This window comes from Streptomyces sp. NPDC104381, assembly GCF_055583745.1.
In genome coordinates, this window is the sequence record NZ_JBVJNK010000010.1 from 135838 (window position 1) to 193508 (window position 57671).

Genomic DNA, 57671 nt, shown 5'->3' on the forward strand with positions numbered 1-57671 from the left:
CGCCTCCCGGTCCGCCTGGTCCGCCTGGTCCGCCTGGTCCTCCTGGTGCGACGCCGCCTCCGGGTGGTGGGGTGCACCATGCCGCGACGATGTTCGCGGACGCGAGTATCGGTGGCCCGAACGCGCCGCGTCCTCCGGGTCCGCCCGGTCCGCCGGCGCCGCCCGGCCCGCCTCCGGGTGCGACGCCGCCTCCCGGGGCGTACGGCTATCCGCAGCAGCCGGCGGGGCAGCCGACGGTCGGTCCCGGGTATCAGGCCGTGCTGCGTTTCCGTGCGGCGGACGGCAGTGAGCAGCAGCTGATCCGGCGTTCGGCGCCGGGTACGCCGCATCCGGAGTGGCAGATGCTGCATGAGCTGCGGGGGATGAACGTGCCGCCGCAGCAGGTGATCGAGCTGCACACGGAGCTGGAGTCGTGTGAGCTGCCGGGTGGTTACTGCGCGCGGATGATCCGGGAGACGTGGCCGCAGGTCCGGATCACGAGCGTCGCTCCGTACGGGACGGATCACGCGAGCCGGCAGCAGGGCATGCAGCATCTGCTGACGCATCAGGGTGAGTTGCACCAGGTGGCGGACGGTCCGGCGCGGCCGGCTCCGGTGCGGGCGCCGTTGCCGCAGATGCCGCCTGCCATGGCGGTGCCTCCGGAGGCGCTGGCGGAGGAGATGCTGGGGGCGTTCGGTCCTCAGGGTGTGCTGCGCTTCGACCAGCGGGCGGTGTCCCGTCAGGGTGTGCCCGAGGTGGTGGCGCGGACGCTGATGTGGGCGGGTCTTCCCGTTGATTTCGGGCCGTTCTTCTGGGCGCAGCCGGGTCATCCGGTGGTGCCGACGCTGGCGGAGCTGGCGGCGCAGCGTCAGGTGCAGCCGGCGTCGGACGCGGGTTCGTACCTGGTGATGGGTTCGGACTTCGGCCGGGCGATCTGTGTGCAGTACGGGACGGCGAACATCGTGGCCGTTCCGGTGGAGGCGGGTCCTGGTGGTCAGCCGGTTCCGCCGCAGTTCGTGAACACGGGGCTGCCCGAGTTCGTACGGTCGATGGCGTTGCTGGGCCGGATGTGGCGGCTGCGGTTCGGGTTGAACCCGGAGCAGGCGGGCCGTTGGACGGTCGATTTCCAGGCGCAGTTGGTGGCGATCGATCCGGCGGCGCTGGCGTCGCCGGAGGGCTGGTGGTCGGTGCTGCTGGAGCAGATGTGGGACGGGTTGCTGTGACCCGGTGACCCGGTGACCCGGTGATCCGGTGATCCGGCCCGATCATCCGGCCCGATCGGATCTGACGTGTTGTGTATGAAAGGCGCTCGTCCCGTGATGGGGCGGGCGCCTTTTGTGTGGGCTTCTGTGATACGGGTCGCTTCGGTCCTGAATGCAGCTGATCGATTCCGACTTCCGGGCCAATTACCGCATCCTTGACGTATTGCTTCATGGTCGTGGGGTCGGAGAGCGGAAAGAGGGCTTCAGGGATGAGTGGTGGACCGGTGTCCGCGCACGGTTTCGTCGGTGTACGGGGGCGTGGTTACCGTCCTGAGCAGGTGGACCGCACGGTGGCCGCGCTGTCGGCGGAGCGGGACGGGGCGCTGGAGCGGCTCTCGGTGCTGACGGCGCGGGCCGAAGAGCTGGCGGCGGAGTCCGCGCGGCTGGACGAGGTGGTGGCCTCGCTCCCGCCGCAGACGTATCAGTCGCTGGGGGAGCGGGCGCGGCAGATCCTGGCTCTGGCGGAGGCCGAGGCGGAGGCGGCGCGGGGTGCGGCGCTGGAGGAGGCCCAGGCGCTGCGGGACGCGGCGGACGCGGCGGGCCGGGAGCTCCGTGAGGAGGCGCGCGCGCAGGCGGGGGCGGTGCGGGCGGCCGCGGACGCCCGTGCGGAGGAGACGCTGACCGTGGCGCGGGACGGTGCCGGGGCGCTGGTGGAGGAGGCGCGCCAGGAGGCCGGTGAGGTGCGGGGGGCCGCCGATGCGGAGATGGCCGAGACCCGTCGGCGTACGGCGGGTGTGCTGGCTCATCAGGAGCAGGAGCACACGGAGCGGGGCAAGGCGGCGGACGGTGCGATCGCCGGCGCCGAGGCCGCGACGGCCGAGCGTGAGGCGGAGCTGGCGGCGCGCGGGGAGGAGGTGCTCGCGGCGGCGCGGCGGGAGCTCTCGGAGGCGGAGGAGGCGGCCCGGCACGGTCAGGAGGACGCGGAGGCGCGGGCGGCCGAGCTGCTGTCGGGGGCGCGGATGGCGGAGGAGCGTGTGGCGCGGGAGACCGAGCGGATCCTGCGGGAGCACGAGGAGGGCCGCGAGGAGGTGCAGGCGCACATGGCGCACGTACGCAGTTCGCTGGCGGCGCTGACGGGGCGCGCGGTGTCGGGTTCCGTCGGGGACTGAGGGGCGGCGGCCTCGCGTCGGGCGGGCGTCGGGAAGGCACTCGAAGGGGCCTTCCCGACGCCCGTTTTCGTCACGTCGGCCACGCCATGAGATGTGTACTGGGCATATAACGTGTATGACACATTGGACGTGTACGATGCACATCCTTGGCGCGGAGAGCGCGCCGCCGACCCCCTAGGAGTCCCACGCTCATGGATGCCCACCGGCCGACAGCCAGATCAGGCGGTGTGATCGCCACGCTCGCCTTTGCCGGCACCGTGGCGGCGATCATGCAGACCCTGGTCACCCCGCTGATCGCGGAGCTGCCGAAGCTCCTCGACACCACGTCCTCGAACGCCGCCTGGGTGATCACGGCGACTCTGCTGGTCTCGGCGGTGTGCGTGCCGGTCTCCGGGCGGCTGGGCGACCTGCTGGGCAAGCGCCGGATGCTGCTCGTCTGCGCCGTTCCGCTGTTCCTCGGGTCGGTCGTGTGCGCGCTCGCGACCTCCGTCGTCCCCATGATCGTCGGACGTGGTCTCCAGGGGATGGGCATGGGCATGGTGCCGCTCGGCATCGCCCTGCTGCGTGACGTGGTGCCGAAGGAGAAGATGAGCTCCTCCATCGCCCTGGTCAGCGCCTCCCTCGGCATCGGCGGCGCCCTCGGCCTGCCGATCGCCTCGGCGGTCGCCCAGTACGCGAACTGGCGGGTGCTGTTCTGGGGTTCGGCCGTGCTGGCCCTCATCATCTTCGCCCTGATCTGGTTCCTGATCCCGGACGTCCCGGCCGGCGCCAAGGGGCAGCGCTTCGACGTGCCCGGTGCCCTCGGTCTGGCGGTCGGCCTGGTCTGCCTGCTCCTGGCCGTCTCCAAGGGCGCCGAGTGGGGCTGGGCCTCCACGACGACGCTCGGCCTGTTCGCCGCCTCCGTCGTGGTGCTGCTCCTCTGGGGCCTCTGGGAGCTGCGGACCAAGGACCCGCTGGTCGACCTGCGCACCACGGCCCGTCCGCGCGTCCTCATCACCAACGTCGCGTCGCTCTTCGTCGGCTTCGGCATGTACGCCGGCATGCTGATCGCGCCGCAGCTCCTGCAGTTCCCCGAGGCCACCGGATACGGCCTGGGCCAGTCGATGCTCGCCGCCGGCCTGTGGATGGCGCCCGGCGGCCTCATGATGATGATCGTCTCCCCGCTCGGCGGGAAGCTGATCGACGCCAGGGGCCCGAAGTTCACGCTGGTCTCCGGTGTGCTGGTCATCGCCGCCGCCTACGGGATCGGGATCCTCCTGATGGGGTCGGCCTGGGGCCTGATGCTGTTCCTCATGATCAGCAGCAGCGGTGTCGGTCTCGCCTACGGTGCGATCCCCGCCCTGATCATGAGCTCGGTGCCGCTGTCGGAGACGGCCGCCGCCAACGGGTTCAACACGCTCATGCGCTCGCTCGGCACCTCGATCGGCGCCGCCGTGATCGGGGCGCTCCTCGCCCAGATGACCACGGAGACGGCCGGCTACAGCTTCACCTCCGAGGCCGGGTTCCGTACGGGCCTGATGTTCGGCTGCGGTGTCGCCCTCGTCGCCGCGGCCATCGCGGCCCTCATCCCGGCCGTGCGCCGTGCCGCCGGCGCCGACGGGACGGCCGACCCGGCCGCCTCGCCCGAGGTGGCCGCGCTCAAGGGCTGACCCCGGTTCACCCCCGTACGCCGACGGGCCCGGCCCCGACCCCTGTGCGGGGGCCGGGGCCGGGCCCGTCTCATCTCCGTCCCGCCGGTGGGGCTCCCGCGAGGATCCAGGGTTCGACGGCCTCGTACTGGCGGCGCTGTCCCGACGCGTCCGCGTCCCGCCCGCACACGGTTCCCAGCCACCCGGCCAGGAAGCCGAAGGGGATGGAGACGAGCCCCGTCGTGGTGAGCGGGAACCAGTTGAAGTCGCGGTGGGGGAAGACCGAACCGGGGGAGCCGGAGACGAGGTTGGTGCCGGTGATCAGCACGAACACACAGGCGGTGCCGCCGAGGAGCGTGCAGAGCAGCCCGGTCCGGGTGAAGCGGCGCCAGAACATGCTGTAGACGAGCGCCGGGGCGATGGCGGACGCCCCGACGCAGAAGGACAGGGCCACCAGCGCCTGGACGTTCCAGTGCCGGGCGAGGACGGCGAGGGTGACGGCGAGCGCCCCGACGCCGATCGCCGCGCCCTGCGCCGTCGCCATCTCGGTACGGGGTTCCAGGGGCCGGCCGTTCCGCCGGCCGTGGGCGAACAGGTCGTGGGCGAGCGAGTTGGCGCAGGCCAGGATCATTCCGGCGACCGAGGCCAGCAGGGTCAGGAAGATCGCCGTGGTCATGGTGGTGACGACGAGCGCCCCCGCCTCGCCGGCGCCCGCGACGGCTCCGGTGACCTGGAGGACGGCGCTGTTGCCCTGGGCCCCCGCGGCGGTGATGCGTTCGCCCCCGACGAGCGCGGCGGCCCCGAAGCCGATGACGGCGAGCAGGAGGCAGAGGCAGACGACGATGCCGACGGCCCAGGACAGGGAGCGGCGGACCGCCCGGGCGTCGCGGACGCTGGTCATCCGCATGGTGATGTGGGGCAGGCAGGCGGCGCCGAGCACGACGGTCAGTTCGGAGCTGATCATGTCGAGCTCGCTGCCGCCGAACTGGAGGCCGGAGCGCAGGTAGGCGGCGCCCGCGCCGCTTCCGGTCCCGGCGGCGCGCAGCAGGGTGCCGGTGTCCCAGCCGAAGCGGTCGAGGACGAGTACGGAGACGAGGAGCCCCGCGCCGAGGAGGACGACGGTCTTCACGATCTGGATCAGGGCGGTGCCCTTCATGCCGCCGATGGCCGCGTAACCGATCATGACGGCGCCGAGGGCGATGATGGATCCGGTGCGGAATCCGGAGCTGTCGAAGCCGAGGACGAAGGCGAGCAGATCGCCGCTGCCGGCGAGCTGGACGACCATCAGCGGCAGCAGCGCGGCGAGGGTGACGGTGCAGGAGGCGATGCGGGCGGCCCGGCCGGGGGCCCGCCGGGTGAGCATGTCGCCCATGGTGAACCGGCCCGCGTTGCGCAGGGGTTCGGCGAGCAGGAACATCAGCAGGACCAGCGAGAGCACCGTACTGAGGGCCAGTACGAGGCCGTCGTGGCCGGTGAGGGCGATGACCCCGGTGGTGCCGAGGGCCGTGGCGGCGGAGAGGTAGTCACCGGCGATGGCGAGGCCGCCCCGCAGCGGGGTGAGCGCGCGGTAGCCGGTGTAGAAGGCGTCGAGGTCGTCGCGGTCGGGCCCGGTCATCACGCAGAGCAGCAGGGTGAGGCTGGCGACGGCGATGAACGCGGTCAGGGACATCGACCGGGCGGACTCGTCGAACCCGTTCACCGGCCGGCCCCCGTCCTGCGGTCGCCCGCCGGCGCGGGTCCGCCCGTGTGGTGCCGGCGGGCGGCCCGGTCGCGGAGGCCGGCGCTGAGCGGGTCGACGGTGCGGCGGGCGGTCCACTCGTACACCGCGATCGAGACGAGTGCGACGGGCAGTTGGCACAGGCCCAGCAGGAGGCCGGTGGTGAGCCCGCCGTCGCCCACGGGACGGGTCATCAGGGCGGGCGCGTAGCCGGACAGCAGCAGGAACAGGGTGAAGTAGCCGAGTGCGGTGAGGGTCGGGACGCGGCGCAGCAGGCGGTAGGCGGTGCGCAGCCGTCGCAGGTCGCTGTGGTGCCCCGGTGCGGGAGCGGGGTTCGGTGCGGGCGCGCGGCGGGGGCGTGGCGGCGGGCAGCTCTGCCAGGGCATGAGGTAGTCGCCGGGGTACGGGGGCGGGGCCGGGCGGTGGATGTGCGGGGGCGGCCCGGTCGGGGGTGGGGGTGGCTGCGAGTCGTGCGGCATGGCGGTGCTCCCTGCATGGCTCGGGCCCGGGGACGGGCTGCAAGGCAGGTGCGCGGATGCGCTGGTGGGAGCGCGTACGTTACTCGCGGGTATCGCGGAGGGGGAGGGTTAGGGGCGAACTACCCCAGGTAACACGCCAGTTGTCTAGTCCTTCGGTGCCCGGGGAGCGCTCTCGTGCTCGTCCAGGACCGGGAAGCGGCGCGGGGCCACGAGGACGAGCACCAGCAGGGCGAGGACGGCGGCGACCGCGGCACCGGTGAACACGTGGTCCACGGCGGTGTCGACGGCCCGCCGCAGATAGTCCGTCGCGGCGGCGGACAGCGCCCCGGCGTCGTCGAGCGCGTGCGAGACGGCGTCCAGGTCGCCGGGCAGCCCCGGGACGGGGGAGGCGGCCAGCCGGGAGGCGAGGACGCCGTTGGCGACGGCTCCGAAGAGCGCGGCGCCCACGCTCTGGCCGACCTGGCGGCAGAAGAGCACGGACGCGGTCGTCGTGCCCCGCTCGGTCCAGCCGACCGTCGACTGGACCCCGATGATCAGCGGGAGCTGGAAGAGGCCGAGCGTCGCGCCGAGCAGCAGCATGAGCAGGGCGGGCTGCCAGGCGGCGCCGGGGTAGGGCAGCAGCGGGAAGCAGAGCAGGACCAGCAGCGCCCCGGACATCCCGGTGATCGCGGTGCGGCGGAAGCCGATGCGGTTGTAGACCCGGTCGGAGAGGGCGGCGGCGACCGGCCAGCTCAAGGTCATCACGGACAGGACGAACCCGGCGGCGATCGGGCCGAGTCCGAGGACGGACTGGGCGTAGGTCGGCAGGAAGACGGTCGGGGCGACCATGAGCAGCCCCATCGCGCCGAGGGCGAGGTTGACCGAGGCGATGGTGCGCCGCCGCCAGACCCAGCCGGGGATGACGGGTTCGGCGGCGCGGCGCTCGATGACGACGGTCAGGACGGCCGAGGCGGCGGTCGCGCCCAGCAGTCCGAGCGAGGGGGCCGAGAGCCACGGCCAGGCGACACCGCCCTGGACGAGCGCGGTCAGCAGCAGCGCGCCGGTGGCGAAGACCGCGAGGGCGCCCGCCCAGTCGATGCGGGGACGGACGGCGGGGCGCGGCCGGGCGGGTTCGTGGAGGTGACGGACCACCAGCCAGAGGGCGACGGCGCCGACCGGCAGATTGATCAGGAAGATCCAGCGCCAGTCCGCGTACGCGGCGAGCAGTCCGCCGGCCGCGGGTCCCGCCACGGCCGAAGTGGCCCAGACCGTCGACAGTTTCGCCTGGATCTTCGGCCGTTCCTTCAGCGGGTACAGGTCGGCTGCGATGGTCTGCACGGTGCCCTGGAGGGCGCCGCCGCCGAGCCCCTGGACGACCCGGAAGGCGATGAGGGCGGCCATGTTCCAGGCGACGGCGCAGAGCAGGGACCCGGCCAGGAAGAGGATGATGCCCGCGATCAGGACCGGCTTGCGGCCGAAGGTGTCGGAGAGCTTTCCGTACACCGGCAGGGTGACGGTCACCGCGAGCAGATAGCCGGAGAAGAGCCAGGAGAAGACGGAGAACCCGCCGAGGTCGCCGACGATCTGCGGGACGGCGGTCGCCACGATCGTGCCGTCGATGGCGGCGAGCCCCATGCCGAGCATGAGAGCCGCGGCGACCGGGCGGCGCCCCCGGTCGGTGCCCGGTGCCGTGTCCGGGGCGGTCTTCCCGCGTACCGCTTCGGGGCTGTCCGTACCGCCGGTGCCGTCCGTGCCGCCCACAGGGTTCCCTTCCCTATGCATCTATTTCCCGGGTGACACTGTCTCACCGCCGGTGGGCGCACGGGAGTCGTGGGCCGAGGAGTGAGATCCCCTACTCAGGTCCCGCCCCGGGGGCCCCGACCCCTAGGGGGAGCACCGTGACGGGGCCCGGGGGCCGTTCCTCCCGCCGGAGGACGAGACGCGGGACCCCGGTTCCTTAACGTGTTCCTACATCGCGGACACACCGTGGAACGCACCGCGGATGCGGCCGGCCGCAGGGAGCGGGGTGGGGGAAACCCCCCTCGAAGACTGCGCCGGGCACCAGCGCGCCGGAACCCCTCTTCACCCGAGACTCGGAACGTACACAGAGACGTCCGCGCATCGACCGACATAGGAGAAAAACCGTGACAACGGCTGTGACCATTCCCAGGCACGGGGACACTGGAGGGCGTACGGCCGTCGCCGCGCGAGCGCGGCAGGTCGTCAAGGCGTACGGCGCGGGGGAGACCCGGGTCGTGGCGCTCGACCATGTCGATGTGGACATCGTCCGCGGGCAGTTCACGGCGATCATGGGCCCCTCCGGGTCCGGCAAGTCGACGCTGATGCACTGCCTGGCGGGTCTGGACACCGTGACCTCCGGTCGGATCCACCTCGCCGACACCGAGATCACGGGTCTCAAGGACAAGAAGCTGACGCAGCTGCGCCGGGACCGGATCGGCTTCATCTTCCAGGCGTTCAACCTGCTCCCCACCCTCAACGCCCTCGAGAACATCACGCTGCCCATGGACATCGCGGGCCGTAGGCCCGACGCGGCCTGGCTGCGGCAGGTCGTGGAGACCGTCGGTCTCGCCGAGCGGCTCAAGCACCGGCCCACCCAGCTCTCCGGCGGTCAGCAGCAGCGCGTCGCCGTCGCCCGGGCGCTCGCCGCCCGCCCCGAGATCATCTTCGGCGACGAGCCCACCGGGAACCTGGACTCCCGGGCCGGCGCCGAGGTGCTGTCCTTCCTGCGCAGGTCGGTCGACGAGCTCGGCCAGACCATCGTCATGGTCACCCACGACCCGGTGGCCGCCTCCTACGCGGACCGCGTCCTCTACCTCGCCGACGGGTCCCTCGTCGACGAGATGAGGAACCCCACGGCCGAGCAGGTCCTGGACCGGATGAAGGACTTCGACGCGCGCGGGCGGACGTCATGACCGTCTGGAAGACCTCGATGCGCAACTTCCTCGCGCACAAGGGACGGATGGCGCTCTCCGCCGTCGCCGTCCTCCTGTCGGTGGCGTTCGTCTGCGGCACGCTCGTCTTCACCGACACCATGAACACCACCTTCGACAAGCTCTTCGCGGCGACGTCCGCCGACGTGACCGTCAGCCCGAGGACGGCCGAGGTCACCGACGTCCCGGAGAACGGCAGGCCCGAGTCGCTGCCCGCCTCCGTCGTCACCGAGGTCGCCGGCGTGGACGGGGTGAAGAAGGCCGAGGGCGCGGTCAGCAGCATGGCCGTCACGCTCGTCGACAGCCACAACAAGAACCTCGGCTCCGACACCGGCGCCCCGACCATCGCGGGCAACTGGACCGACAACGACCTGCGGTCCATGGAGATCACCTCCGGCCACGCCCCGCGTGGGCCCACCGAGGCCATGATCGACGCCGACACCGCGGAGAAGCACCACCTGAAGATCGGCGACGAGGTACGCACCATCGCCGTCACCGGTGACATCAAGGCGAAGATCAGCGGCATCGCCTCGTTCACCGTGACCAACCCCGGTGCGGCCGTCGTCTACCTCGACACCGCCACCGCGCAGCAGAAGCTGCTGGGCGCGCCCGACGTCTTCACGCACATCTCGGTCACCGCCGAAGCGGGTGTCGGGGACACCGAGCTGAAGAAGGACGTCGCCGCCGCGCTGGGTGACACGGCCGCGTACAAGCTGCAGACCCAGAAGGAGGCCGCGGACGCCAACAAGGACTCCATGGGCTCCTTCCTGGACGTCATGAAGTACGCGATGCTCGGCTTCGCCGGGATCGCCTTCCTCGTCGGCATCTTCCTGATCGTCAACACCTTCTCGATGCTGGTCGCACAGCGCACCCGCGAGATCGGCCTCATGCGGGCCATCGGCTCCAGCCGCAAGCAGGTCAACCGTTCGGTGCTCGTCGAGGCGGTGCTCCTGGGCATCGTCGGATCGGTCCTGGGCGTCGCCTCCGGCATCGGTCTCGCCGTCGGGCTGATGAAGCTCATGGGCGCGGTCGGCATGGAGCTGTCCACCAAGGACCTCACCATCGCCTGGACGACCCCGGTGATCGGGCTGGCGCTCGGCATCGTCGTCACCGTCCTCGCCGCGTACGTCCCGGCCCGCCGGGCCGGCAAGGTCTCCCCGATGGCCGCCCTGCGGGACGCCGGGACCCCGGCCGACGCGAAGTCCGGCTGGGTCAGGGCCGGGATCGGCCTGGTCCTCACCGGGGCCGGCGCCGCCGGTCTGTGGGCGGCGACCCGGGTGGACGAGGCGAGCGAGGGCTCGCTCTACCTCGGCCTCGGGGTGGTCCTCACCCTCATCGGCTTCATCGTGATCGGCCCGCTGCTCGCCGGCGCGGTCGTCCGGGTCCTCGGCATCGTCGTCCTCAGGCTGTTCGGCCCGGTCGGACGGCTCGCGGAGCGCAACGCCCTGCGCAACCCCCGGCGTACGGGGGCGACAGGCGCGGCCCTGATGATCGGCCTGGCCCTGGTGGCGTGCCTGTCGGTCGTCGGCTCGTCCATGGTCGCCTCGGCCACCGACGAGCTCGACAAGTCGGTCGGCACGGACTTCATCGTCCAGTCGAACACCGGCCAGCTGATCGTGCCGCAGGCCGCCGACGCCATCGGGAAGGTGCCCGGCATCGAGCACGTCACCCACTACAAGGTGCTGGCCGCGAAGCTCACCAACCCCGACGGTTCGACGGCGGACGAGCACGTCACCGCCGCCGACCCGACGTACCCGCAGGACCTGCGGCGCGAGACCGTCGCCGGTGACCTGGAGAAGGCGTACGGCGCGGACTCCATGTCGGTCGGCTCGGACTACGCGGACCTGCACGGCATCGAGGTCGGCGACGAGCTCACCGTCGCCTTCAAGGCCGGCGACACCGCGAAGCTGAAGATCGCCGCGATCACCTCGGACGACACGAGCGTCGACCAGGGCGCGATGTACATCAACACCTCCACGGCCGAGCGTTTCGTCGCCGCCGACCGGATGCCCGGAAACATGATCATGTTCGCCGCGGCGGAGGACGGCAAGGAGAAGGAGGCCTACGCCGCCCTCAAGAGCTCGCTCGCCGCGTACCCGCAGTACAAGGTGCAGAACCAGGCCGACTTCAAGGAGGACCTGAAGGACCAGATCGGCCAGCTGCTGAACATCGTGTACGGCCTGCTCGCCCTCGCGATCATCGTCGCGGTGCTCGGTGTGGTGAACACGCTGGCCCTCTCGGTGGTCGAGCGGACCCGCGAGATCGGCCTGATGCGGGCGATCGGCCTCTCCCGCCGCCAGCTGCGCCGCATGATCCGGCTGGAGTCCGTGGTCATCGCCCTGTTCGGCGCGCTGCTCGGACTCGGCCTGGGCATGGGCTGGGGGACCTCCGCCCAGAAGCTGCTGGCCCTGGAGGGGCTCGGTGTCCTGGAGATCCCGTGGCCGACGATCCTCACCGTGTTCGTCGCCTCGGCCTTCGTCGGACTGTTCGCCGCCCTGGTCCCGGCCTTCCGGGCGGGCCGGATGAACGTCCTGAACGCGATCGCCACGGACGGGTGACGGAGCCCGCCGTAGGATGACCGAACCGGCCCCGGGGTGTTCCTCCAAACACCCCGGGGCCGGTTCGCGTCCCGCCGCCCTCGTCAGGCGTGCATGACCGGCACGTCGTACTGGGGGATCCACTTGTCGCGGGTGACGATCGTCAGCCCTTCGGTCTGGGCCTGGGCGACGAGGATGCGGTCGAAGGGGTCATGGTGGAGCGGGGGGAGACGGCCGGCCCTGACCCCGTGCCCCGCGGTGATCGCGAGGCTTGTCAGCTGGCAGTCGCGGACCCGCTCGGCCAGGTCATCGGGTCCCGCGAGCTTCCCGGCGGACTGCTTGATGGCGATTTCCCAGGGAGTGGCGGCGCTGAGGAACACGGCGGGCTCCGTGTCGATCAGGTCCTTCACCTCCTCGGAAAGCTCGGAGGAGTCCTCGAGCCACCAGAGGGCGATATGGGTATCGAGCAGAAGACGCATCAGCGCATCCCGAAGGCTTCGGCGATGTCGTCCGGGAGTTCATCGAAGTCGTCGGGGATGTGAATCTGTCCCCGGAGCGAGCCGCGACCGGTCCGTCGCACCTTCGGGTGCAGGGGCACGACCTTGGCGACGGGCTCCCCCGCCCGGCTGATCACGACTTCCTCGCCCGTCTCGACCTGTTGCAGGATCCGGGAGAAGTGGGTCTTCGCCTCGTGCACGTTGTACTGCCGGGCTGCTTCCATGACCGCCTCGCTCGGGCCAGAAGTGGACTAGCTACCGGACTAACGCTAGCCCCCCTGCCGCCGTACGGACAACGGCGTTCCCTCGCGCGAGTGACACACCGGCGTCGTACGCTGGAGCCCCCGGCCCGTTCCACGTGTCGGGCCCTTCGCGTTGCTCACGCGTCACAGTCGCTCACTCGCCACACCGGACGGAACCTTCATGAGCCTGCACGGTCTGCTGGATGTCGTCGTCACCGACCCGGCGCTCTCCGAAGCGGTGAAGGCCGCCTCCGACGGCCACCGGGCCCATGTCGACCTGGTCGGCCCGCCCGCCGCGCGCCCCTTCGCCGTGGCCGCGCTGGCCCGGGACGCCGGGCGTACGGTGCTGGCCGTCACCGCGACCGGCCGGGAGGCCGAGGACCTGGCGGCGGCGCTGCGGACCCTGCTGCCGCCGGACACCGTGGCGGAGTTCCCCTCCTGGGAGACCCTGCCCCACGAGCGGCTCTCGCCGCGCTCGGACACCGTGGGCCGCCGTCTCGCCGTGCTCCGCAGGCTTGCGCACCCCCGGCCGGACGACCCGGAGACCGGCCCGGTCAGCGTCGTCGTCGCCCCGGTGCGCTCCGTGCTCCAGCCGCAGGTCAAGGGGCTCGGCGACCTGGAGCCCGTCGCCCTGAGCAGCGGGCAGACCGCGGATCTGGGTGAGGTCGTGGACGCGCTCGCCGCAGCGGCGTACGCCCGGGTCGAGCTGGTCGAGAAGCGCGGCGAGTTCGCCGTGCGCGGCGGCATCCTGGACGTCTTCCCGCCGACCGAGGAACACCCCCTGCGGGTGGAGTTCTGGGGCGACGACGTCGAGGAGATCCGCTACTTCAAGATCGCCGACCAGCGGTCCCTGGAGGTCGCCGAGCACGGCCTGTGGGCCCCGCCCTGCCGTGAGCTGCTGCTCACCGAGGAGGTGCGCACCCGGGCCGCGGCCCTCGCCGAGGCCCACCCGGAGCTCGGTGAACTGCTGGGGAAGATCGCCGAGGGGATCGCCGTCGAGGGCATGGAGTCCCTCGCCCCGGTGCTCGTCGACGAGATGGAGCTGCTGCTCGACGTCCTGCCGAAGGGCTCGATGACGCTGGTCTGCGACCCGGAGCGGGTGCGGACGAGGGCCGCCGACCTCGTCGCGACGAGCCAGGAGTTCCTCCAGGCGTCCTGGGCGGCCACGGCCGGCGGCGGCGAGGCCCCGATCGATGTCGGCGCGGCCTCTCTGTGGGGCATCGCGGACGTCCGGGACCGGGCGCGTGAGCTGGGCATGATGTGGTGGTCCACCTCCCCGTTCGCCGCCGACGAGGAGCTCGACGGGGACTCCCTGAAGCTCGGGATGCACGCCCCGGAGACGTACCGGGGCGACACCGCCCGGGCCCTCGCCGACACCAAGGGGTGGCTCGCCGAGGGCTGGCGCACGGTGTACGTCACCGAGGGCCAGGGCCCCGCCTCCCGTACGGTCGAGGTGCTCGGCGGCGAGGGCATCCCGGCCCGCCTCGACCAGGACCTGGGCGAGATCACGCCGTCGCTGGTCCACGTCTCCTGCGGCGCGATCGGCAACGGCTTCGTCGACCCGGCCCTGAAGCTGGCCGTGCTGACCGAGACGGACCTGACCGGGCAGCGCACCGCCAGCAAGGACCTGGGGCGGATGCCGGCCCGCCGCCGTAAGTCCATCGACCCGCTGACCCTCCAGGCGAACGACTACATCGTCCACGAGCAGCACGGCGTCGGCCGCTACATCGAGATGGTGCAGCGCACCGTGCAGGGCGCGACCCGCGAGTACCTCCTCGTCGAGTACGCCCCCGCCAAGCGCGGCCAGCCCGGGGACCGCCTCTACATCCCCACCGACCAGCTGGAGCAGGTCACCAAGTACGTCGGCGGCGAGGCCCCGACCCTGCACCGGCTCGGCGGCGCCGACTGGACGAAGACGAAGCAGCGGGCCAAGAAGGCCGTCAAGGAGATCGCCGCCGACCTGATCAAGCTGTACTCGGCGCGGATGGCGGCCCCCGGCCACGCCTTCGCCCCCGACACCCCGTGGCAGCGGGAGCTGGAGGACGCCTTCCCGTACGCGGAGACGCCCGACCAGCTGTCCACGATCGCCGAGGTCAAGGAGGACATGGAGAAGTCCGTCCCGATGGACCGGCTGATCTGCGGCGACGTCGGGTACGGCAAGACGGAGATCGCGGTGCGGGCCGCCTTCAAGGCCGTCCAGGACGGCAAGCAGGTCGCCGTCCTGGTGCCCACGACGCTCCTCGTCCAGCAGCACTTCGGCACCTTCACCGAGCGGTACGCGCAGTTCCCCGTCAACGTACGGGCGCTGAGCCGCTTCCAGTCGGACACCGAGTCGAAGGCGACGCTGGAGGGGCTGAAGGACGGGTCCGTGGACCTGGTCATCGGCACGCACCGGCTGTTCTCGTCGGAGACGAAGTTCAAGGACCTGGGCCTGGTCATCGTCGACGAGGAGCAGCGCTTCGGCGTCGAGCACAAGGAGCAGCTGAAGAAGCTGCGCGCCAACGTGGACGTGCTCACGATGTCGGCGACGCCCATCCCCCGTACGCTCGAAATGGCGGTGACGGGCATCCGCGAGATGTCGACGATCACGACGCCCCCCGAGGAGCGGCACCCCGTCCTCACCTTCGTCGGGCCGTACGAGGAGAAGCAGATCGGCGCGGCGGTGCGGCGTGAACTCCTGCGTGAGGGCCAGGTGTTCTACATCCACAACCGGGTCGAGTCCATCGACCGGGCGGCGGCGCGGCTGCGGGAGATCGTGCCCGAGGCGCGCATCGCGACGGCGCACGGACAGATGGGCGAGAGCCAGCTGGAGCAGGTCGTCGTCGACTTCTGGGAGAAGCGGTTCGACGTGCTGGTCTCCACGACGATCGTCGAGTCCGGCATCGACATCTCCAACGCGAACACGCTGATCGTGGAGCGCGGCGACAACTTCGGTCTCTCCCAGCTCCACCAGCTGCGCGGCCGGGTGGGCCGTGGCCGGGACCGCGGTTACTCCTACTTCCTGTATCCGCCGGAGAAGCCGCTGACCGAGACCGCGCACGAGCGGCTGGCGACGATCGCCCAGCACACCGAGATGGGTGCGGGCATGTACGTGGCGATGAAGGACCTGGAGATCCGCGGAGCGGGAAATCTGCTCGGCGGCGAGCAGTCCGGTCATATCGCGGGGGTCGGCTTCGACCTGTACATCCGGATGGTCGGCGAGGCGGTCGCCGACTACCGGGCGGCGGTGGACGGCGGGGTCGAGGAGGAGCCGCCGCTGGAGGTCAAGATCGAGCTCCCGGTCGACGCGCACGTCCCGCACGACTACGCCCCGGGGGAGCGGCTGCGCCTCCAGGCGTACCGCTCGATCGCCTCCGCGAACTCGGAGGAGGACATCAGGGCGGTGCGCGAGGAGCTCACCGACCGGTACGGCAAGCTGCCCGAGCCGGTGGAGAACCTGCTGCTGGTGGCGGGGCTGCGGATGCTGGCCCGGGCCTGCGGGGTGGGCGAGATCGTGCTCCAGGGACCGAACATCCGCTTCGCGCCGGTGGAGTTGAGGGAGTCGCAGGAGCTGCGGCTGAAGCGGCTGCACCCGAAGACGATCTTCAAGCCGGCCACGCGTCAGATCCTGGTGCCACGGCCGACGGCGGGACGGATCGGCGGGAAGCCGGTCGTGGGGCGCGAACTGCTCTCGTGGACCGGTGAGTTCCTCACGACGATCCTGGGGTCGTAGGGCGGGGCGTCCGGCGGCGCGGGGCGGGGGCGCCGCCCGGCGCGCGGTGAGGAGGGGGCGCAAGGCGGTATGGGACGCCGTGCGTCCTGGGCCTACGCTGGACCGCCGTGACGCCTCTTCCTTCCGTACGCCGCCCGCACCGCCACCGCCTGGCCCCGCTGCTGACGCTGGCCCTGACCGGCTCGCTCGCCCTGACCGGCTGCGACGCCCTGGACGATCTGCCGGACCCCTCGGCCACCACGACCGCGCCGGCCGCCGGCGGGACCGCGCTCAAGGCGGTCGACGGGCTCACGGTGAAGGGCCGGGCGCCCAAGACCGGTTACGAGCGTGACGCCTTCGGGTCCGCCTGGGCGGACACCGACCACAACGGCTGCGGCACCCGGGACGACGTGCTCGCGCACCAGCTGTCCGGCGTCCGGCGGGACGCCGACGGCTGCAAGGTGCTCAGCGGCGTCCTCGACCCCGATCCGTACACCGGGGGCCGCATCTCCTTCGAACGCGGCCGCAGCAAGGTGGACATAGACCACCTCGTCGCCCTGTCCGACGCCTGGCAGAAGGGCGCCCAGCAGTGGAGCGACGGCAAGCGCCGGGCGTTCGCGAACGATCCGCTCAACCTGGTGGCGGCCGACTCCTCCACCAACCGCCGCAAGGGGGACGGGGACACCGCGACCTGGCTGCCGCCCAACAAGGAGTACCGCTGCACGTATGTGGCGGGCCAGGTGTCGGTGAAGGCGAAGTACGGGCTGTGGGTGACGGACGCCGAGCGGGACGCCATGCGGGAGGTGCTGTCCGGCTGCCCCGCAGAGAAGCTGCCCACCGGCGGCAGCCCGACCGAGGCGCCCTCGCGCTGAGGAGCCCCGGCGGGGCCGGTGGTTCCCCTGTCCGTGGCGGGGGTGCCCGTCTGTCCGTGACGGGGTGTTCGTCGCCGGCCCGGTGTGCGCCCGGAAACCCGTTGGCCCGGGGCCGGGCGCGGCCTACCGTGACCGCATGGACCTGAAGATCACCACGCTCGCCGAGCGGCCCGGGCTCGCCGGGGCGCTCGGGGAGATGCCCGACACCTGGCCCGCCTTCGTGCTGGAGGACCTGGTCGGCTGGGCCAACTTCCCCCGTATCGCCGCCGAGTTCCCCGAGTTCGTGCTCGTGGCCACCGACTCGGAGGGCGCCGTGGTGGCCCGGGGGTACAGCGTGCCCTTCGCCCTCGGCGCGCCGGGGCGGGGGCGGCTGCCGGAGGGCGGCTGGGACCAGGTGCTGCTGTGGGCGTTCTCCGATCTGCGGCACGGGCGCACCCCGGACACCGTCAGCGCGATCGAGATCGCCGTGACGACCGGGCGGCTGGGGCAGGGGATCTCGGGGCGCATGGTGGCCGCGATGCGGGACAACGCCCGGCGCCTGGGGTTCAGGGAACTCGTCGCCCCCGTCAGGCCGAGCGCGAAGCACGCGGAGGCCACGGTGCCGATGGAGGAGTACGCCCGCCGGGTCCGGGACGAGGACGGACTGCCGTACGACCCGTGGCTGCGGGTCCATGTGCGGGCCGGCGGGGTCATCGAGGGCGTGGCCCCGGTGTCGATGACGGTGAGCGGATCGCTGGACCGGTGGCGGGAGTGGACCGGGCTGCCGTTCGACACGGAGGGGCCGGTGGAGGTGGCGGGCGCGCTGGTGCCGGTGCACTGTTCGCCCGCCCACGGGTACGCCGTGTACGTCGAGCCGAACGTCTGGGTGCGGCACCGGACGGGCTGACGCAGGAGAGCCGGCCCGCCCCGAGGGGGCGGGCCGGCGTCCGCGTCGGTCAGAGCTTCAGTTCCCACTGGCTGGCGTCCCAGTCGAAGCCTGGGGCGACCTCGACGGTCAGGTTCGCTGCGTCGGCGGGGGCGTCGAAGGCGAACTTCGCCGTGATCTTCTTGCCCGGCAGGACGGTGCCGGTGAACCCCTCGCCGATCTGCCCGTCGAAGATCTGCTCGGCGTCCACACCGTCCTCGCCCGCGCGGGCGTCGACGCTGACGAGCGCCGCGTCGAACTTCTCCTTGCCCTTGTTCTCGATGACGACCGAGACCGTCCAGGCACTGTTGCCCTTGGTGTGACCGACCGCGAACTCGTCGGCGGTGTAGGACGCCGGGGCGCCCACGGTGATCTCCAGCCCGTCGTCGTAGACGGCCGAGTCGCCCTGTCTCAGGACGTCGTCCTTGCCCTCCGTGCCTCCGGCCGCCCCCTCGGCGGCCGCCTCCCCGTCGGCCGCGGGCTTCGCGGAGGCCGAACTCTCCTGGACCGCCTTGTTGATGTCGGTCACCACGTCGTCCACGGCCTTGAACGTCAGGACCGCTCCGACGACCGACAGGACCAGCGCGACGAGCCCGAGGACCGCGCCGAACGTCGTCACCCCCTTGTTCGTGGCTTCTCCGCGCTTGGCGCGGCCCCGCCCCGCCAGGCCGAGGATCAGCGCGATCAGGCCGAGGATCCCCGCGAGCCAGAAGAAGAACGGGATCAGCCCCGAGACCGTCCCGATGACGCCGAGCACGAGGGCGGCGACACCGAGGCCGTTACGGGCGGGCCGCGTGCCCGGCGTCTGCGCGGGGGCGTACGGCTGCTGGGGCTGTTGCGGCTGCGTGTACTGGGACATGGCTGTGCCCTTCCGAGGAACAACGGGGACTGTGAGCGGAACACTGCGCCGCATCGCTGTGCGGCGGGTCAATAAGACCATTCTCTGTGAACCGAGTCAACAGCACTAAGCGTGTGAACCGGTGGCTCAGCGGTGTCGGTATGCTCACCCCCACACAGCAGGCGACGCCGACGCGCGCGGAACGGGAGACAGGCCAGTGCCGGATAACTCGACCGAGGTGACCGCGGCGGGAATCGCCAGGCTCGCGGGCGTGGGCCGCGCCGCCGTCAGCAACTGGCGCCGCAGGCACGCCGACTTCCCCAAGCCGGTCGGAGGCACCGAGGCCAGCCCCTCCTTCGCGCTCCCCGAGGTCGAGGAGTGGCTCCGCGACCAGGGCAAACTCGCCGAAGTGCCGCTGCGGGAGCGGGTCTGGCAGCAGGTGGCCGGCCACCCCGACGGCGCGGTGACCGCACTCGTCCACGTCGGATGCGCCCTGCTGGTCGTCAGGGACCGGCCCACCGCCTGGCTGGAGATCACCGCCGTCTCGGACGCCCGGATGGCGGGCGTGCTGCCGAGCGCCCTGGACCACGTGCTCACCGCGCGCTTCGGGGTGAGCCGGGCCGTCCCCACACCCACGGAGGCCGCCCTCCTGCCGTCCGTCCCGCTGCTCCGCGCCGCGGCCGAACTGGCGGCGGAGGCCGGTGCGCGGAAGGCCTTCGACTTCCTCTTCGGCCGCCAGCTGGACGCCAATCCGCGCCAGTACACCCTCACGCCCCCCGGCCTCGCCGAGCTGATGGCCGACCTCGCGGAACCGGCGAGGGAGCCCACCCGGCAGAACGGCGGCAAGACATCCCGCACGGTCCTGGACCCCGCCGCCGGAACAGGCGCCCTGCTCTGCGCCGTCGGCCGTCCCACGGCGGTGTACGCACAGGAGGCCGACCCCGACCTCGCGGCGCTCACCTCACTGCGGCTCGCCCTGCACTCCGAGCGCGGCGGAGCCGACGGCCCCGCCCTCGCCGTACGGACCGGTGACACCCTGCGCGCCGACGCGTTCCCCGGGCTGGCCGTGGACGCGGTGCTCTGCCACCCGCCGTTCAACGAGCGCAACTGGGGCCACGACGACCTGGCCTACGACCCGCGCTGGGAGTACGGCTTCCCCGCCCGCACCGAGTCCGAGCTCGCCTGGGTCCAGCACGCCCTCGCCCGTCTCCGCGAGGGCGGCACCGCCGTGGTGCTGATGCCCCCGGCCGCCGCCTCCCGCCGCTCGGGCCGCCGGATCCGCGCCGATCTGCTCCGCCGGGGCGCCCTCCGCGCCGTCATCGCGCTCCCGGCGGGCGCCGCGCCGCCGTACGGCATCCCGCTGCACATCTGGGTCCTCCGCAAGCCGGGCGCCGAGCAGCACCCGGTGCCCGAACTGCTCGTCGTCGACGCGGCGGAACCCGAGGCCGCCGGCGCCCCGTCAGGCCGTGACCGGCTGGACTGGGCCGCGGTGCGGAGCGCCGTGCTCGACGCCTGGGCGCCCTTCGACGTGCCGGGGCGCCGCGAGCCCGTGGAGGAGCGCCCCGGGACCAGCCGGTCCGTCCCCGTCATCGAACTCCTCGACGACGACGTGGACCTGGCCCCCGCCCGCCACCTGCCGCCGCTGGCCTCCGGCGCCACCGCCGCCGAGCTCGTACGCGTACGGGCCCGGCTGGAGGAGACCCTGAGGCTGACCGCCCGGCGCACGCCGGCCCCCGCCGCCCCCTGCGACCAGGCCAGGCGGCCCTTCACCACGGTCGGTGAACTGGCCCGCACGGGCGCCCTGCGCCTGCGGACCGGCACCGGGTCGGGCGGCGGCACCGTGCCGGTCCTCACCGAGCACGACGTCCTCTCCGGGACGGGCCCCAGCGGTACGCCCTCCACGACTCCGGCCGCCGCGCCCCCGGCCGCCCCGGAAGGCGAACCGGTCCTGCTGGAACCGGGCGACGTCATCGTGCCCGTGGTCGGCGGCGCCTCCGTCGTCAGGGTCGTCGACGAGGCCACCGCCGGATCCGCGCTCGGCCGCAACCTCCAGCTCCTGCGCCCCGATCCGGCCGCCCTCGACGCCTGGTTCCTCGCCGGGTTCCTGCGCGGCACCGCCAACAACCGGCAGGCGAGCAGCTACGCCTCCACCGCGACACGGCTCGACGCCCGCCGCCTCCGGGTGCCACGTCTGCCGCTGGCCGAACAGCGCACGTATGGTGAGCAGTTCAGCGCCCTCGCCGCCTTCGAGGACGCGCTGCGCACCGCCGGGCGGCTGGGCGGGCAACTGGTGCAGGGGATGTACGACGGGCTCACGGACGGCTCGCTCGCTCCGGAGTGACGTGAAGCACAACGGTTGTGCACAACCCGGGACCGGTTGTCCGTATCGGTGTATACGCTCACTGCACACGTCCCATCCCACCCCTCCGGGAGCAGCACATGCACGGCTACGGCTATCCGCCGGAGCAACAGCCGAAGCGCCGCCCGTCCTCGTCCACGCTGGTCACCCTGCGCGTGGTCTTCGTGGCGCTCGCCCTGCTGAGTTGCACGTTCCTCGCCTGGGCGCCGATGCTCCGGCTGGCGATCGTCACCCGTAAGCAACGCGACTGGTGGCTGTTCGGCCTCGTGCTGGCGCTGAACGTCGGACTGGTCGTGTACCTCGGGTCGTTGCCGGTGGAGGACGACGTGATCACGGACGGACAGGCGGTCGTCATGCTGTCCTGGATGCTGGTGGTCTTCGTCGGAGCCGTCACCTACTACCTGTACACGGACATACGGCACTTCGGGGTGCGGTACACCCTGCCCGCCGGTCCGCAGGCCGGCCCGTACGCCAACCCCTACAGCGCCGGGCAGCCCGGTATGTCCTCGTTCCCCTCCGCGGGCCTCGCCTCACGGCAGACCGCGCCCGCCCCGCCGGCCGCCGGCGGCTACCCGCCCGCCCCGCGCCGGAGCCCCACCCCCGCGCAATCCACCCCCGCGCAGTCCACCCCCGCACCCACCACGCCGTCCTCCGCGCCCAGGTCAGCCGCCCCCCAGCGCATCGACCAGGTGCGCGCCGAGCTCGACGAGCTGAGCGACTACCTCCGCAAGGAGGGTGACAGTAGGTGAACGGGCGTGTCATCGCCGGGCGTTACCAGCTGGCGACGATTCTCGGCCAGGGCGGCATGGGGCAGGTCTGGACGGCGTACGACCAACGTCTCGACCGCAGGGTCGCGGTGAAGCTCCTGCACCCCGAGCGGGTCACGGGCCCCTCCGGGAGCGGAGCCGCCGACGAGCTGCGCCGCCGGTTCGTGCGCGAGTGCCGCGTCACCGCCCAGGTCGACCACCCCGGCCTGGTCACCGTCCACGACGCGGGGAGCGACGGCGACGACCTCTTCCTCGTCATGCAGTACGTCGAGGGCGCCGACCTCGCCGACCACCTGGCCGAGCACGACCCCTACCCGTGGCCCTGGGCCGTGGCGATCGCCGCCCAGCTGTGCGCGGTGCTCTCCGCCGTGCACGCCGTGCCGATCGTCCACCGCGACCTGAAGCCACGTAACGCCATGGTGAAGCCCGACGGCACCCTCACGGTGCTCGACCTCGGCATCGCCTCCGTGATGGACACCGACACCACGCGTCTCACGCACACGGGCTCGGTGATCGGCTCCCCGGCCTACATGGCCCCCGAGCAGGCGATGGGCGGTGCCGTCGGCCCGTACACCGACCTGTACGCCCTCGGTGTGCTCCTGCACGAACTCCTCTGCGGCGACGTGCCGTTCAGCGGCTCCACCGCCCTCGGCGTCCTGCACCGCCACCTCTACGAGCCGCCGCTGCCCGTCCGGCACCTCAGGCCCGAGGTCCCCGAGGCCCTCGAAGCGCTCGTCCTGCGGCTGCTCGCCAAGGACCCCCAGGACCGCCCCGCCTCCGCCCAGGAGGTCTACGAGTCCCTGCGCCCCCTGCTGCCCGCCGGCGGCACCCCGGCAGGTCCCCTCGACCCGACCCGCCCCTTCCTGCGCCCGCACGCCCCCTGGCCCGACCGGGCGGCCGTACCGGCGTCCGCGCCCGTACCCGCCCAGCAGGCGCCCCCCGCCCCCCAGGCGCCGCCCGCCCGTCCGAACGTGGCACAGGCCGTCGACGACGTGAAGCGGCTGCTGGGGGAGGGCCGCATCACCCAGGCCGTCGACATCCTCGGGGGCATCCTCCCGGCCGCGGCCCAGGAGCACGGCGAGCACTCCCCGGTCGTCCGGATCCTGCGTAAGCAGTACGCGGCCACGCTGATGGACGACGGCCAGTACCGCCGCGCCCTCCCGGAGCTCCGCCGCCTCGCCGACGATCGCGCGGCGGAAGCGGGACCGGCCGACTCCCAGGCCCTGCAGTTCCGTTACGACGCCGCGCAGTGCCTGGAGCAGCTCGGAGAGGCGGCCGCCTCGCTCGCCGAGTACCGCGCCGTCCTGCCGTACTACGAGAACGGCTACGCGACGCCCTCCGGCCCGGGCCGGGCCTTCGACATCCGCCACCGCATCGGGCACCTCCTGCTCGGGGTCGGCGACCACGCGGCGGGCCGCGCCCAGTTGCAGGCCCTGCTGTACGACACGGAGCGCGCCTACGGGCCGCACCATCCGCTCCCCACGGAGCTCCGCCGGCAACTGACCCACCACCAGGACGTACGCGGCTCGGTCTGAGGCCGGGGACGGCCGGAAGGGACGAACCGGAAGGGATTTCGTCCATGACCCCGCACCGACCGGTCCGGAAATCGTTGGTCGAAGCAGTGGCCCGAATCACGTCCACTGCCTAACATCGATCACCGCAAGGCTTTGTGCACTGATGCACAAACTCTCCCCGGGAGGCTCCTTTGCACCGCCGTCGTCGCACCGCGCTCGCCCTGTCCGCCGCCACGCTCCTCGCGGCGCCGCTCCTGACCGCCTGCGGGAGCGAGGCCCATCCCGGTGCCGCGGCCGTGGTCGGCGGCGACCGGATCGACGTGGCCACGGTCCAGGCGCAGGCGGCCGACGTGCGCACCGCGCAGCAGGAGTCCGACCGTTCCCAGGAGCTGGTGACGAAGTCGGGCCAGCTGACCCGGGTCAAGCTGTCCGGGCTGATCTTCGGGCGGGTCCTGGACCGCGCCGCGGAGGACGCCGGGGTGAGCGTCAGCCGCAAGGAGATCCAGCAGATCCGCAGCGACGCCGCCGAGCAGTCCGGCGGGGACGAGGCGGTGCGGGCGGGCATGCTGGAGCAGCGCTGGGTGGCACCCGGCCAGATCGAGGCGAGCCTGCGCCAGGAGGTCCAGCTCCAGAAGCTGGCCCAGGCGATCGGCGCCGACCTGCAGAGCCCCGCCGGGGTGCAGGCCGTCGGACAGAGCCTGACCGAGGCGTCGAAGGCGCTCCACATCGACGTCAACCCGCGCTACGGCAGCTGGGACGACCAGAAGGTCCAGCTCAGCACGTACAAGGCCCCGTGGATCACCCAGGTCACCCCGGTCGAGGGGCAGGAGCAGGCGGGCGCCTGACGCGTGCCCGGAGGTAGGTTCGGGGGGTGAACGCTGAAGACCCCGGCCGTATCGTCCTGCTCACCGCCAGCCACCGGGTCGCCCCCGGTCTGCTGTCCTGGCCCGCCTGGCAGACGCTGCGCGCCGCCGACCGGGTGCTGTGCGCCGGGCCCGGCCACCCGCAGCTGCCGTATCTGCGGGAGGCCGGTGTGGCCGTGGAGCACGGCGCGCCGTCGGCCGAGGAGCTGGTGGACGACTGCGCGGGCGGCCGGACCGTGGTGGTGCTGGTGGGCGGCGAGGGTGACCAGCGGCTCACCGACGGCCTGGCCCGGCTCGGCGGTTCGGGCCGGGTGCGGATGCCCGACCTGGAGCTGCTGCCCGGTTCGTACGACCTGCCGGGCGCCCGGCTGCTCGACCTGGTGCAGGTCATGGACCGGATCAGGCTCGAATGCCCCTGGACCTCGCAGAAGACGCACAAGGGCCTCGCGAAGTACGCCATCGAGGAGGCGTACGAACTGGTCGAGGCCATCGAGGACGGTGACCGCGAGGAGCTGCGCGAGGAGCTCGGCGACGTCCTGCTCCAGGTCGTCTTCCACGCCCGGATCGCGCAGGAGGACCAGGACGAGCCGTTCGGCATCGACGACGTGGCGGGCACGATCGTCGAGAAGCTGATCCACCGTCATCCGCATGTGTTCGGCGACGCGACCGCCGAGACCCCGGAGGACGTCCACGCCCACTGGCTCCGTACGAAGGCGATCGAGAAGCAGCGCGAGTCGGTCACCGACGGGGTGCCGCTCGGCCAGCCGGGGCTCGCGCTGGCCGCCAAGCTCGGCAGCAGGGCCCGGGCCGCGGGCCTCGACGCCGCGCTCCCCGAGGGCGACGGGATCGGCTACCGGCTGCTCGCCCTCGCGGTGGAGGCCGAACAGGACGGCACCGACCCGGAGGCCGCCCTGCGGGCCGCCGCCCGCGCCTACCGGGACGCGATCCGGACGGCGGAGGGGCTCGGCGGCCCCGGAGCCGCTCCGGATAGCGTCGAGGAGTGAACGACAGCCCCGGGGCGGACCCCGCGCCCGACGCAGCACCCGAACTCTTCACCTGGGAGTTCGCCACCGACCCGTACCCCGCCTACGCCTGGCTCCGCGAGCACAGCCCCGTGCACCGCACGAAGCTGCCCAGCGGGGTCGAGGCCTGGCTGGTGACCCGGTACGGCGACGCCCGGCAGGCCCTCGCCGACACCCGGCTCTCCAAGAACCCGGCCCACCACGCGGGCTCCGCGAACGCCAAGGGCAAGACGGGCATCCCGGGCGAGCGCAAGGCCGAGCTGATGACGCATCTGCTGAACATCGACCCCCCGGACCACACCCGGCTGCGCCGGCTCGTGTCCAAGGCGTTCACCCCGCGCCGGGTCGCGGAGTTCGCGCCGCGCGTGCAGGAGCTGACGGACCGCCTCATCGACGGCTTCGCCGAGGAGGGGAAGGCGGACCTGATCCACGACTTCGCGTTCCCCCTGCCCATCTACGCGATCTGCGACCTGCTGGGGGTGCCCCGGGAGGACCAGGACGACTTCCGCGACTGGGCGGGCATGATGATCCGGCACGGCGGCGGGCCACGCGGCGGGGTGGCCCGGTCGGTCAAGAAGATGCGCGGCTATCTCGCCGAACTCATCCACCGTAAGAGGGAGAATCCCGGCGACGACCTGATCTCCGGGCTCATCCGGGCGAGCGACCACGGCGAGCACCTCAGCGAGAACGAGGCCGCGGCCATGGCCTTCATCCTCCTCTTCGCCGGTTTCGAGACGACGGTGAACCTCATCGGCAACGGCACCTACGCCCTGCTGCGCAACCCGTCCCAGCGCGAGCGCCTGGAGCGCTCGTTGGCCGCCGGGGAGACGGACCTGCTCGCCACGGGCATCGAGGAGCTGCTGCGCTACGACGGCCCGGTGGAGCTCGCGACCTGGCGCTACGCCACCGAGCCCGTGACCCTGGGAGGGCAGGACATCGCGGCCGGCGACCCCGTCCTCGTGGTGCTGGCCGCCGCCGACCGGGACCCGGAGCGATTCCAGGATGCGGACACCCTGGATCTCGCACGCAGTGACAATCAGCATCTCGGATACGGGCACGGCATCCACTACTGCCTGGGGGCTCCGCTGGCCCGGCTGGAGGGCCAGGTGGCGCTGGCGACCCTGCTGAGACGCCTCCCCGACCTGCGGCTCGCTGCGGATCCTGCCGATTTGCGCTGGCGCGGCGGACTCATCATGCGTGGACTGCGCACGCTTCCCGTGGAGTTCGGTCCCGGGGAGCCCGCCGAAAAAGGTGACAGCCTGTCAACTCTGTGACTTTCACGTGATCTCTGCTGCATCGACTTGTGACACACGTTCGAGTAGGGCTAGGTTCACCGTTCGACTCACCCGTCACAAGTCAGTCACACGGAAGGCAACCCCATGGGCTCCGCGACCGGCAGACACCGCCGCCCTCGCCAGGCACCCGCCATCGTCGTCGCCGCAGGCGTCACCGGATCGGCCATCGCCATCCCGCTGCTCGGCGCCGGCGGCGCGCAGGCCGCCGACGCGTCCACCTGGGACAGGGTCGCCGAATGCGAGAGCGGCGGCATGTGGAGTGCCGACCTCGGCAACGGCTACTACGGCGGTCTGCAGTTCTCGCAGGACACGTGGTCGGCGTACGGCGGCACGGCCTACGCCCCCCGGGCCGACCTGGCCAGCCGCTCGCAGCAGATCGCGGTCGCGGAGAAGGTCCTGGACGACAAGGGACCGCAGGCATGGCCGAGCTGCGCGGTGATCTCCGGGCTCGCCCTGGACGGCACGCTGCCGGGCGTCGACCCGGGCGGCGAGCCGTCCGCGGAGCCCTCCGACACCGCGACCCCGTCCGAGACCCCTTCCGCCGAGCCCTCGGACACCGCGACGCCGTCCGACACGCCCTCGTCCGGATCGAAGGCTCCGTCCGACGAGGCCGACGACACGGCCGGCCAGGACGACGACACGGACGCGTCGCCGTCCGCCACCCCGACCCCCGAGCCCTCCGGGACGTCCGGCGCCTCCCGGGGCGACGGCGGGACGGGCGGCAAGCACCGGGGCACGCCCGCCCCCGAGACGAGCGCGGGAGCGGACCTGGACGAGGGGCGCGAGTCCGGCCGCCACGCCTCGCGCGGTGAGTCCGAGGCACGTCAGGGCGCGGAGGGCACGTACACCGTCCGCGAAGGCGACAACCTCTGGTCGATCGCCGACGCGCAGGACCTCGACGGCGGCTGGCCGGCGCTCTACGAGGCCAACAAGGACGAGCTGGGCTCCGACCCCGACCTGATCCTTCCCGGCCAGAGCCTGGACCTCCTGGGCCTCGGGTCCGACGCGCAGGGCGACTCGGCGGAGACCGCCGCCGCCAACTGATCAAAAGCGGGAAAACGCCCCGAAAACAGGGGTAGTTCAGAGGCCTATGTCCACTTATGCGTAAGTGAGACATGGGTCTCTTTGCTTCAACTCCTGCGGTCGGTCCGTCCGATCCGTCCATATTGGCTCCGACCTGCGAAAACGAACCTTCACGTCGAACCGGTACGGGCTGATTGGCCGTTATGTCCATCTTTGAATGTGGGGGTTGCGTGTGTTTACGGTCGGAGCCGCTCGCACCGCGGGCACCTTCGACCGTCACGCCGAATCCTGCCGTCGGCCGAAGGGGACCGACGCGTAAAGCGCCGTAGGCAGGAGCGGGGGACCCAGGTAAGTGCCGGACCCGGCCGTCGGAAGACGGGCCGTGTACGGCTTGGGGTGAAGTCGTCCGCGAGTAGGGCGACCGGGCCACTCACAGCCCGAACCCGACAGCTCACCTCGTAGGCGTCGGTGAGGAGAACCATGCTGCTTTCCAGCAAGGGCAAGCACCGTCGCCCGTCCAAGGCCGTCCGCATCGCGACCCTGGCCGGTGTCACCGGTGCCGCCGTCGCCGTGCCGCTGATGGGCGCGACCGGCGCTTCCGCCGCCTCCGTCGACACCTGGGACGCTGTCGCCCAGTGCGAGTCCGGTGGCAACTGGTCCATCAACACCGGCAACGGCTACTACGGCGGTCTGCAGTTCTCGCAGTCCAGCTGGGCCGCCGCCGGCGGCACGCAGTACGCCGCCCGCGCCGACCTGGCCTCCAAGGACCAGCAGATAGCCGCCGCCGAGAAGCTCCTCGACCTTCAGGGCCCGGGTGCCTGGTCCTGCGCCGGGGCCGGCGGGCTGACGAACGACGGTGTGGACCCGGGCGTCGACACCGGCGCGTCGAAGAACGGCGACACCGACCCGCAGGCCGCTCCGGAGCGCAAGGCCGAGCAGCCCACCACGCGCAGCGAGAAGCGCACGGCCCCCGAGAAGACCGTCACCACCCCGACCGGCGAGAAGGTCGAGAAGGGCGACGGCGAGTACAAGGTCAAGGCCGGCGACACCCTCAGCAAGATCGCCGAGGCGAAGAAGGTCAAGGGCGGCTGGGAGAAGCTGTTCAAGCTGAACGACGACATCGTCGACGAGGCCGACCTGATCTTCCCGGGCCAGCAGCTCCACCTGAAGTAGTCGGAAACACCCCCGGGGCGCTCCTCCTGCCCCGGAGGCCGGGCCCGGCGCGCAGACCCCCCGCGCGCCGGGCCGGGCCGTGTCCGGACCCTCCCGGGGACGCCCCGGCCGGGGGCCGTTCGCGGGCTCGCCGTGAAGGTGAGTGTTCAACAGTTGTGGTTACTCGCCAGTAGATTTCTGGAGCTTTGCCCGGAATGCAGGTCCTTGGGTCCTTTTTCGTCCCAGGGGACGGGCGGACGGCCGACGGAGCGTGCCGAGCCGGTTAGGCTCGTGGCGCAAGGCCACAGTGACCCTGCACAACCAGTGTCAGATCCCAGAAGGAGATGCCTCGTGCCGTCCATCGACGTCGTCGTAGCCAGGGAAATCCTCGACTCCCGGGGCAACCCCACGGTCGAGGTCGAGGTTGGCCTCGACGACGGCAGCACGGGACGTGCTGCTGTTCCGTCCGGCGCCTCCACCGGTGCGTTCGAGGCCATCGAGCTTCGCGACGGGGACCCCAACCGTTACCAGGGCAAGGGCGTCGAGAAGGCCGTCCTCGCCGTGATCGAGCAGATCGGCCCGGAGCTCGTCGGCTACGACGCCACCGAGCAGCGCCTCATCGACCAGGCGATGTTCGACCTGGACGCCACCGAGAACAAGGGCTCCCTCGGTGCCAACGCCATCCTCGGTGTCTCGCTGGCCGTGGCGCACGCCGCGTCCGAGGCGTCCGACCTCCCGCTCTTCCGCTACCTCGGCGGCCCGAACGCGCACCTGCTGCCCGTTCCGATGATGAACATCCTGAACGGCGGCTCGCACGCCGACTCCAACGTGGACATCCAGGAGTTCATGATCGCGCCGATCGGCGCCGAGTCCTTCTCCGAGGCCCTTCGCTGGGGCGCGGAGATCTACCACACGCTGAAGAAGGTCCTGAAGACCAAGGGCCTGTCCACCGGTCTCGGTGACGAGGGCGGCTTCGCCCCCAACCTCGAGTCCAACCGCGCCGCCCTCGACCTCATCCTCGAGGCCGTCAAGGAGGCCGGTTACGTCCCGGGCCGCGACATCGCGCTCGCGCTCGACGTCGCCGCGTCCGAGTTCTACAAGGACGGCGTCTACGAGTTCGAGGGCAAGTCCCGCTCGGCCGCCGAGATGACCGAGTACTACGAGGAGCTCGTCTCCGCGTACCCGCTGGTCTCCATCGAGGACCCGCTGTACGAGGACGACTGGGCCGGCTGGAAGGTCATCACCGACAAGCTCGGCTCCAAGGTGCAGATCGTCGGTGACGACCTGTTCGTCACCAACCCCGAGCGCCTCACCCGTGGCATCGAGGAGGGCTCGGCCAACGCCCTGCTCGTCAAGGTCAACCAGATCGGTTCGCTGACCGAGACCCTCGACGCCGTGGAGCTGGCCCAGCGCAACGGCTTCAAGTGCATGATGTCCCACCGCTCCGGTGAGACCGAGGACGTCACCATCGCCGACCTCGCCGTCGCGGTGAACTGCGGCCAGATCAAGACCGGCGCCCCGGCCCGCTCGGACCGCGTCGCCAAGTACAACCAGCTGCTGCGCATCGAGGAGATCCTCGACGACGCCGCGGTGTACGCCGGCCGTTCGGCGTTCCCGCGGTTCCGCTTCGAGGGCTGACAGCCCGAGTCCGGAGCACCAGCCTCCGTCCGTCCCCGCATCCGGTCCCGTACCGTGTGCGGGGACGGACGTGCGTAACGGGGAGGCGTGAGACATGGCCGGGAAGGACCGCGACCGGTTCTCCACCGCGACCAGGCTGCGGCTGCTCGGTGAGCAGACGGCGGCCCGCGTCTACCGGTCCCAGAACCGCCGCCAGGCCCGCCGTTCACGGCTCACCGGCCGGGCCGCGTTCCTGGCGCTGATCGTCTGCTCCCTGGTGGTCGCGCTCGCGTACCCCATGCGGCAGTACATCTCCCAGCGCGACCAGATCGCCGATCAGGAGAGGCTCTCCCGGGAGGCCCACCAGCGGACCGAGGAGCTGCGCGACGAGAAGGCGCGGCTCAAGGACGACGCGTACGTCCGCCGTCTCGCGCGCCAGCACCTCCACTACGTGCTGCCCGGCGAGACCGGTTATACGGTGGTCGACCCGGACGCGGCCGAGGAGCGCAAGGGAGAGCCCGGGGCGACCGGGCGGCCCTGGCACTCGAACCTCTGGGACGGTGTCGACAGCGCGGACCGCGAATGACCCCGTTCCCGCGCCGGACCCGGTATCCGTACCGGGTCCGCTTCCCGTACCGATTCATACAGTCCGACCGATGACATTCAAGGCAGGCATGGACACGCCCCCTCCGCAGACCGAATCCACCACGCCCACCGCTGCGGACATCGCCGCGTTCGAGCTCCAGCTCGGCCGGCCGCCGCGTGGGCTGCGCGCCATCGCGCACCGCTGCCCCTGCGGCAATCCGGACGTGGTCGAGACCCAGCCCCGCCTGGAGGACGGCACGCCGTTCCCGACGACGTACTACCTGACGTGCCCGCGTGCCGCGTCCGCGATCGGCACGCTGGAGGCCAACGGGGTCATGAAGGAGATGACCGAGCGGCTCACGACGGACCCGGAGCTGGCCGCCGCCTACCGGGCCGCGCACGAGGACTACATCGCGCGCCGTGACGCCATCGAGGTCCTGGAGGGATTCCCCAGCGCGGGCGGCATGCCGGACCGCGTGAAGTGCCTGCACGTCCTGGTCGGCCACTCGCTGGCGGCGGGCCCCGGGGTGAACCCGCTGGGCGACGAGGCCATCGCGATGCTGCCGGAGTGGTGGGCGAAGGGACCGTGCGTCACGCCGTGCGGACCGGACGCCGGCACCGACGCGTGACCCCGCCCGGTACACGTACGACCACAGGAGCCCCATGACCCGCGTTGCCGCCATCGACTGCGGTACCAACTCCATCCGTCTGCTCGTCGCCGACGTGGACCCCGCCACCGGCGGGTTCACCGAGCTCGACCGGCGGATGGAGATCGTCCGGCTCGGCCAGGGCGTCGACCGTACGGGCCGGCTGGCCCCCGAGGCGATCGGGCGCACCCTCGACGCCTGCCGTGCCTACGCGGCCTCGATCGAGGATCTCGGCGCCGAGCGGATCCGTTTCGTCGCCACGTCCGCCTCCCGTGACGCGGAGAACAGCGACACGTTCGTCCGGGGCGTCCTGGACATCCTGGGCGTCGAGCCCGAGGTCGTCACCGGGGACCAGGAGGCGCAGCTCTCCTTCGACGGCGCCACCAAGGAACTGGTGGGCGCCGACCACCTGGAGAAGCCGTACCTCGTCGTGGACATCGGCGGCGGTTCCACGGAGTTCGTCGTCGGTGACGACCGGGTGCGCGCCGCCCGGTCCGTGGACATCGGCTGCGTGCGCCTGACCGAGCGTCATCTCGTCGTGGACGGGGCCGTGGTGGACCCGCCGACGCCCGAGGCGATCGCCGCGATCCGCGCGGACATCGGGGCCGCCCTGGACCTCGCCGAGGAGAGCGTGCCGATCGCCTCGGCGGCGACGCTGGTCGGCCTGGCCGGGACGGTCACCACCATCGCGGCGATGGCGCTCGGACTGGAGGAGTACGACTCCGAGGCGATCCACCACTCCCGGGTCTCCGTCGAGCGGGTACGGGAGATCACCGAGCGGCTGCTCTCCTCGACGCACGAGGAGCGCGCGGCGATCCCCGCGATGCACCCGGGCAGGGTCGACGTGATCCCCTCGGGGGCGCTCGTCCTGCTCGCGCTTATGGAGCGGACCGGTGCCCGTGAGGTCGTCGTCAGCGAGCACGACATCCTGGACGGGATCGCCTGGTCCGCCGCCTGATCACAGGGCCGGGCCGGGCGCGGTGAGACGCCGCTCATACGCATTCCGGCCTGCACCTTTGAGCTTGTGGAGCCCTCTCCGGACGTGTCCGGGGAGGGCTTTCGCGAGGCGCCCCGACGAAGTTCGTGAACTTCTTCACAAGGAATTCGGCCCCACCGGGCGAAGTTCTGCCCCGGGAGGGCCGCCCGGGCGGCCCGGAGGCGGGTACGGGGGTGCTGCGGGAGGGTTTCGGTGGTGTGGCGGGGGCGTGTCCCGGGTGGGCGGTTCCCCGCACCCGGGGGCTCAAGGGCCAGCTCACGAGCGGTGAACAACGTTCGCCGGAACGTTGTGGTTCCCCTGTCGCATCATGACCTGGGTCACGTGGGCGGCGAAGTGTAGCAGAGGGTGGGGCATACCTTGTGAAGGGGCTCACGAGCATGGCCCCCGAGGGGGGTGGATACTCGATGGCATGAGCACCACGGAGCGTCCCAGGATCCTCGTTGTAGGCGGTGGGTACGTAGGCCTGTACGCAGCTCGTCGCATTCTGAAGAAGATGCGGTATGGAGAGGCGACCGTCACGGTCGTCGACCCGCGCTCGTACATGACGTACCAGCCCTTCCTCCCCGAAGCTGCTGCCGGCAGCATCTCGCCTCGGCATGTCGTCGTCCCGCTGCGACGCGTCCTGCCCAAGGCCGAGGTTCTCACCGGCCGTGTCACGACCATCGATCAGGACCGCAAGGTCGCCACGGTCGCGCCGCTCGTCGGCGAGGCCTACGAGCTGCCCTTCGACTACCTGGTCATCGCGATGGGCGCGGTCTCCCGCACCTTCCCGATCCCCGGCCTCGCCGAGCAGGGCATCGGCATGAAGGGCATCGAGGAGTCCATCGGTCTGCGCAACCACGTCCTCGAGCAGCTGGACAAGGCCGACTCGACGACCGATGAGGACGTCCGCCGCAAGGCGCTGACGTTCGTCTTCGTGGGCGGCGGCTTCGCCGGCGCGGAGACCATCGGCGAGGTCGAGGACATGGCCCGCGACGCGGCGAAGTACTACACGAGCGTGAAGCGCGAGGACATGCGCTTCATCCTGGTCGACGCCGCCGACAAGATCCTTCCCGAGGTCGGCCCGAAGCTGGGTGCGTACGGCAAGGAGCACCTGGAGAGCCGTGGCGTCGAGGTCTACCTCTCGACCTCCATGGACTCCTGCGTCGACGGTCACGTCGTCCTGAAGAACGGCCTGGAGGTCGACTCCAGCACGATCGTGTGGACCGCCGGTGTGAAGCCGAACCCGGCGCTGGCCCGCTTCGGTCTGCCGCTCGGCCCCCGTGGTCACGTGGACACCTCCGAGAAGCTCCAGGTGCAGGGCACCGACTACATCTGGGCCGCGGGCGACAACGCCCAGGTGCCGGACATGGTCGGCCGCCGCGCCGGCAACCCGAACGCCTGGTGCCCGCCGAACGCCCAGCACGCGCTGCGTCAGGCCAAGGTCCTCGGCGACAACGTCATCTCCGGCATGCGGGGCTTCCCGCAGAAGGAGTACAGCCACGCCAACAAGGGTGCGGTCGCCGGTCTGGGCCTGCACAAGGGCGTCGCGATGATCGTCATGGGCAAGGTGAAGATCAAGGTCAAGGGCCGTCTCGCCTGGTACATGCACCGCGGTTACCACGGCATGGCCATGCCGACCTGGAACCGTAAGATCCGGATCTTCGCCGACTGGACGCTGGCGATGTTCCTGAAGCGCGAGGTCGTCTCGCTCGGCGCCATGGAGACTCCGCGCGAGGAGTTCTACGAGGCCGCCAAGCCGAGCCCGGCGCCGGTCGCGGCCAAGGCCGACGAGAGCAAGTCCGGCGAGAAGGCCAAGGCCTCCTAGCGCCCGTACGTCACCGAAGAGGTCGTCCGCCATCCGTGGTGCGGACGGCCTCTTCGGCGTTCCCGGGCCCTTCGAAGTAGATGGCCCATGCAGGTATTTTGCCGTTCCGTTGCCGTGGAAAGGGATGGCGGAGGCGCCGGACGGCGTTGAGGCTGGTGTACCTCGCCGTGGCCCCGAGGTGTCGCGGCACGGTTCGGGTGCGTATATGCGAATTTAGGCACGTTCGGAAACACCACCACGGAGGTGTGCACCATGGCCGACGCCGCATCGCGGCTGACCGCTCTCGCCGAAGAGTTGCTGGGAGAACCCCTGCCGGTCCGGATCCGGGCCTGGGACGGCAGCGAGTCCGGGCCGCCGGGTGCCCCCGCCCTCGTCCTGCGCCACCGCCGCGCCCTTCGGCGGCTGCTCTGGAAGCCGGGCGAACTGGGCCTGGCCCGGGCCTGGGTGGCCGGTGAGATCGACGTCGACGGCGACCTGTACGAGGCGCTGAACGCCCTGGCCTCGCTGCTCTGGGAGCGCGGCGCCGACGCGAAGGACACCGTCCACCCCGTCCGCGACCCGAAGGTGCGCGAGTTCGCCCGCGGCCTCGTCCGGGTGGCGGGCCCCTGGCCGCCGCCGCCCCCGCCCGCCGAGGAGGTGCGCCGCCGCACGGGGCCGCTGCACACCAGACGCCGTGACAAGGAGGCGATCAGCCACCACTACGACGTCGGCAACGACTTCTACGCGATGGTCCTTGGCCCGTCCATGGTCTACTCCTGCGCCTACTGGCAGGACGGCTCCACGCTGGAGGACGCCCAGCGCGACAAGCTCGACCTCGTCTGCCGCAAGCTCGCGCTGAAGGACGGCGACCGCCTCCTGGACGTCGGCTGCGGCTGGGGCTCCATGGCCATCCACGCCGCCCGTGAGTACGGCGCCCGGGTCACCGGTGTGACCCTCTCCACCGAGCAGGCCGCCTTCGCCCGCAAGCGCATCGCGGAGGAGGGCCTCACCGACCGGATCGAGATCCGCGTCCAGGACTACCGGGACGTCAGGGACGGCCCGTACGACGCCATCTCCTCGATCGGCATGGCCGAGCACGTGGGCACGGTCCGCTTCCGTGAGTACGCCGACGACCTCTACGCGCTGCTCAAGCCCGGCGGCCGGCTGCTCAACCACCAGATCGCGCGCCGCCCCGAGAAGGACGAGTCGGCGTACCGCATCGACGAGTTCATCGACGCCTACGTCTTCCCCGACGGGGAGCTCGCCCCGGTGGGCCGCACCGTCGCCACCCTGGAGGAGGCGGGCTTCGAGGCACGGGACGTCGAGGCGATCCGGGAGCACTACGCACTGACCCTGCGTCAGTGGGTGGCCAACCTGGAGAAGCACTGGAAGGAGGCCGTACGGGCCACCTCGCCCGGCCGGGCCAGGGTGTGGCGGCTCTACATGGCCGCGTCGGCGCTCTCCTTCGAGCACAACAAGATCGGCGTCAACCAGATCCTCGCGGTGCGGCCGCGGGAGGGCGGCGGGGCGGGCATGCCGCTGCGCGCCCGTGACTGGACGGCGTCGGCGAACGGCTGACCCGGGAAACGCGGAAGGGCCGGCACCCGCGGGTGCCGGCCCTTCCGTCGTGCGGTTACTCCGTCTTGATCGCGGTCAGCATGTTCAGCTTCGCGCCGCTGCGGGCCGGCCACAGCGAGGCCAGCACACCCACGAGTCCCGCCAGCACCAGGAAGACCGCGAGCCGGTCCCACGGGATGACCAGGGCGTAGCCCGGGATCGAGGCGGACAGGCTCTTCCCGATCGCCCAGCCGAGGAACGTACCGAGGGCGACGCCGACCACCGCTCCGAAGAGCGAGATCACCACGGCCTCCAGCCGGATCATGCGCTTGACCCTGCGCCGGTCCAGGCCGATCGCCCGCAGCATGCCGATCTCCTGCTGGCGTTCGAAGACCGACATCGCCAGCGTGTTGACGACCCCGAGTACGGCGATGATCAGGGCCATGGCCAGCAGCGCGTACATGATGTTCAGCGCGGTGTTGATGAACCCGCCGAACATGTCCCGGATGCCCTGGCGGTCCATGACGCTCATCGCCGGGTTGTCGCCGAGCGCCTCGATCACGGCCTTCTCGTTGGCGTCGCTCTGGCCGCCGTCCATGGTCAGCCAGACCTCGCGGATGTCGGCGAGGGTCTCGTGCGGGTCGACGACGTCCTCGGAGATCAGGACGGGGGAGAGGAACTCGTTGCCCTCGTAGAGCGCACCGACCTTCAGGGTCTCCTTCTTCTCGTCCTGGAACGTCAGGGGGACGCTGTCGCCGGTCTTCCAGCCGTGGGACTTCGCGGTCTTGCGGTCGACGGCGATCTCGCCGTCCTTCAGCGACGACAGCGAGCCGGAGACCGTCTTCAGGGCGAAGACCTTCTCGACGTCGCCCGGGGTGACTCCCGAGGCGGAGATGCTCCGGTCGTCACCGGCGGTGAGCCAGACGGACCGCTGGGGGGTGGCCGCCGCGACGCCGTCGGCCTTGCGCAGGGCGGTGAGGGCCGACTGGTCGAGCGAGTCGCCGCTGGCCATGGAGACCATGTAGTCGGCCCGGATGTTGTCGGTCGTCATCTTGTCGATGGCCTGGCCGAGCGTCACACCGAGCACCGAGATGCCGGTGACCAGGGTGAGCCCGATCGCCAGGGCGGAGGCGGTGGCGCCGGTGCGGCGCGGGTTGCGGACCGCGTTCTGCGCGGCGAGCTTGCCGGAGACCCCGAACAGCCGCCGCAGCAGCGGGCGCGCCAGGGCGATCACCGGACGCGAGAGCAGCGGGATGAGCACGATGACGCCGACCAGGGCGAGGAAGGCCCCGCCGCCGATGAGCCAGCGGCCGTTCTCGTCGCCCTGGGCGGCACCGGCGACGATCAGCGCGGACCCGACGAGGGTGATCACCGCGCCGAACGAGTTGCGCACGACCAGCGACTTGGTGGTGGCCACCGCGTGCACGCTGCTCATCGCCGCCACCGGCGGGATCTTGGCGGCGCGGCGGGCGGGCAGCCAGGCGGCGAACACGGTGATCAGCACGCCCACGGCGAACGCGGCGACGACGGCGGTGGGGGAGACGACCAGCGGGCCGGCCGGGATCTTCCCACCGAACATGCCCATCGCGGAGCGCAGCGCCGTCGCGAGCCCGACGCCCAGGGCGAAGCCGATCACCGAGGCGATCACGCCGACCACGCCGGCCTCGAGCAGGATGGCCCGCTTGACCTGCCGGCGGGAGGCGCCGACGGCGCGCATCAGGGCGAGTTCCTTGGTGCGCTGGGCGATGAGCATGGTGAACGTGTTGGCGATCAGGAACACGCCGACGAAGAGCGCGATGCCCGCGAAGGCCAGCAGCATCGAGTTGAGGCTCTTGAGACCGGACTCGGTCATCTCGGCCTCCTCGTCCGCGAGGGCCGCGCCGGTCTTGGCCTCGGCGTTCTCCGGGAGGAGGGGCTTCACGGCGGCCAGCAGCTTCTGGTCGGACACGCCGGGCGCGGCGGTCACCGTGACGTCCTTGAACTCGCCGGGCCGCAGGTAGAGCTGCTGGGCGACCTCGGTGTCGAAGAGGACCAGGCTGCCGCCCGCGTTGACGGCGCCGTCCTCGGTGGTGAAGACACCGGAGAGGGTGTACTCCTTCACCGGTCCGTTGGTGGCGACGCGCACGGGGGAGCCCACCTGGTAATCGCCCTTCTCGGCGGTCTCCTTGTCGAGGGCGACCTGGCCGGCCTTCACCGGGCCGGTGCCCTCGGTGAACGCGTACTGGGCGTCCTTGCCGTCGGCGCCGGGGGAGAAGTTGGCGCCGGTGTTGGACCAGCCGTTGCCGATGAGCTTGCCGTCGGTGTCGGCGACGCCGGCGAATCCGGAGACCCGCCCGGTGGCCTCGGCCACACCGTCGACGGCCTGGATCTTCTTGAGGGTGGCCGCGTCGATGGCGGCGGTCTCCTCGTCGCCGCGCTCCGCCCACGTCGTGACGGCGACCGCCACGTCGTCGTAGTTCTTGGCGGACTGGTTGCGGAAGGCGTTGCCGAGGGTGTCGGTGAAGACCAGGGTGCCGGAGACGAAGGCGACGCCGAGCATCACGGCGAGCACGGTCATCAGCAGCCTGGCCTTGTGCGCAAGGACGTTGCGCACGGCGGTACGGAACATGTCGTCAATTCCTGGGGGGAGTTCGGAGTGGGGAAGGGTGCTGCGACGGCCTGAGGGGCGTCAGCTGGTGCGGCCCTTCGCGTCGAACGCCTTCATCCGGTCGAGGACCCCGTCGGCGGTGGGGTTCAGCATCTGGTCGACGACCGCGCCGTCCGCGAGGAAGACCACGCGGTCCGCGTAGGAGGCGGCCACCGGGTCGTGGGTCACCATCACCACGGTCTGGCCGAGTTCACGTACCGAGTTGCGCAGGAAGCCGAGGACCTCCGCGCCGGAGCGGGAGTCGAGGTTCCCGGTCGGCTCGTCACCGAAGATGATCTCCGGCTGCGAGGCCAGGGCGCGGGCGACCGCGACGCGCTGCTGCTGGCCGCCGGAGAGCTCCGTGGGGCGGTGCTTCAGCCGCTCGGAGAGGCCCACCATGTCGATGACCTTCTGGAGCCAGGCCGCGTCGGGCTTACGCCCGGCGATGTCCATGGGCAGGGTGATGTTCTCCAGCGCGGTCAGGGTGGGCAGCAGGTTGAAGGCCTGGAAGATGAAGCCGATCTTGTCCCGGCGCAACTTGGTGAGCTGCTTGTCCTTCAGCGTCCCGAGCTCCGTCTCGCCGATGCGTACGGAACCGCTGCTGAAGCTGTCGAGGCCGGCCACGCAGTGCATCAGCGTGGACTTCCCGGAACCCGACGGGCCCATGATCGCGGTGAATTCCCCCTGCGGGAAGTCGACGGTCACCCGGTCGAGGGCGACCACCTGGGTCTCACCCGCGCCGTAGACCTTCGACAGCTCCGTCGCGCGGGCGGCGACCGCGGTGGTGCGGTGAACGGTGGTGGTGGTCACAGGGGTACTCCTGGTTCGAGCGGCGTGTTCATGGGGACCCCTCCATCCTCGCCGCCGTACGGCACCGGCACGTCAGCCCTCGTGCCCGTTCCCGGGGCCCCCTTGAGTCGCACCCGCCGGGCGCCGGTGTAGTCCTGAGGTAGGACGCCGACCCTGAGTCGAGCCGGGCCCTCAGCGGGGCGGGGCGGTGGATCCGCGGGGCACCAGGCGGGCCGCCGCGTCCTCGAACCCGGGGGCCGAGCCGTCCGCGACCATCGCCAGCAGCGTACGGGCCGCGTGGGTGCCGTACGCGGGGATGTCCCTGCTCAGCGCGGTCAGCGGGGGCCGCACGACGCGGGAGAGCTGGGAGTCGTCCCAGGCGACGAGCGAGAGGTCGGCGGGGACGTCCAGGCCCATCTCCTGGGCGACCGAGAGCCCGGCGACGGCCATGATGTCGTTGTCGTAGATGACGGCCGTCGGCCGCGCGGCCGAGCCGATCAGCCGGCGGGTGGCGTGCGCCCCCTCCTCGCCGGAGTAGTCGGTGTGCACCACCACCGGCTCGTCCAGGCCGAGTTCGGTGCTGATCTCGCGCTGGGCCCGGTCGCGCAGCCGGGTGTGGATCAGCTCGGGCAGCCCCGCGACCCGGGCGACCGAGCGATGGCCGAGTGCCGCCAGATACGTCAGGGTGTCGCGCAGGGCCGCCGAGTCGTCCGACCAGACCGGGGTGAGGGACCCGGCCGCGGAGGGGTGGCCGATCACGACGGCGGGCATGCCCAGCTCGGCGATGCCCTCGATCCGCGGATCCGGGGAGCGGACATCGGCGACGAACACCCCGTCCACCCGGCCCTCGCCCCACCAGCGGCGGTACATCTCCAGCTCCTGCGCCGGATCGGTGACGACCTGGAGGAGCAGGGCGCAGCCCCGGGCGGACAGCTCGGTCTCGATGCCGCTGATCAGCTCCATGAAGAACGGCTCGACCCCGAGCATCCTGGCCGGCCGGGACAGCGCGAGCCCCACGGTGTCGGCCCGGGCGCGGGTCAGGGCCCGGGCCGCGCTGTTGGGGCGCCAGCCGATCTCCTGGGCGATGGCCTTGATGGAGGCGCGGGTCGCGGGGGAGACGCCGGGGCGGTCGTTCAGGGCGTACGACACCGCGACCTTCGAGACCCCGGCGCGGCGCGCGATGTCGGCGATCGTGGGGCGGTGCTTGGACATGCGACCTCGCTTAACCGGTTCGTGTTCATCGGGCATCCTAGCCCGAGCCTCCTGACCTCTGTCTTCCCTCGGGCGGTCCAGACCTCTGTGGAACCCCGCGAAAAAACTGGAATGGGAGCGCTCCCGCTCCCTTGACAGGGCTCCGGGGCACCCATACCTTCACGGCACTTACCCGGTTCAGTAACTCCGCTCGGCAGGGACGGCGGGGAAGAAGGAGGGGTTATGGGTACGCGTACCCGGCTGCGGGTCACGACCGCACTCGCCGTGTTCACACTCGCCGCGACCGCGTGCACGGGAGGCGGTTCGGGGGCGGGCGGCGCCGGTGGCACGGCGGGCAAGGGCGGCTCGCTGCCGCGCAACGAGACGCTCTACACGACCGGCACCCAGTGGGGGCCTCCGGCCAACTACAACCCGCTGCGCAACTGGGACCACGCGACCGGCACCAAGGGCCTCGTCTACGAGACCCTGTTCCACTTCGACCCGAACGAGGGCAAGCTGACGCCCTGGCTCGCCGAGTCGGGCGGCTGGACCGGCGACAAGACGTACGAGGTGAAGCTGCGCCAGGGCATCACCTGGGCCGACGGCAAGCCGCTGACCGCGAAGGACGTGGCGTACTCCTACGGCCTGGGCAAGATCGAGGCCTCCGCCTTCCACTCCCTGTGGAGCTGGCTGTCGGACGCGAAGGCGGTGGACGACACCACCGTCCGCTTCACCTTCAAGGAGGCCCGCTACCAGGAGTGGGACTACACCCTCTACGGCCAGCCGGTCGTCCCCGAGCACATCTGGGGTTCGCGCACCGACGAGGACATCCTCAACGGCGTCAACGACAAGCCGGTCGGCACCGGGGCGTACCAGCTGAAGAGCAAGACCCAGGACCGGGTCGTCTGGGAGCGCCGCGACGACTGGTGGGGCACGAAGGCGCTGAGCATGACGCCCGCCCCGCGCTACATCGTCGACGTCTCCAACCCGAGCAACGAGGTCGTCATCGGCCAGCTGGGCCAGGGCCAGCTGGACCTCAGCAACAACTTCCTGCCCGGCGCCTCCTCGCTGATCAAGAGCAAGAAGGTCGTGTCGTACTACGACAAGGCCCCCTACATGCTCTCGGCCAACACCGCCTGGCTGGTGCCCAACACCACCAAGAAGCCGATGGACGACGCCGCGTTCCGCCGGGCGCTCGCCGCGTCCGTCGACACCGGGAAGATCGTCAAGGGCGTCTACGGCGACCTGGTCAAGCCGGCCTCCCCGACCGGGCTGCTGCCGCAGTGGGAGCAGTACGAGGACAAGGCGCTCATCGCGGAGAAGGGCTTCACGCACGATGTCGCCGCCGCGAAGAAGGAGCTGGCGGACGCCGGCTACAAGGACAAGGACGGCGACGGCTTCGTCGAGAACAAGGACGGCTCCGCCCTCAGCCTGAAGCTGGCCGTGCCCTCGGGCTGGACCGACTGGATGGAGGCGGCCAAGGTCATCGCCGCCGGGGCCAAGGACGCGGGCATCAAGGTCAGCACCGAGTTCCCCGACCAGAACGCCCTCAACGAGCAGCGCGGCAAGGGGGACTTCGACCTCGTCATCAACAACGAGCGTCAGCTGTCCAACACCCCCTGGACGTACTACGACTACGTCTTCCAGCTGCCGGTCCAGAAGCAGCAGAACACGGTCAACTTCGGGCGCTACGAGAACGAGAAGGCCTGGAAGCTGGTGCAGGAGCTGGGCGGGGTCAAGACCGACGACACGGCGGGCATGAAGGCCGCGGTCTCGAAGATCCAGGACATCCAGCTGACCGAGATGCCCCTCATCCCGCTCTGGTACAACGGCCTCTGGTCGCAGTCCACCACCGGGACCTGGGCGAACTGGCCATCGGACGCCGAGGGCGCCCCGAAGACGGCGCCGGCCCTGTGGCGCAACTGGCTGGAGATGGGCGGCTTCGAGACGCTCACGCAGATCAAGCCCGCCAAGTGACGCCGCCGCCGACTCCATGACCGCCCCGCCGTGCGCGCACACCTGACCGTGCGCGCACGGCGGGGCTCTCCACCCGGGGAGCAGACCCTTGCGCCGCTATTTCGCCCGCAAACTTCTCATCTACGGCCTGACGTTCGTCGTCGCCGTCACCGTCAACTGGATGATCCCGCGCTTCATGCCCGGCGACCCGGTCTCCGCCATGGTCGCCCGCGCCCGTGTCTCGCAGCCCGAGGCCGCGGAGGCGATGCGCACCTACTACAACAATCTGTTCGGCTTCGACGAGCCGCTGTGGCAGCAGTACCTGCACTTCTGGGGCGCGCTGCTCCAGGGCGACTTCGGGATCTCCATCTTCGTCTTCCCGACCCCCGTCGGTGACGTCCTGCTCGACGCGCTGCCGTACACGCTCGGCCTGATGATCCCTGCCGTGCTGCTCAGCTGGTTCGTGGGCAACTGGATCGGCGCGCTGTCCGCCCGCCGCAAGGTCCTCGACAACACGGTGCTGCCGGCCGGCTATCTGCTGACGGCCATGCCGTACATGTGGATCGCCGTCATCCTCGCCTGGGCGCTCGGCGCCAAGGCCGGCTGGTTCCCCCTGTCGGGCGGCTACAGCCTGGACATCCAGCCCGGCTGGAACGGCGACTTCGTGCTGGACGCGCTGCACCACTGGGTGCTGCCGTTCCTCTCGCTGTTCCTCGTCGCGCTCGGCGGCTGGGCCATCGGCATGCGCAACATGATCATCTACGAGCTGGAGGCCGACTACTCGTCGTACCTCTCGGCCCTCGGCGCGCCCCAGCGGCTCATCCGCCGCTACGCCTTCCGCAACGCGGTCCTGCCCCAGGTCACAGGGCTGGCACTCCAGTTGGGCGTGCTGGTCGCCGGAGCGCTCGTCACCGAGATCGTCTTCGCCTATCCGGGGCTCGGCTCACTGATCCTGGCCGCGATCCAGAACCAGGACTTCTTCCTGCTCCAGGGCGCGTTCCTGTTCATCGTCATCGGCGTACTGATCGCCAACTTCCTCATCGACATCGTGTACGTCGTCGTCGACCCCCGCACCCGTACGGGCATGGCAGGAGGCACGTCATGAGCACACTGCCCGACCCGGCCCCCGAGGCCCCCTCCGCCGAGGCGCCGGTGGCCAAGCCCGGCCGCGAGTCGCTGCACTACGCGGTGCGCAACCCCAAGCTGATCATCGGCGTGACCCTGGTCCTGATCCTGCTCGCGATCGGCGTCGTCGGACCGATGCTGCTCGACGGCGACAACCCCAACGAGTACGTGGGCCCCCAGGCGTCCGCGCCCGACGGCACGTACTGGATGGGGACCACCACCTTCGGCCAGGACGTGTACGCGCAGTTCGTGCACGGGCTGCGCGCCACCTTCCTGGTGGGGGTCGTCGGCGGTGCCATCGCCGCCGTCATCGCCATGGTCGTCGGCTTCCTCGCCGGCTACCGGGGCGGCGTCACCGACGAGATCCTCAACATGCTCACCAACGTCGTGCTGGTGATCCCCGCCCTCGCCGTCCTGCTGATCATCAACGCCTACATGGGGGTCCGCAGCGTCGCCGTGCAGGGCCTGTTCATCGGCCTGACCTCCTGGCCCTGGGCGGCCCGCGCGATCCGCGCGCAGACCTTCTCGCTGCGCACCCGGGAGTTCGTGGACCTGGCCCGGCTCAGCGGCAGCGGCACCTGGCGGATCGTGTTCCGCGAGATCGCGCCCAACATGAGCTCGTACCTCTTCATGATGTTCATCCTGCTCTTCGGCGGGTCCATCCTCATCGCCTCCTCGCTGGACTTCATCGGGCTCGGTCCGACCGAGGGCGTCTCGCTCGGCCTGATGCTCCAGAGCGCCCAGCAGTGGAGCGCGCTCCAGCTCGGCATGTGGTGGTGGTTCATCCCGCCGGGTGCCGGGATCACCGCGATCGTCGGCGCGCTGTACGTCGCCAACGTGGGCCTCGACGAGGTCTTCAACCCGAAGCTGAGGGAGTCCTGAGCACATGACCCTGACCGTCAACGATCTGCGGGTCCACTACCGCACGCTGCGTGGCGAGGTCCGGGCCCTGGACGGCGTCGGCTTCGACCTGGCGGACGGTGAGATCCTGGGCCTGGCCGGCGAGTCCGGCTGCGGCAAGACCACCCTGGGCAAGTCCCTCATCCGGCTCGACGGCCGGATGAGGCACGTCGGCGGCACCGTGACGCTGGACGGCGACGAACTGCCGCTCTCCGACGACCGGGCGATGAACGCCTACCGGTTCCACCGGATCTCGCTCGTCCCGCAGTACTCGATGAGCGCGCTCAACCCGACCCGGCGCATCGGCCGCATGATCCGCGAACTGCTCGCCTCCCGGGGCGTCACCGTGGACACGGACGAGCTCCACCGCAGGCTCGCCCTGGTCGGCCTGGAGCCAGAGGTCCTGGAGCGCTATCCGATCGAGCTGTCGGGGGGGATGAAGCAGCGCACCGTCATGGTGATCTCCACCCTGCTCGACCCCTCGGTCCTCATCGCCGACGAGGTCACCTCCGCCCTGGACGTCTCCAACCAGCAGGCCGTCGTGGGCGCCCTCACCGGGCTCCGCGACAAGGGCCTGGTCACCAGCATGATCTTCGTGACCCACGACCTCGGACTGACCTCGCACATCGCCGACTCGATCATGGTGATGTACGCGGGCAAGCTCGCCGAGAAGGCGCCCACGAGGGTGCTCACGACCGAGCCCCGCCACCCGTACACCAAGATGCTGATCGGCTCGCTGCCCCAGGTGGGCGCCCGCTACAAGGACAAGCCGCTCAGCGGCATCGAGGGCTCCCCGCCCTCCCTGCTCAACCCGCCGGCCGGCTGCCGCTTCCGCGACCGCTGCCCGCTCGCCGACGCCCGGTGCGCCGAGGAGCCGCCCGTCGTCGAGATAGCCCCCCGCCACTCCGTCGCATGCTGGAAGGCGGCCTGATGCTGACACTCGACCGCGTCACCAAGACCTTCCGGGCCGGCGCCTTCGGCGGCGGCTCCACCACCGCCGTCGACCGGGTGTCCTTCGAGGCGGCCCCCGGCGAACTCGTCTCGCTCATCGGGGAGAGCGGCAGCGGGAAGTCCACCATCGGACGCATGGTCCTCGGCCTCACCCGGGCCACCTCGGGCAGCCTCACCCTGGACGGCGAACAGGTCCGGCCGGGCAAGGACTTCTACCGTCGCGTCCAGGGCGTCTTCCAGGACCCCTTCAGCTGCTACAACCCCGTCTTCAAGGCCGACCGCGTCTTCGCCCTCGTCCGGCGCGCCTACCACCCGGGCGTCCCCGACAAGGAGTGGGCGGACCGCGTGGAGAAGGCCGTGCGGGACGTACGCCTGGACCCCGGGCAGGTGCTCGGCCGCTACCCGCACCAGCTCAGCGGCGGCCAGCTGCAACGTCTGCTCATCGCCCGGGCCCTCCTGCTCGACCTGCGCTTCCTGGTCGCCGACGAGATCACCAGCATGCTCGACGCCTCCACCCGCATCGATGTGCTCAACCTCCTCGCCGGCCTCAAGGAACGCGGCCTCGGCGTCCTCTACATCACCCACGACCTCTCGCTGGGCACCTACCTGGCCGAGCGGACGGTGGTGCTGCGCAACGGCCGGGTCGTCGAACGCGGCGACACCCAGAAGGTCTTCGGCAACCCCCTCCACCCCTACACCCGCACCCTCCTGGCCGCGGTGCCCCGGCTGAACCAGCCCTGGACCACCGCCGAACCCGTGGAGGTCTGCGCCTTCCACGAGGGCGGCGCCGGGGACACCGACCTGTACGAGACCGAGCCGGACCACTTCGTCGCCTGCGCCGGACTCCCCGACTGCGGAAGGACCATCGCGTGACCTCTCGCCACCTGCCCCTGCACGACGGCTGGACGCTCAGCGCCGAGGGCGCCGTCCCGGTGGAGCTGCCCACGGGAGGCGTCCCGGCGGCCGTCCCCGGCTGCGTCCACACCGACCTGCTGGCCGCGGGGCTGATCGACGACCCCTACCTGGACGACAACGAGACACGGCTCGGCTGGATCGGCCGCACCGACTGGACGTACCGCACCGCCTTCCGATGGGCCCCCGACGGCCACGAGTTCACCGACCTGTGCTTCGACGGCCTCGACACCGTCGCCACGGTCCTGCTCAACGGCACCGAGGTGGGCTCCACCGCCAACCAGCACCGCGCTTACCGCTTCCCGGTGCGGTCGCTGCTGCGCGAGGGCACCAACACCCTCGCCGTGCGCTTCACCGCCCCGTACACCTACGCCGAGGCGCTCCGCGACAAGCTCGGCGACCGGCCCGGCGCGTACACCGAGCCGTACGCCTTCATCCGCAAGATGGCCTGCAACTTCGGCTGGGACTGGGGCCCCACCCTGGTCACCTCCGGCATCTGGCGACCGGTCGCGCTGGAGTCCTGGACCGGCCCGCGCCTCGCCGGGGTGAAGGTCATCGGCGACCTCGACGACGACGGCGTACCGCGTCTGTCCGTCACCCTGGACGTGGACCGCGGCGGCAGCGCGGCGCTGTCGGGCTCGGTCGAGGTGGTCGGCGCGTGCGCCGTCTTCGTGGCCGACGGGAGCGCCGACGAGGACGAGCACCGTGCAGCGGTCACCCTGTCCGTCCCCCAGGCCGAGCGCTGGTGGCCGCACAGCCACGGTGAACAGCCGCTGTACGACGTCACGGTCCGCCTGGGCGACGAGATCGCCTGGACCGGCCGGACCGGCTTCCGGGGCGTCACCCTGGAGCGCGAGGCGTTCCGGATCTCGGTCAACGACGAGCCCGTCTTCGTACGCGGGGTGAACTGGATCCCCGACGACTGCTTCCCCGCCCGCCTCACCCGGCAGCGGATCTCCGACCGCCTCGACCAGGCGCTCGCCGCGAACGTCAACCTGATCCGGGTCTGGGGCGGCGGCCTCTACGAGAGTGACGACTTCTACGAACTCTGCGACGAGAAGGGGCTGCTGGTCTGGCAGGACTTCCCGTTCGCCTGCGCCGCCTACCCGGAGGAGCAGCCGCTGTACGACGAGGTGGCCGCCGAGGTCCGCGAGAACCTCGTACGCCTCTCCCCGCACCCCTCCCTGGTGCTGTGGTGCGGCAACAACGAGAACCTGGAGGGCCACGCCGACTGGGGCTGGCAGGAGAAGCTGGACGGCCGCACCTGGGGCCACGGCTACTACCACGAACTGCTGCCCGCCCTCTGCGCCGAGACCGACCCCTCCCGCCCGTACTGGCCGGGGTCGCCCTACTCCGGCTCCCCGGAGCTGCCCCCGCAGGACCCGACGCGCGGCACGGTCCACCTCTGGGACGTCTGGAACCGGGTCGACTACAGCCACTACGCCGACACCGCGCACCGTTTCGTCGCGGAGTTCGGCTTCCAGGGCCCGCCCGCGCACGCCACGCTGCGCCGCGCGATCAGCGGGGAGCTCGCCGTCGGTTCACCCCTGCTCGCCCATCACCAGAAGGCCGAGGACGGCGACGCCAAGCTGCTGCGCGGCCTGGGGGACCACCTCCCGCAGCCGTCCGGCTTCGACGACTGGCACTGGCTCACCCAGCTGAACCAGGCCCGCGCGGTCGCCTTCGGGATCCGCCACTTCCGCTCGCACACCCCGTACTGCATGGGCTCGATCGTGTGGCAGCTCAACGACTGCTGGCCGGTGGTCTCCTGGGCGGCCGTGGACGGCGACGGCCGCCGCAAACCGCTCTGGTACGCCCTGCGCCGGGTGTACGCGGACCGGCTCATGGCCGTACGCGACGGAGCCCTGCACCTGGTCAACGACTCCGCCCGGCTCTGGGAGGGCACGCTGCGGCTGACCCGGCGCTCCCTGGACGGCACCGTCCTGGCCGAGGAGACGGTGGCGGTGGGCACGGCGGCGCGCGGGGTCACCCGGGTGCCGCTGCCGCCCTCGGTCGCCGAGCCGGCGGACCGCACCCGCGAGGTGCTGGTGGCGGAGGTGGGCGAGCAGCGGTTGGTGGAGTTCTACGAGGAGGACACCCGTGTCGCCCTGCCGCCCGCGCGCTACCGGGCGACGGTGACCCAGGGTGACGCGGCGGGCATCGGCTACCGGGTCACCGTGACGGCGCTGACGCTGCTGCGCGACCTCGCGCTCTTCCCGGACCGGCTGGACCCGGCGGCCGAGGTGGACGACATGCTCGTCACCCTGCTGCCCGGTGAGAGCGCGGTTCTCCACGTCACGGGCGCGGTGCTGGAGGACCCGGAGGCACTGCTCTCCCGGCCCGTCCTCCGGTGCGTCAACGACACGGTCGAGGACTGAGGTGGCGGGGCCCTGGCGAACGGTGGCGCGGCCCCTGGCGGATGGGCCGTGCGGGTGCGGCGACTTTCCGTCATTCCCGTTTGCCGGGGTTCGTACCCCCTGACCGGGCCGGGCGTGTGCTGATGCGGTGTCAGGTGTCTGACGGGCCCTCACACGGTCAATAAAATAAGACAACATCGAGGGCATGTTCCGCTGTTCGAGGGATGCCCCCGGATAGGGTCTTGTGCCAAACGCGGAGCCTCGCGCCCACGCCCGGGTGGTGGAATGCAGACACGGCGAGCTTAAACCTCGCTGCCTCCTCGGGGGCGTGCCGGTTCGAGTCCGGCTCCGGGCACCACCGCTCAGCCGGTGGAGCCCGGGCGGCCCCAGGCTGCTTCAGCGATCAACTTCTCACACGGGCACCTGCCGGACCCGGACGACCGTACCGGCGTGATCACTGTGCGTAGGGGAGAGTCGTCGGGTGGCCCCACGGTTGCGGCTTCAGTCTGCTGCCCGTGGCGGGAGGAGCGCGGAGACTGCCTCTGTCGGGCTGGACGCCCTCTTCCTGACTAGGCTCCTCGCCATGACTGACTACGTGCAGGTGTCCACGGCCACGGCGACGCGCGAGGAAGCCGTTGCTCTCGCAGGGCCCGCCGTCGAGCGGCGGCTCGCTGCTGGCGCTCAGATCGTCGGCCCGGTCGTGAGCGTGTTCTGGCACCTGGGCGAGTACGGCACCGGCGAGGAGTGGCAGGTCCTCCTGAAGACGACGACGAGCCGGTACCCGGAGCTTGAGGCGCATCTCCTGGAGCACCACCCGTGGGACAACCCGGAGCTGTGCGCCGTGCCGATCACCATGGGTGCCGAACGGTGCTTGCAGTGGATCAAGGACTCGGTGGAGGAGGTCTAGTTGTCCGCGTGGTCCAGGAGGGCCCGCACCTCGTTGGTGGCCGCGTAGGGGCGTAGGCGGCCGAGCAGCGGTGCGAGGCGTTGCCGGGGCCGGATGGACGCGACTCCGGCAGCGAGCTGGAGGGCGCGGCCGGTGGTCTCGACTGCCTGCCCGACCTCGCCGGCGGTGAGGTAGGCGTCCGCGAGCCAGGAGAGGTAGAGCGACTTGTCACGGGCGTGGTCGTCCGTGAACTGGCCGAGGGCGCGGGTGAGGACGGGAACCGCGCGCAGGGGGCGGCGGAGCTCGGTCCAGCAGCGGCCGGTCATGATGTCGAGCTCCGTGTCGTCGACCCAGGCGGCCCAGTCCGGCTGAGGCTCGCCGTCCTGCGCGTCGGCCAGGGCGTTGCGGGCGGCGGCGAGGGCTCTCTCCGTGTTGGTGGCCTGCCCGTCGACGGCGCAGGCCCAGGCGAGCCGTTCGTAGAGGAGTGCGCGGACGGTGGCCGGGGTCCTCTCGGTGATCGTGGCGCAGGAGTCGTCCGCGAACGTGACAGCCGTGCGCCGGTCGTCCGAGATGGCCTTGTAGGCGAGGAACGCGAGGCTGTTGCCGTAGAGGTCGGGATCCTGCGCGTCGAGCGCGGCGGTGCGACTCTCCTCGTAGAGGGCTACGGCGTCGCGTGTCTGGCCGCCGTCGAATGCGGCCCATCCGGCCTGCTGGGCCTGCTCGGCCAGTAGCGCGGTCAGTCGGCGCCGGGCCCCGCCGGTAAAGGACTGCTGGCGCAGGAGGCTCTTCGTGTGCTGGACCTCGCCGAGGTAGACGCGGTAGGTGTCGCCGCCGCCGAGAACGTCGTCCAGGCGCCTGAGACGGGCCGTGCGTTCGCGGAGGCGGTCTACGTACGCGTCGGTGATGCGTGGTGGCGCTTCGGGGCGGTGCAGGGCGGGGAGCGCGGCGGCGAGGCCGGCTGTGGTCGCTGCTTGGAGCAAGCTTCGGCGGTGCAAGTGCGGTGGTCCGTTCTCTGCTCGGGACGTTCCAGCAGGGGCCCCGTCCTCCTCCCAGGGGCGGGGGGCGAGGCCGACCATGCAGCCCGGAACGCGCAACGCGTCCGCGATCTGCGCGATCTTCTCGAATGTCGCAATCCGCCCGCTTCCTCGCGCTAGCGTCCCAACCCGCTCGGGCTTGATGTCGCACTCGGCCGCGATCCGGGAGTAGCTGATCCCGCCCCGCTCTCGTGCGATGCGGAAGACGAGCCCGAAGTCGTGCTTGCGCAGGGCGCGTTGCACATCGTCGTCGTTCAGGAGGTCGCGCGACAGGGCCGTGGGCGGCTCGTAGGTCATGCGGCACCTCTTCCTGCTGACGCGAGTCTGTGCCGGCTGGTGTCCAGGGCGCCTACCCATGGTGGGTATACCCGCCTCCGGGAGGCAGAGGTTCGGCAGCAGTACCACTCTCGTATGCCTAGCCCCCGGGGCGGTGCGGTCCGCCAGTTCGGGGTGATGACTGGTGAGGAGTCGCCGTGCCTGAGCGTACCCATTGCCCTGCCGCAGAGGTGGCGCGATGAGAGGGAACGAAGACATCGAGCATGCCCGGCCCCGGGCGCAGGTTCAGACGCGCCAGGAGAGGGAAGCGGCGGCAGCGAGCTGGCTCCTGTGCGCGGCTGATGACCGCGCGGCGGCGTACAAGGACTGGGACACCCAGGGCTTGACGCTGCTGCGTTGCGGGAGCCTGTTCGCCGCGATCCGCCTGCCCGGCGACGTGCTCCGCGCGGCAGCCGGCTCCGAGCGCTCCGCCGACGTCGATGCGTACCTGACGACTGCTCTGCCCAGCGGCGGCGCCGTCATCGCCGACGGGTACTCGACGCGGTACTACGCGCTGGTCCCGGCGAGCGCCGGCCGGTGGTGGCACGTCCCGGGCACGGTATGCCTCGGCTCCGGTGCATACCTCGGGGTGCCCGTGCCCAGCGCCGAGGGAGCGGAGAGGGTGCGCTCGTACTGGGCTGTGCCGATGGACGGCCCCGGTGCGCTGTGCTCGCCCACGGAAGTCCAGCAGCTGATGCGCCACGGCCAGGAACGCGCCGGAGCGGAGGAGCGAGCATCGGCTGGCGCTGTCGCCCAGGCCGTGCCGCTCGACATCCGGACGATGCGCAGCGCCGCCGAGCGTGTGTGTGGGGGCAGCGCCCCGGTCGGCGACGACTTGGACGATTGGGTCGAGGTGCTGCGCGCGTACGCGGAGGTCCTGGTGCCCGAGGTGAAGCACCTCGCCGGACAGCTGCCCGCCGACAACCGGACGGCGTCGGTCGCGCTCATCGGCGCGGAGGAAGGGCAGCGGTGGCTCAGCCTGGGTGAGGGCGGCGAGCAGCACCGCGTGGCTCGCAGGACCGCTATGTCGGTGCTGTCGCTGTGTCGTCACTACGAGAACTTGACCCAACCGTCGGTGTCCTGACCCGACGGCTGGGTCGACTCAACTCCCCCTGGGCCGCGCTGTGCGCCAGGGCGCGCTACCACCACGACCGAAGGAAGAACGATGCATGAGCTGATCGCCAGCCCGTTCCTGGGGCAGCACGTCCTCGTCCGCCCCGGGAGCCCCGGCGGGCTGCTGCTTCCGGAAGCCTCCTACGACGAGCTGCGCGCCGCGCCCGATGACGCTGTTCCGGGCTGGCTGGCTGACGCCGCCCGAGAGCAGTGGGGCATGGACGTCGCCGGCTGGTCGCTGCCCGAGCTGCTGGTCGTACGCCAGCCGTCGACGTGGGGCTACGGCAAGGCGTCCTGGGAGATCAATCTCGGCTGCAACTACAAGTGCAAGCACTGCTACCTGGGCCTCAAGGTCAACTCGGGGATGCCGCTCGACGACAAGCTGCGCTGCCTCGACATCATGGCCGAGGCGGGTGTGTTGTGGCTCCAGGTGACCGGCGGGGAGCCCACGGTCGACAAGGACTTCATGCCCTCGTACCGGCATGCGTGGGACCACGGCATGATGATCACCGTCTCCACGAACGGCTCCCTGCTGTGGCGGGAGAACCTCCTTGCGATGCTCCGGGAGCGCCCGCCGTACCGGGTGACGGTGTCGATGTACGGGGCGACGAAGCGCAGTTACGACGAGCTGACGCAGCGCGAGGGTGCCTGGGACCTGTTCATGCAGGGCATGGGCGCCGCGCGCCGGGCGGAGCTCCCGCTGCGGATGAGCGTCATCGTGACCGAGGACAACGCCGATGAGGAACAGGCGATGGTCGCTCTGTGCGAGCAGTGGGGTGTCGACTACGCCGTCTTCACGAACATGACGCCGACGATCTACGGCGGTGGTGAAGTCCTCACCGCGCAGTCCAAGGAACACCTGCGGATGCGGAAGCCGTTCGGTGGGTGCAACGCCGGCCACACGTTCTTCCACATGGACCCGCACGGCTTCGCGACGATTTGCAAGATCGGCCGCGACGACCAGATCAGTCTCCCCCAGGAGGGGATCGACGGTCTCGCACGGCTCGGCGACATCGCCGACCGTCTCATGCTTCGCACCGGTGGCTGCTCCGGCTGCCAGCTGTCCGGGTCGTGCACCGTGTGCCGGCCCTTGGCCAAGCACTACCAGGAGGCGAAGGCACCACTCGCAAGCTACTGCCAACACGGAATGACGAAAGTGAGTTGACCATGACTGCTGTCGCTGTCGAGATCTCTCCTCGGCGCCCGCTCCCCGGGCAAACGTCGCCGACCGGCCTGCCGTACCTCACACGGCCGGTCGAGCAGCCCGTTGCCCCAACCCTCACCATCACGTCCGTCGCGGACCTGGACGACGTGATGGAGGCGGCGAAGTGCTCGTGCGCCGCGGGCGACGACAACCCCCACTGACGGATCTGCGTCTGATCCGGTCATGAACGCACAGGCCCCGGTGTTCGCGCCCCGGGGCCTGTGCCGTGTGTGTAGCGTGCGGCCATGCTCTTGAACTGGGACTGGGTGCGCCCAGTGATGCCCGTGCCGTTCGTGCCGACGCTGGGCCCGGTGCACCCCTCCAGCTCTCTCCCGGACCTGTTGGCCGCCGTGGCCGGAATCGCGGACTCCGGGGAGTCTTTGCGGTACGACAAGGACCGGCGGTGGTCGCGTACGAAGGCCGAGCGGCTCCTTGTCGGCGCCGTGCGTCACGACGAGCACGTGACGCTCCTGCCGACGCTGTCCCACCGCGGACGGGGCGCGGTGAAGGTCCACGCATACGGTGCGGAGCCGGACGTCCTGGCCGACGCCGCCACGCTGGCGCGCAAGCTTGCTGACGCCCACGAGGTGGGCGTCGCACGGGTCGTGTGGTTCCTGGGCCCGGACGAGCCGGAACAGTCAGCCGCCGTGGGTACGCGGGTCCAGCTGAAGGACTTCACGGGCCCCGGCCCAGAGCCCACCGTGGCGGTCGACGTGCGGCCGTACGACGAGCAGCCCGAGAGCGTACGGGTGACGTTCGCCCGGTTCGCCGAGGAGATGAAGGCTGGCGGCCTGACTTTCCTCCACGAGCAGATGCACGCCCAGGCGGTCGGGCCCGTCCTAACCGTCGCGCGCGGCGGGCAGGTGGCCGGCGCCATCGGTCCGATGGAGACGATGACCGACGAGGCCGGGCGGACCCGGTTGCTCCCGCAGTACTTCGCCGTCCTGCCGGACCACCGTGGACACGGCTTGGGGCGGGCGCTCTGGCGGACGGCGATGACGTGGGGACGTGCGCGCGGGGCCGACTACCAGCTGCTCCAGACCGAGGTCGGCGGGGCGTCCGACCGGCTCTGCCAGAGCGAGGGCCTGGAGTCCCTCGGGTTCGTCTGTACGCGGTCCGCGTGACTCGGCACCGGGGACGCTTCCAGTCACCCCGGCTACGCACCGTCGGCCTGCACACGGCCTCGAAGGCGGCGGGGGACTTTGCCGCCGGGAGTTACTGGTCGGGGGCCGTTCTCCACGTGGGGCGCCCACGGTGCGCGCACGAACCCCGCCCCGGAGCCGCGGGCGGGTGGCTGGGAGACTCTGGTCATGGACACCACATCTGGGCAGCTGAGTTCCTGGACGGCGGCCGGATGGTCCGTCGCGCTCGCGGGTCTGGGGGCGCTCACCGGATTCGTCTGGGACGGCCCCTTCCTCGCCGTCGCCTGCGCCCTGTCCCTCGGGGGCGGCGCCGCGCTGGGCGCGGTCCTCTTCCGCCGCCGCATGGCCGAGAACATCCGGGAGGGCCAGGGGAGGGCCGCCGCACGCGGGTACGCCGACGGGATCGGCGACATGGTGGTGCTGGGCATCTCCGCCTACGAGGCCTCGGTCTTCCCGCTGGCCGGCCCCGGCGCGGTGGATCCCGCCGAGCGCTCGGCGCGCCGCGAGGCCGCGTACCGCCTCACGGCGGCGGAAGGGCTGCCGCACCACGTACGGGAGGCCGCGGCCGCCGCGCTGGAGGCGATCGACGAGGCGCGTGACGACGAGGCCCGTACCTCCCTCGTGGTCCTCATGAAGGCAGTCCACGAGCGGCGCTGACACGTCCGGACGGCTCCCGCGCCCCCTTTTGCGGACGACGCCGCAGGGTATGAGCGTTTCCGTACCCTCCGGAGGGGTCCGGGAGCCCTCGGTGCCCGAGAAGATCCTCCTCCGGTACTAGGGTGATTGTTTTGCCTACCCATTACTCTTGACGCAAGGCCGCGCCAGGTGGCCATGGAGGAGTGAAATGAGGAGCAGCAACCCGGTCTTCTCGCGACGGGGGTTCAGCCGCGACAACGGCCACGCGGGCTTCAACGCGGCGCCGCAGGCCGGGGCCGCCGCAGCGGGCACCAACCCGTACGCGCAGGGCACCGCCGCCAACCCGTACGCGACGAACCCGTACGCCCAGCAGGACACCCAGTACGGCGCCCCGCAGGCGCCCGCGCGCTCCGGCGCGATGACGATCGACGACGTCGTCACGCGTACGGCGATGACGCTGGGCACCGTGGTGCTCACCGCCGCGCTCTCCTGGGCCCTGCTGCCGGTCGACGAGGCCAACCTCGGCAAGTCCTACGGGATCGGCATCGGCGCCGCCCTGGTGGCGTTCGTCTTCGCGATCATCCAGTCCTTCAAGCGCAAGGCGTCGCCCGCGCTGATCCTGGCGTACGCGGCCTTCGAGGGTGTCTTCCTCGGAGTGATCTCCAGCACGGTCAGCACCTACATCAGCCCCGGCACGGTGATGCAGGCGGTGATGGGCACCATGTGTGTCTTCGCCGGTGTCCTCATCGCGTACAAGATGCGCTGGATCCGCGTCACCCGCCGTTTCTACGGCTTCGTGATGGCGGCCGCCATGGGCTTCGTGCTCCTGATGATGGTCAACCTGCTGTTCAGCGTCTTCGGTGGCGGTGACGGCCTCGGCTTCCGCAGCGGTGGCCTCGGCATCCTCTTCGGAGTCGTCGGCATCATCCTCGGCGCGTGCTTCCTCGCCCTGGACTTCAAGCAGGTCGAGGACGGCATCGCCTACGGCGCCCCGCGCGAGGAGTCCTGGCTGGCGGCCTTCGGCCTCACCCTGACCCTGGTGTGGATCTACCTGGAGATGCTGCGTCTGCTCTCCATCCTCAACGGGGACGACTGACCCCGCGGACACGGACGACGGGACGGCCCGCAGGCGTGATGCCTGCGGGCCGTCCCGTTTCCTCGTCGCGGGGAGCGCGTGCCTCAGAGGAGTTTCCGCGCGGCCCGTCTCAGGTCGTACTCGTGGATGATCGCCTTGGCGTGGCCGTAGGTGAGGTCGTGTTCGCTCCGCAGCCAGCTGACCTTCTCCTCGAAGCGGAAGAGAGAGGGGCCTTCGTCGACGGTGCGGAGCCAGTCGGCGATGTCACGACCGGTGCAGCGGGGGATCCGTGAGAGCAGGTTGCGATGGGTTTCTTCGGAGAAGACTTGGGACATCGGCGCCTCCGACGCAGTGCGCGTTGCTGGTCCTTCCCGACACCGTGCCCGAGCGTCGGCGCGTTGGCAACCATCCCGGAGGGGCGCGTAGGGTCACGGCGTGCTTGATACGACGCCCCTGATCGCCGCCGTGGACCGTTTCGCCGACCGCCTGCGGAGTACGCCGCAGAGCCGGCTGCAACACGGCGTCGCCGCCGAGGCCCTGGCGACGGCCAGGGAGCTGTCCGCCCGGGCGCAGCGTGCCGAGGCGCCGGACCGGGAGCCGAGGATCATGCCGGACGCCGGGATATTCGCGGTGGGGGACCAGCTCGCGGTCGCCGGGCGGGACCTGGCCGTGGCACTGGAAACGGCCTCGTCCCAGGAGCTGGACGAGGCCGTGCGTGGTGTCGAGGAGGCGGCGGCGCGGGCGTTCGGGCCCTGGCCGCGCTAGAACGAGGCGATGACGCGGTCGGCGAGGATGTAGACGTTCTCCCGGCCGCACGAGAAGGTCAGCGCATAGGCACCGGAGACTCCGGAACCGCCCAGCAGGACCGGCTGTTCACCGGAGCGCAGCGAGTCGGCGAGCCGCTCGGCGGTCTCCCGGTGGCCCGGGGTCATGCAGAGCGTGGTGCCGTCGGCGAAGACGTACACATCGAGCGTCCCCAGCGGGCCGGGCCGCACGTCGGTCAGCTCCGTACCGGTATCGGCGAGCCGCTCCAGCCGGTTCACGGTACGCTCATGGTCGGTGACCACCGGTGTCTGTACGGGGACGAAGTCCGGGTGCGAGGGGTGGCGGCGACGGGCCGCGGCCAGCTCGGGCGAGTCCTCGGCGTACTCGGTGACCTCGGGCATGTCGGTGAGCTCGGCCAGCTCCGCCAGCTCGTCCAGCGCCTCGCCGGCGTCCAGGTCCATCGCCTCCAGGCCCGCGAAGTCGGTCTGGCGGGGCATGAAGAACGGGGCGTCCTCACCGAGCCCGCCCAGCAGGGACGGGGCGTCGGCGGCGTCGCGTGCCTCCTGGGCGGCCCAGAAGGCACGGGCCTCGGCGAGCTCGCGCTCCCGCTCCTCGGCGAGAGCCTCGGCGACGGCCGCGCGTATCTCTTCGGCGGGTGTGCCGGCGCTCCGGTTGAGCTGCTCCGGTACGGACGCGTGCGGACCCCGTGCCTCCGCCAGATCCGTGCGAAGAGCGGTGACCTGCTTGCGCAGCCCGTGAGCAGCGTGCAGAGCGGCGGCGCCGACGGCCGTGGCAGCGGCGGTGGTCAGCAACAGGGCAAACGGC

48 protein-coding genes, 1 tRNA gene and 1 riboswitch (1 of these 50 running past the window's edge) are annotated in these 57671 nt (G+C 71.3%); of the genes, 37 read left to right on the plus strand and 12 right to left on the minus strand.

The genetic code is table 11. From position 1 onward, the window contains the following. The 3 genes from ACZ607_RS30935 to ACZ607_RS30945 form a co-directional block, all read left to right on the plus strand. Positions 1–1202: SUKH-4 family immunity protein (locus tag ACZ607_RS30935; RefSeq protein ID WP_469740201.1), on the plus strand; the 1202-nt coding region annotated here is incomplete at its 5' end. Positions 1203–1450: 248 nt separating this feature from the next. Continuing rightward, positions 1451–2350, plus strand: coding sequence for a cellulose-binding protein (locus tag ACZ607_RS30940; RefSeq protein WP_469740203.1), 900 nt, complete (start codon positions 1451–1453; stop codon positions 2348–2350). A gap of 191 nt (positions 2351–2541) precedes the next feature. After that, positions 2542–3999: an MFS transporter gene (locus tag ACZ607_RS30945; protein ID WP_469740206.1), complete on the plus strand. Its 1458-nt coding sequence runs from the start codon at positions 2542–2544 to the stop codon at positions 3997–3999. A 70-nt stretch (positions 4000–4069) separates the two neighbouring features. On the opposite strand, the gene ACZ607_RS30950 is transcribed toward ACZ607_RS30945, so the two are convergent. The 3 genes from ACZ607_RS30950 to ACZ607_RS30960 form a co-directional block, all read right to left on the minus strand. After that, on the minus strand, positions 4070–5647 hold the full coding sequence (locus ACZ607_RS30950; protein WP_469740452.1) for a sodium/solute symporter: 1578 nt from the start codon (positions 5645–5647) through the stop codon (positions 4070–4072). Positions 5648–5673: 26 nt separating this feature from the next. Continuing rightward, the gene (locus ACZ607_RS30955; RefSeq protein ID WP_469740210.1) at positions 5674–6174 is read right to left on the minus strand and encodes a DUF485 domain-containing protein; all 501 of its coding nucleotides are present in this window, start codon (positions 6172–6174) and stop codon (positions 5674–5676) included. A 144-nt stretch (positions 6175–6318) separates the two neighbouring features. Next, positions 6319–7935, minus strand: coding sequence for an MFS transporter (locus ACZ607_RS30960; RefSeq protein WP_469740212.1), 1617 nt, complete (start codon positions 7933–7935; stop codon positions 6319–6321). 362 nt (positions 7936–8297) lie between these two features. On the opposite strand from ACZ607_RS30960, the gene ACZ607_RS30965 reads away from it, so the two are divergent. Both ACZ607_RS30965 and ACZ607_RS30970 read left to right on the plus strand, forming a co-directional pair. Then, entirely contained in the window at positions 8298–9086 is a 789-nt protein-coding gene (locus ACZ607_RS30965) for an ABC transporter ATP-binding protein (protein WP_469740215.1), read from the plus strand. Then, positions 9083–11662, plus strand: a complete 2580-nt coding sequence (locus ACZ607_RS30970) for an ABC transporter permease (protein WP_469740217.1) — start codon at positions 9083–9085, stop codon at positions 11660–11662. Before ACZ607_RS30965 ends, ACZ607_RS30970 begins: the two co-directional genes overlap by 4 nt. Before the next feature lie 83 nt (positions 11663–11745). On the opposite strand, the gene ACZ607_RS30975 is transcribed toward ACZ607_RS30970, so the two are convergent. Further along, positions 11746–12120, minus strand: a complete 375-nt coding sequence (locus ACZ607_RS30975; protein WP_469740220.1) for a type II toxin-antitoxin system VapC family toxin — start codon at positions 12118–12120, stop codon at positions 11746–11748. Continuing rightward, positions 12120–12362 (minus strand): type II toxin-antitoxin system Phd/YefM family antitoxin, encoded by a 243-nt coding sequence (locus tag ACZ607_RS30980; RefSeq protein ID WP_401521862.1) that lies wholly within the window; start codon positions 12360–12362, stop codon positions 12120–12122. The genes ACZ607_RS30975 and ACZ607_RS30980 overlap by 1 nt, the downstream gene beginning before the upstream one ends. 199 nt (positions 12363–12561) lie before the next feature. Between ACZ607_RS30980 and mfd the strand changes: the two genes are divergently transcribed. The 3 genes from mfd (at position 12562) to ACZ607_RS30995 (ending at position 17829) form a co-directional block, all read left to right on the plus strand. Further along, positions 12562–16092, plus strand: a complete 3531-nt coding sequence (mfd, locus tag ACZ607_RS30985; protein ID WP_469740222.1) for a transcription-repair coupling factor — start codon at positions 12562–12564, stop codon at positions 16090–16092. A 107-nt stretch (positions 16093–16199) separates the two neighbouring features. Continuing rightward, positions 16200–16943, plus strand: a complete 744-nt coding sequence (locus ACZ607_RS30990; protein ID WP_469740224.1) for an HNH endonuclease family protein — start codon at positions 16200–16202, stop codon at positions 16941–16943. Between the two features lie 136 nt (positions 16944–17079). After that, positions 17080–17829 (plus strand): N-acetyltransferase, encoded by a 750-nt coding sequence (locus ACZ607_RS30995; protein ID WP_469740226.1) that lies wholly within the window; start codon positions 17080–17082, stop codon positions 17827–17829. A gap of 49 nt (positions 17830–17878) precedes the next feature. Here ACZ607_RS30995 and ACZ607_RS31000 read toward each other — a convergent pair whose 3' ends face one another. Continuing rightward, positions 17879–18706 (minus strand): DUF4352 domain-containing protein, encoded by an 828-nt coding sequence (locus ACZ607_RS31000; protein ID WP_469740229.1) that lies wholly within the window; start codon positions 18704–18706, stop codon positions 17879–17881. A gap of 196 nt (positions 18707–18902) precedes the next feature. On the opposite strand from ACZ607_RS31000, the gene ACZ607_RS31005 reads away from it, so the two are divergent. The 14 genes from ACZ607_RS31005 to ACZ607_RS31070 all read left to right on the plus strand — a co-directional run bounded on the left by ACZ607_RS31005 (position 18903) and on the right by ACZ607_RS31070 (position 35890). Next, the gene (locus tag ACZ607_RS31005) at positions 18903–21026 is read left to right on the plus strand and encodes an N-6 DNA methylase (RefSeq protein WP_469740232.1); all 2124 of its coding nucleotides are present in this window, start codon (positions 18903–18905) and stop codon (positions 21024–21026) included. Positions 21027–21124: 98 nt separating this feature from the next. Next, positions 21125–21793, plus strand: a complete 669-nt coding sequence (locus ACZ607_RS31010) for a hypothetical protein (protein ID WP_469740235.1) — start codon at positions 21125–21127, stop codon at positions 21791–21793. Beyond that, positions 21790–23346, plus strand: a complete 1557-nt coding sequence (locus ACZ607_RS31015) for a protein kinase domain-containing protein (RefSeq protein WP_469740237.1) — start codon at positions 21790–21792, stop codon at positions 23344–23346. The genes ACZ607_RS31010 and ACZ607_RS31015 overlap by 4 nt, the downstream gene beginning before the upstream one ends. A gap of 170 nt (positions 23347–23516) precedes the next feature. After that, positions 23517–24170, plus strand: coding sequence for a SurA N-terminal domain-containing protein (locus ACZ607_RS31020; protein WP_469740239.1), 654 nt, complete (start codon positions 23517–23519; stop codon positions 24168–24170). Between the two features lie 26 nt (positions 24171–24196). After that, the gene (locus ACZ607_RS31025; RefSeq protein ID WP_469740241.1) at positions 24197–25192 is read left to right on the plus strand and encodes a nucleoside triphosphate pyrophosphohydrolase; all 996 of its coding nucleotides are present in this window, start codon (positions 24197–24199) and stop codon (positions 25190–25192) included. Next, complete coding sequence (locus tag ACZ607_RS31030) at positions 25189–26484, plus strand: cytochrome P450 family protein (protein ID WP_469740243.1); 1296 nt, start codon at positions 25189–25191, stop codon at positions 26482–26484. The genes ACZ607_RS31025 and ACZ607_RS31030 overlap by 4 nt, the downstream gene beginning before the upstream one ends. Positions 26485–26589: 105 nt before the next feature. Further along, positions 26590–27549, plus strand: coding sequence for a transglycosylase family protein (locus ACZ607_RS31035; protein WP_469740245.1), 960 nt, complete (start codon positions 26590–26592; stop codon positions 27547–27549). Positions 27550–27839: 290 nt separating this feature from the next. After that, positions 27840–28008, plus strand: a riboswitch (cyclic di-AMP (ydaO/yuaA leader). Continuing rightward, the gene (locus tag ACZ607_RS31040) at positions 28009–28701 is read left to right on the plus strand and encodes a LysM peptidoglycan-binding domain-containing protein (RefSeq protein WP_124277327.1); all 693 of its coding nucleotides are present in this window, start codon (positions 28009–28011) and stop codon (positions 28699–28701) included. Positions 28702–29031: 330 nt separating this feature from the next. Continuing rightward, positions 29032–30318 carry a phosphopyruvate hydratase gene (eno, locus tag ACZ607_RS31045; RefSeq protein ID WP_469740248.1) on the plus strand — a complete coding sequence of 429 codons (1287 nt, stop codon included), beginning with the start codon at positions 29032–29034 and terminating at the stop codon, positions 30316–30318. A 94-nt stretch (positions 30319–30412) separates the two neighbouring features. After that, entirely contained in the window at positions 30413–30883 is a 471-nt protein-coding gene (locus ACZ607_RS31050; RefSeq protein WP_469740250.1) for an FtsB family cell division protein, read from the plus strand. Positions 30884–30971: 88 nt separating this feature from the next. After that, positions 30972–31511, plus strand: a complete 540-nt coding sequence (locus ACZ607_RS31055) for a DUF501 domain-containing protein (protein ID WP_469740455.1) — start codon at positions 30972–30974, stop codon at positions 31509–31511. Between the two features lie 34 nt (positions 31512–31545). Beyond that, entirely contained in the window at positions 31546–32487 is a 942-nt protein-coding gene (locus tag ACZ607_RS31060) for a Ppx/GppA phosphatase family protein (protein ID WP_469740252.1), read from the plus strand. A gap of 448 nt (positions 32488–32935) precedes the next feature. Further along, positions 32936–34333 carry an NAD(P)/FAD-dependent oxidoreductase gene (locus tag ACZ607_RS31065; protein ID WP_469740254.1) on the plus strand — a complete coding sequence of 466 codons (1398 nt, stop codon included), beginning with the start codon at positions 32936–32938 and terminating at the stop codon, positions 34331–34333. 252 nt (positions 34334–34585) lie between these two features. Further along, the gene (locus ACZ607_RS31070; protein WP_469740256.1) at positions 34586–35890 is read left to right on the plus strand and encodes a class I SAM-dependent methyltransferase; all 1305 of its coding nucleotides are present in this window, start codon (positions 34586–34588) and stop codon (positions 35888–35890) included. A gap of 55 nt (positions 35891–35945) precedes the next feature. Here the strand turns inward: ACZ607_RS31070 and ACZ607_RS31075 are convergent, their stop codons facing one another. The 3 genes from ACZ607_RS31075 to ACZ607_RS31085 all read right to left on the minus strand — a co-directional run bounded on the left by ACZ607_RS31075 (position 35946) and on the right by ACZ607_RS31085 (position 40496). Next, positions 35946–38477 carry an ABC transporter permease gene (locus ACZ607_RS31075; RefSeq protein ID WP_469740259.1) on the minus strand — a complete coding sequence of 844 codons (2532 nt, stop codon included), beginning with the start codon at positions 38475–38477 and terminating at the stop codon, positions 35946–35948. A 60-nt stretch (positions 38478–38537) separates the two neighbouring features. Further along, positions 38538–39305 (minus strand): ABC transporter ATP-binding protein, encoded by a 768-nt coding sequence (locus tag ACZ607_RS31080; protein WP_099177280.1) that lies wholly within the window; start codon positions 39303–39305, stop codon positions 38538–38540. Positions 39306–39476: 171 nt separating this feature from the next. Next, on the minus strand, positions 39477–40496 hold the full coding sequence (locus tag ACZ607_RS31085) for a LacI family DNA-binding transcriptional regulator (RefSeq protein ID WP_469740262.1): 1020 nt from the start codon (positions 40494–40496) through the stop codon (positions 39477–39479). Between the two features lie 222 nt (positions 40497–40718). Here ACZ607_RS31085 and ACZ607_RS31090 point away from each other — a divergent pair, with 222 nt between their 5' ends. From ACZ607_RS31090 to cutA, 8 genes are all read left to right on the plus strand, one after another. Continuing rightward, positions 40719–42452: an ABC transporter substrate-binding protein gene (locus ACZ607_RS31090; protein WP_469740264.1), complete on the plus strand. Its 1734-nt coding sequence runs from the start codon at positions 40719–40721 to the stop codon at positions 42450–42452. Between the two features lie 88 nt (positions 42453–42540). Further along, positions 42541–43536: an ABC transporter permease gene (locus tag ACZ607_RS31095; protein ID WP_469740267.1), complete on the plus strand. Its 996-nt coding sequence runs from the start codon at positions 42541–42543 to the stop codon at positions 43534–43536. After that, the gene (locus ACZ607_RS31100; protein ID WP_469740269.1) at positions 43533–44438 is read left to right on the plus strand and encodes an ABC transporter permease; all 906 of its coding nucleotides are present in this window, start codon (positions 43533–43535) and stop codon (positions 44436–44438) included. The genes ACZ607_RS31095 and ACZ607_RS31100 overlap by 4 nt, the downstream gene beginning before the upstream one ends. Positions 44439–44442: 4 nt before the next feature. After that, positions 44443–45387, plus strand: a complete 945-nt coding sequence (locus tag ACZ607_RS31105; protein WP_469740271.1) for an ABC transporter ATP-binding protein — start codon at positions 44443–44445, stop codon at positions 45385–45387. Next, on the plus strand, positions 45387–46280 hold the full coding sequence (locus ACZ607_RS31110) for an ATP-binding cassette domain-containing protein (RefSeq protein WP_469740273.1): 894 nt from the start codon (positions 45387–45389) through the stop codon (positions 46278–46280). The genes ACZ607_RS31105 and ACZ607_RS31110 overlap by 1 nt, the downstream gene beginning before the upstream one ends. Further along, positions 46277–48697: a glycoside hydrolase family 2 protein gene (locus tag ACZ607_RS31115; RefSeq protein ID WP_469740276.1), complete on the plus strand. Its 2421-nt coding sequence runs from the start codon at positions 46277–46279 to the stop codon at positions 48695–48697. The genes ACZ607_RS31110 and ACZ607_RS31115 overlap by 4 nt, the downstream gene beginning before the upstream one ends. Positions 48698–48947: 250 nt before the next feature. Further along, a tRNA-Leu gene (locus ACZ607_RS31120) sits at positions 48948–49034 on the plus strand. A 225-nt stretch (positions 49035–49259) separates the two neighbouring features. Beyond that, positions 49260–49583 carry a divalent-cation tolerance protein CutA gene (cutA, locus tag ACZ607_RS31125; protein WP_469740280.1) on the plus strand — a complete coding sequence of 108 codons (324 nt, stop codon included), beginning with the start codon at positions 49260–49262 and terminating at the stop codon, positions 49581–49583. On the opposite strand, the gene ACZ607_RS31130 is transcribed toward cutA, so the two are convergent. Then, positions 49580–50893: an XRE family transcriptional regulator gene (locus ACZ607_RS31130; RefSeq protein WP_469740283.1), complete on the minus strand. Its 1314-nt coding sequence runs from the start codon at positions 50891–50893 to the stop codon at positions 49580–49582. The two genes, cutA and ACZ607_RS31130, sit on opposite strands and share 4 nt — an antisense overlap. Before the next feature lie 217 nt (positions 50894–51110). Here ACZ607_RS31130 and ACZ607_RS31135 point away from each other — a divergent pair, with 217 nt between their 5' ends. The 6 genes from ACZ607_RS31135 (at position 51111) to ACZ607_RS31160 (ending at position 56102) form a co-directional block, all read left to right on the plus strand. Continuing rightward, positions 51111–51995, plus strand: coding sequence for a DUF6415 family natural product biosynthesis protein (locus tag ACZ607_RS31135; protein WP_469740285.1), 885 nt, complete (start codon positions 51111–51113; stop codon positions 51993–51995). 81 nt (positions 51996–52076) lie between these two features. Beyond that, a complete protein-coding gene (locus ACZ607_RS31140; protein WP_469740287.1) occupies positions 52077–53189 on the plus strand; it encodes a radical SAM protein in 1113 nt (370 codons plus the stop codon). Positions 53190–53191: 2 nt separating this feature from the next. Further along, on the plus strand, positions 53192–53389 hold the full coding sequence (locus ACZ607_RS31145) for a hypothetical protein (protein WP_469740289.1): 198 nt from the start codon (positions 53192–53194) through the stop codon (positions 53387–53389). Positions 53390–53473: 84 nt separating this feature from the next. Continuing rightward, positions 53474–54352 (plus strand): GNAT family N-acetyltransferase, encoded by an 879-nt coding sequence (locus ACZ607_RS31150; RefSeq protein ID WP_469740291.1) that lies wholly within the window; start codon positions 53474–53476, stop codon positions 54350–54352. Positions 54353–54538: 186 nt separating this feature from the next. Then, entirely contained in the window at positions 54539–55027 is a 489-nt protein-coding gene (locus ACZ607_RS31155; RefSeq protein ID WP_469740293.1) for a hypothetical protein, read from the plus strand. A gap of 187 nt (positions 55028–55214) precedes the next feature. Then, positions 55215–56102, plus strand: a complete 888-nt coding sequence (locus ACZ607_RS31160) for a Bax inhibitor-1/YccA family protein (RefSeq protein ID WP_403996749.1) — start codon at positions 55215–55217, stop codon at positions 56100–56102. Positions 56103–56185: 83 nt separating this feature from the next. On the opposite strand, the gene ACZ607_RS31165 is transcribed toward ACZ607_RS31160, so the two are convergent. Next, a complete protein-coding gene (locus ACZ607_RS31165; RefSeq protein WP_277333492.1) occupies positions 56186–56416 on the minus strand; it encodes a DUF4287 domain-containing protein in 231 nt (76 codons plus the stop codon). A 100-nt stretch (positions 56417–56516) separates the two neighbouring features. On the opposite strand from ACZ607_RS31165, the gene ACZ607_RS31170 reads away from it, so the two are divergent. Then, positions 56517–56846 carry a hypothetical protein gene (locus tag ACZ607_RS31170; protein ID WP_469740296.1) on the plus strand — a complete coding sequence of 110 codons (330 nt, stop codon included), beginning with the start codon at positions 56517–56519 and terminating at the stop codon, positions 56844–56846. Here the strand turns inward: ACZ607_RS31170 and ACZ607_RS31175 are convergent. Further along, on the minus strand, positions 56843–57671 hold the 3' portion of the coding sequence (locus tag ACZ607_RS31175; protein ID WP_469740298.1) for a hypothetical protein. 2 nt of this gene lie beyond the right edge of the window; the window shows 829 of its 831 coding nt (coding positions 3–831); only part of the start codon is in view: it crosses the right edge, with 1 base visible at position 57671; the stop codon is at positions 56843–56845. The genes ACZ607_RS31170 and ACZ607_RS31175 overlap by 4 nt on opposite strands.

Excerpts from the sequence above, each read along its gene's own strand:
- ACZ607_RS30975 (WP_469740220.1), bottom strand. The coding sequence starts at position 12,120 with ATGCGTCTTCTGCTCGATACCCATATCGCCCTCTGGTGGCTCGAGGAC.
- ACZ607_RS31070 (WP_469740256.1), top strand. The coding sequence starts at position 34,586 with ATGGCCGACGCCGCATCGCGGCTGACCGCTCTCGCCGAAGAGTTGCTG.
- mfd (WP_469740222.1), top strand. The coding sequence starts at position 12,562 with ATGAGCCTGCACGGTCTGCTGGATGTCGTCGTCACCGACCCGGCGCTC.
- ACZ607_RS31010 (WP_469740235.1), top strand. The coding sequence starts at position 21,125 with ATGCACGGCTACGGCTATCCGCCGGAGCAACAGCCGAAGCGCCGCCCG.
- ACZ607_RS31090 (WP_469740264.1), top strand. The coding sequence starts at position 40,719 with ATGGGTACGCGTACCCGGCTGCGGGTCACGACCGCACTCGCCGTGTTC.
- ACZ607_RS30940 (WP_469740203.1), top strand. The coding sequence starts at position 1,451 with ATGAGTGGTGGACCGGTGTCCGCGCACGGTTTCGTCGGTGTACGGGGG.
- ACZ607_RS30955 (WP_469740210.1), bottom strand. The coding sequence starts at position 6,174 with ATGCCGCACGACTCGCAGCCACCCCCACCCCCGACCGGGCCGCCCCCG.
- ACZ607_RS30945 (WP_469740206.1), top strand. The coding sequence starts at position 2,542 with ATGGATGCCCACCGGCCGACAGCCAGATCAGGCGGTGTGATCGCCACG.
- ACZ607_RS31160 (WP_403996749.1), top strand. The coding sequence starts at position 55,215 with ATGAGGAGCAGCAACCCGGTCTTCTCGCGACGGGGGTTCAGCCGCGAC.
- ACZ607_RS31075 (WP_469740259.1), bottom strand. The coding sequence starts at position 38,477 with ATGTTCCGTACCGCCGTGCGCAACGTCCTTGCGCACAAGGCCAGGCTG.
- cutA (WP_469740280.1), top strand. The coding sequence starts at position 49,260 with ATGACTGACTACGTGCAGGTGTCCACGGCCACGGCGACGCGCGAGGAA.
- ACZ607_RS31055 (WP_469740455.1), top strand. The coding sequence starts at position 30,972 with ATGGACACGCCCCCTCCGCAGACCGAATCCACCACGCCCACCGCTGCG.
- ACZ607_RS31150 (WP_469740291.1), top strand. The coding sequence starts at position 53,474 with ATGCTCTTGAACTGGGACTGGGTGCGCCCAGTGATGCCCGTGCCGTTC.
- ACZ607_RS31110 (WP_469740273.1), top strand. The coding sequence starts at position 45,387 with ATGCTGACACTCGACCGCGTCACCAAGACCTTCCGGGCCGGCGCCTTC.
- ACZ607_RS30950 (WP_469740452.1), bottom strand. The coding sequence starts at position 5,647 with ATGTCCCTGACCGCGTTCATCGCCGTCGCCAGCCTCACCCTGCTGCTC.
- ACZ607_RS31105 (WP_469740271.1), top strand. The coding sequence starts at position 44,443 with ATGACCCTGACCGTCAACGATCTGCGGGTCCACTACCGCACGCTGCGT.
- ACZ607_RS31050 (WP_469740250.1), top strand. The coding sequence starts at position 30,413 with ATGGCCGGGAAGGACCGCGACCGGTTCTCCACCGCGACCAGGCTGCGG.
- ACZ607_RS31060 (WP_469740252.1), top strand. The coding sequence starts at position 31,546 with ATGACCCGCGTTGCCGCCATCGACTGCGGTACCAACTCCATCCGTCTG.
- ACZ607_RS30995 (WP_469740226.1), top strand. The coding sequence starts at position 17,080 with ATGGACCTGAAGATCACCACGCTCGCCGAGCGGCCCGGGCTCGCCGGG.
- ACZ607_RS31140 (WP_469740287.1), top strand. The coding sequence starts at position 52,077 with ATGCATGAGCTGATCGCCAGCCCGTTCCTGGGGCAGCACGTCCTCGTC.
- ACZ607_RS31085 (WP_469740262.1), bottom strand. The coding sequence starts at position 40,496 with ATGTCCAAGCACCGCCCCACGATCGCCGACATCGCGCGCCGCGCCGGG.
- ACZ607_RS31145 (WP_469740289.1), top strand. The coding sequence starts at position 53,192 with ATGACTGCTGTCGCTGTCGAGATCTCTCCTCGGCGCCCGCTCCCCGGG.
- ACZ607_RS30980 (WP_401521862.1), bottom strand. The coding sequence starts at position 12,362 with ATGGAAGCAGCCCGGCAGTACAACGTGCACGAGGCGAAGACCCACTTC.
- ACZ607_RS31135 (WP_469740285.1), top strand. The coding sequence starts at position 51,111 with ATGAGAGGGAACGAAGACATCGAGCATGCCCGGCCCCGGGCGCAGGTT.
- ACZ607_RS30970 (WP_469740217.1), top strand. The coding sequence starts at position 9,083 with ATGACCGTCTGGAAGACCTCGATGCGCAACTTCCTCGCGCACAAGGGA.
- ACZ607_RS31035 (WP_469740245.1), top strand. The coding sequence starts at position 26,590 with ATGGGCTCCGCGACCGGCAGACACCGCCGCCCTCGCCAGGCACCCGCC.
- ACZ607_RS31165 (WP_277333492.1), bottom strand. The coding sequence starts at position 56,416 with ATGTCCCAAGTCTTCTCCGAAGAAACCCATCGCAACCTGCTCTCACGG.
- ACZ607_RS31130 (WP_469740283.1), bottom strand. The coding sequence starts at position 50,893 with ATGACCTACGAGCCGCCCACGGCCCTGTCGCGCGACCTCCTGAACGAC.
- ACZ607_RS31040 (WP_124277327.1), top strand. The coding sequence starts at position 28,009 with ATGCTGCTTTCCAGCAAGGGCAAGCACCGTCGCCCGTCCAAGGCCGTC.
- ACZ607_RS31000 (WP_469740229.1), bottom strand. The coding sequence starts at position 18,706 with ATGTCCCAGTACACGCAGCCGCAACAGCCCCAGCAGCCGTACGCCCCC.
- ACZ607_RS31065 (WP_469740254.1), top strand. The coding sequence starts at position 32,936 with ATGAGCACCACGGAGCGTCCCAGGATCCTCGTTGTAGGCGGTGGGTAC.
- ACZ607_RS31155 (WP_469740293.1), top strand. The coding sequence starts at position 54,539 with ATGGACACCACATCTGGGCAGCTGAGTTCCTGGACGGCGGCCGGATGG.
- ACZ607_RS31100 (WP_469740269.1), top strand. The coding sequence starts at position 43,533 with ATGAGCACACTGCCCGACCCGGCCCCCGAGGCCCCCTCCGCCGAGGCG.
- ACZ607_RS30960 (WP_469740212.1), bottom strand. The coding sequence starts at position 7,935 with ATGCATAGGGAAGGGAACCCTGTGGGCGGCACGGACGGCACCGGCGGT.